Origin of the sequence: Jiangella ureilytica (assembly GCF_004348545.1) — a bacterium.
Taxonomy (GTDB): domain Bacteria; phylum Actinomycetota; class Actinomycetes; order Jiangellales; family Jiangellaceae; genus Jiangella; species Jiangella ureilytica.
The window spans coordinates 1-55,339 of the sequence record NZ_SMKL01000015.1 but is presented as its reverse complement, the minus strand read 5'-3'; the positions used below and the strand labels follow the sequence as shown (position 1 = coordinate 55,339).

Sequence of the window (55,339 nt, the reverse complement as noted above, 5' to 3'; positions counted from 1 at the left end):
CGGCCTTGCGTGCCAGTCGAGCCCGTTCGGCCTGCTCTTCGACGATGGTGCGGGCCTCGGCGGCGTACCGGTGCCGGATGACGGCGTCGACCGGGCCGGGGGTGGTGTCGACCGCCACCGAGGCCAGGCCGAGCCGGCGTTGCAGCGGTCCTTGCACGACCCGCACGCTCTGCGTCTTGGCGTGCGGGACGGTGGTGATGGCCCGGCTCAGCACGCCCTCGCGCACGACGACGACGTGCTCGTCGACGCCGTAGGCCAGCCGCTTCCAGCCGAACGGGCGCAGCCAGCGGGCCGGTCGTGGCGCGTAGCTCAGCGGCACCGACAGCGGGTCGGTGCCGGGCAGCACGTGCCGCAGCACCTCGGCCGCCTCGTCGTAGGTCGCCACCGGCAGCAGTGTGGAGGTGCGCTGGCTGTCCTCGCCCGACTCGCCGCTGTATCCCGCCACGTCCACGTCCAGTCGCACCCAGCCCTTCCCCCTCCACAACAACGGCTGGCGCATGGCTACTCCCTGCACCCGGCCCGGCGGGACGGTCTGGTGCTGGGTGTCGAGCAGGCCCTTGCGGATGCGGTAGCCGTCGGGCGACTCGGCCAGGACGAAGGCGAAGTTGCGGCCGAGCTGCGCCCACAGCGCCGCACCGATGGCGATGATGCCGGGCACCATCGACGACAGCACGCCGAACGTCACGTTGCTGTCGCGGAAGAAGAGGAACGCGATGGCGATGCCGACGATGAACACCACACCGGTGATGAACGCGCCGGACAGCACCGTCGACCAGATCAGGCGGTCCAGCGGCACCTCGTGGACCACCCGCTCCGGCGCCTCGGGGGTGTCGGCGTCGATGCCGGCGGCGCGGGCCAGCAGCTCGGCGCGCAGCCGGACGGCGTCGTCGACGGCGAGGTACTGCAGCGGCGCCTCGGCCTTGCCGCCGCCGGCCACCTCGAGCCGCAGCTCCGAGACGCCGAGCAGGCGGCCGGCCAGCGGGCGGTTGATGTCGACGGCCTGCAGGCGGTCCAGCCGGACCCGGCGCGACCGGCGGTTCAGCACCCCGGAGTCGATGCGCAGCGCGCCGCCGTCGAAGCCGTAGCGGGTGAACCACCACGACATCAGCCCGGTGATCATGCCGATGATCGCGATGGCCAGCACCGTGAGCCCGAACCGGCCCATCTCGCCCGAGCGCAGCGCATCCTGCCCGCCGAACGCGATGGCCGCGGCCAGGAACGCCCAGCCGCGCAGCAGGGGCGTCAGCGGGTGCAGCCGGCGGAAGTGGTCGGGAGTGGGGTCGACCCGGGCGGCCTTGGCGCCCTCGGCCTCGCTCCCGGGCGCACTGGTCACAGACCGGCCGCCTGGGCCTCACCGAGCGCCGACAGCCGGTCGCGCAGCCGCGCGGCCTCGGCGGCCGGAAGGCCGGGAATCTTCGCGTCGGTGGCCGGCGACGCGGTGTGCAGCTGGACGGTGGCCAGCCCGTACCGCCGCTCGAGTGGCCCCGAGGCGACGTCGACGAACTGCATGCGGCCGTACGGCACCACCGTCAGCCGCCGGAACATGACGCCGTGGGTGACCAGCAGGTCGTCGAGCCGCTCGGCGTAGCCCCAGGCCCGCCAGTTGCGCGGAATGAGCCACAGGCCCCACACCAGCGCGACCAGCCCGGCGCCGACGGCGATCAGCACCGCAGGAAGCCCGAAGATCAGCCCGAGCACGACGGCGACGACGGCGGTGCACACGGTCACCGAGACCAGCAGCACCAGCCGGCGCAGGCTCACGAGCTTGCGCGACACCTGCTGCCACGCCTCGCCGGGCGGCGCGAAGAGCTGGTCCTGGTCCACGGCGTCGAGGCTACCTCGCGCCCGGGCGCCGGGCCGCGAGACTCAGCGGACGACGACGGTCTGGACCTCGGCGACCGGCAGGTCGATGGACGTCGCCGGCGAGACCACGGTGCCCAGCGCACCGCCCGCGACCGGGGTGCCGCCCTCCTGGCCGGACCAGGACGCGACGTAGGCGCCGGTGGCGGTGACGGTGTAGGCGAGCCCTGGCGCCCGGGCCGACGATCGCGGGTGCGTCATGCTGCAGCCGGCGGACTCGGGGGTGCCGGACGCGTAGGACGTGCGCGCCTGTTCCGCGGTGCAGCCCACCGACGGGCCGCCGGACGAGCGCACCGAAAGGCGGTCGGGGTCGGCGACGACGGTGGCGGAGTTGTCGCCCGCCGTGGCCGTGACCTCGAGCTGGACGAAGCCGTCGCGCGGACCGTCGCCGGGCGCCACCCAGAACCAGGTGGGCAGGTTGACGTAGGAGTCGGCGACCGGGCTGCGAACGGTGTCGGGCGCCGGGAGCGCGAGATGCTCGAACGCGACCTCGGCCAGCATCTCCGGCGGGACCGGCGGAGGCGGCGGCTGCGGCGGCGTGGTGCCCTCGGCCACCCAGACGGTGTGCGCGCCGCCGTTGGCGGCGACCAACTGGTCGAAGCACTCGCCGGCGGCGTCGAAGTCGCCGTCGACGTTGAGCAGCGTGCCGAACGCCCAGTGCCCCGGCTCGTCGCGGTGCGCCTCGATCTCTTCGAGCGGCGGATACACGAAGGTCTGGTCGTAACCCGGCCCGACCGGGTCGTCGAGCTCGTCGTACTCGAGCGCCCAGTTCTGGTAGGCCCATTCGCCGGTGGCGAACTCCATGACCTCCCAGTAGCACGGCGACGGTACCTCGACGCTGACGGAGACGCCGCCACCGCTGCCGCCGGAGCCGTCACCGCCACCCAGGCCGTTGCCGCTGAGGGAGACCGCCACCGCGGTCAGCTGGCCGTCGCCGGCGTCGCCGCCCACCTGGTCGTCGCCGACGCCGGCATGCGCGGGAACCGTGACGAGAAGGCACAGAGAGCCGGCCGCCAAGCCGGCGAGCAAAGGCGTGGGTACGCGTCGCACCGTCGTCTCCTGAGGTGTCGCCCGTGTGCCCGTTGCTGAGTCGAGTGTACCGTGGCTGCCGGCGACGCTGCTGTCAACCGCAGTCGTGCTCGGCTTGCTGGACGTCGGCGACCACCCAGCGGCCCCCTTCCTGCGCCAGCTGCACCAGCACCGGGATGAGGTCGCCCCGGCTGTCCGGCACCTCGGCGCCCGCGGCGTCGACGTCGTAGGTCTGGCGGCCGTCCATGCAGTCCTGGACCGCGGCGGCCGGGCCGCTGACCGAGACCACGAACGGCTCGATGCGCAGGGTGCCGATGGTGCGGTGGTCCTGGGCGAGCAGCTGCTGCGCCACCGACACCACGCGCTGGCGCTGCGGGTCGATCGTGGCGTCGAGGAACGGCTGGTGGGCGGGGTCGGGGATGCTCAGCGCCTCGAGGTCGGCCCGCCAGTAGCGGAGGTAGGCCTCGTAGACCGCGAGGTCGGCCGCTGCCTCGGGCGGCTCGCCGCCGACCTCGACGGCCCAGTCCTCGGCCGGCTGATCCGTCGGCTCACCCGACGGCCCGGGCGGAGCCGTGTCGTCAACCGACGGTGCCGAGCCCGTCGCGGTGTTCGCCGGGCCGTCGAGTCCGGCCGGCTCGTCGCCGCCGCCCGCCTCGCAGCCCGCCAGCACGATCGACACAGCCAGGACCGACACCGCCACACCGGCGGCGAGTGCTCGCACTCGCATGCCGCCCACCTCGCCAGAACGATCCCTTGCGCCCGCGACGCCGAGCGTACCCGGGCCGCTTGCGATCAGTGGCCGGGATGTCCGGGCGGCACGTACTCGCCGGCCGCCACCTCGACGCCCAGGGTGTTGCCGGGCGGGGCGAGCGGGCAGGTCCAGGCGGGGTCGTAGGCGCAGGACGGGTTGTAGGCGAAGTTGAGATCGATGACCAGGCCGTCGTGCACCGAGCCGCCGAGGTCGGCGCCCTTCACGGTGTCGAGCAGGTAGCGCCCGCCGCCGTACGTCACCCGGCCGGCGGAGGCGTCCTTGATCGGCACGAAGATCCCGCCGCCGTAGGAGTCGAGCCACCACACGTCGAGGTCGCCCAGCGGCAGGTGCAGCCGCCCGACCAGCTCGAACGGGACCACGCCGTCGGTGGCCGTGGGGACCTCGAGCCGCTGCGGCTCGACGTCGGGGTCGACCGGCAGCACGAACCGCAGGCTCGGATCGTAGGGAGCGTGCCGCAGCCCCGCGTACCCGTCGCGCGCCTCGGGCGGGACGGGTGACGCGGGATGGCTGCGGACCAGCTCGTCTCGGCCGGCGACCCAGATCTCGTGGGCGCGCGCCGGGTCCGCCTCGCTCTCGGCCCGCACGCGGGCGTAGAGCGCGTGGACCCGGCGCCGCCAGTCGAGGACGTCGAGCGCGCTGATCGGGGTCAGAGCAGCCCCTTCTCCTCGAGGTATGCCTGCGCGACGTCGGCGGCCTGCTGCCGCTCGGCGTCGACCTGCGCGTTCATCGTGGCGAGGTCCTCGGTGGTGAGCACGTCGGCCAGCTGGTTGAGCACCTCGGCGATGGCGGGGTCGCCCGCAGTCTCGGTGTTGACGACCGGCACGAGGTTGTCCGCCGCCTGCAGGCCCTGGTCGTCCTCGAGCGTCACCAGGTCGAACTGGTCGAGCGTGCCGTCGGTGGTGCCGACCAGACCCAGCTGCGCGTCGCCACGCTGGACCGCCTGCTTGGTCTCGCTGGTGCTGAACCCGGTGGCCAGCGGCGGGTCGACGATGTCGAGGCCGTAGACCGACTCGAGGCCCGGCTCGCAGAACGGGCGGTCGGGGCACTCCTCGACCGCGGCCAGCGTGATGGGCTGGCCCAGCGCGCCGAGGTCGGACAGCGTGGTGAGGCCGTTCTCGTCGGCGAACTGCCGGGTGACGGCGAACGCGTTCTGGCTGGCCGCCTCGGCCGGGTCGAGGAGGGTCAGCCCGCGCTGCTCGGCCAGCGGACGGGCGGCGTCGGCCGTCTCCTGCGCGTCGGAGGTGGCGACGGGCGCGCTGGACGGCGCGTCGGGACCGTTGATGGCGCCGTTGAGGAACTCGGCGAACGTGGCGAGGTACTCGGGGACGACGTCGATCTCGCCGCTCTCGAGCGCCGGCTCGTAGATCTCGCGCGCGTCGACGGACTGGATGTCGACGGTGTACCCGGCGTTCTCGAGCAGCGCCGCGTACATCTCCTGCATGATCAGCATTTCGGTGAAGTTGGCGCCGCCGACGGTGAGCTCACCGCCGCCGCCCTCGCCTCCGCTGCCCTCAGTGGCCGTCGAGTCGCCGCCGCCCTCGCCCTCTTCGAACGGGTCGTCGTCGCCGCCGCACGCCGTCAGCGACAGCGCCAGGCCGGCCGTGGCGGCCAGCACGGCCGCACGTCTGCTCATGGTCATGACATTCACCGGTGTCACCTTCTGTGTCCCGTGACGGCCCTTTCGGCCGTCACGCGTGTCCGGCGAGCACCTGGACAGCGCCCGCGTTCAGAGCAACTCAACTACGCGCCACTGACAACCTCGTCCCGTATCACCGGCATTCCCCGGTCACGATCGGGTAGGGGCCCCCGGCGCCGCCGCGCCCCGCGCATGGGGTCGACGGCCCGCTGCAGCCACGCCATCAGACCCTCGACCACCAGGGCCAGCACGCAGACGATGATCGCGCCGCCGATGATCTGCGGCACGTCCTGGCGGCCGAAGCCGCTGGTGATGATGCGGCCCAGGCCCGGGCCGGAGATCACCGCGGCCAGGGTCGCCGTCGCGACGATCTGCACCGTCGCCAGCCGCACCCCGCCCATGATCAGCGGGGTCGCCAGGGGCAGCTCGACGCCGCGCAGCAGCTGGGTGCCGTTCATGCCCATGCCACGGGCGGCCTCGACGGCGTCGCGGTCGACCTCGCGCATGCCGACGTAGGTGTTGGTGAGGATCGGTGGGATGCCGAACAGCACCAGCGCGATGATGGTCGTCCAGTTCGAGAGGCCCAGCGGCGTCATGTAGAGCATCGCCAGGATCGCGAAGGTGGGCACCGCGCGGCCGATGTTGCTGATGTTGATGGCCAGCGTCCCACCCCGGCCCATGTGTCCGAGCCAGAGCCCGACGGGCAGCGCGACGGCGCAGGCGAGCAGCACCGACACGCCGCTGATCCACAAGTGCTCGACCAGCCGGGTGGCCACCCCCGTGGGGCCGGACCAGTTGTCCGGATCGAACAGCCAGGTCAGGCCGTCCAGCAGCCCGTTCATGCGGTCACCGTCCGTCGCCAGGGAGTGAGCGCGCGTTGCAGGCCGAGCAGCAGTCCGTCGGCGATCAGCGCCAGCACCACGCAGAGCACCGAGGCCGTCAGCACCTCGGCGTGGAAGTTGCTGCTCAAGCCGCGGTTGATGAGGTTGCCCAGCCCGCCGTGGTTGACGATCATGCCGACCGTCGTCAGCGCGATGGTCGACACCGTCGCCACCCGGAGCGAGGCGAAGATCGCCGGCACGGCCAGCGGCAGCTCGACCTTGCGCAGCAGCCGGAAGCCGTCGTATCCCATGCCTACGGCCGCCTCGCGGACGTCGCCGGGTACGGCGTCGAGGCCGGCCAGGATGCCCCTGACCAGGATGGTCAGCGAGTACAGCACCAACCCGATGACGACCGTGGTGGCGGAGATTCCGGTGAAGGGCAGCAGCAGCGAGAACATCGCCAGCGACGGCAGGGTGTACAGCGCCGTCGACGTGCCGAGGATCGCGCCGCGCAGCCAGCCGACCCGGCGGGCGAGCACCGCCAGCACCAGGGCCACGGCGAAGCCGATGACCACGGAGAGCACGGTGATGGTGACGTGCTGGCCGAGCGCCTCGGTGATGTCGTCGCGGCGGGTGCGGACGTACTCGCCACACACCCAGTCGTTGCGCACGAGGCAGTTGTCGGCGAGGGTTGCGTCATGAGCGGGCCCGAAGAGCGCCATTCCCGTGACGCTACCGAACAGCCGATGATTCGTCTCGACCGCGTGTCCAAGAAATACCCCGACGGCACTGTGGCGGTGCAGGAACTCACCCTCGAGGTGCAGCGCGGCGAGCTGGTCGTGCTGGTCGGCCCATCGGGCTGCGGCAAGACCACGACCATGAAGATGGTCAACCGCCTGGTCGAGCCCACCGGCGGCCGCATCGTCGTCGACGGCACCGACGTCACCGACGCCGACCCCGTCGCCCTGCGCCGCGGCATCGGCTACGTCATCCAGAACGTCGGGCTGTTCCCGCACCGCACCATCGAGGAGAACATCGCCGTCGTCCCCCAGCTGGTCGGCTGGCCGCGCAAGCGCCGGAACGAGCGGGCGCGCGAGCTGATGGAACTGGTCGGCCTCGACCCCGCGGTGCACGGCCGGCGGTACCCGCACGAACTCTCCGGCGGCCAGCGCCAGCGCGTCGGCGTGGCCCGCGCGCTCGCCGTCGACCCGCCCGTCCTGCTCATGGACGAGCCGTTCAGCGCCGTCGACCCCGTCGTCCGCTCGCAGCTGCAGGACGAGTTCCTGCGGCTGCAGGGCGACGTCCGCAAGACCATCCTGTTCGTCACGCACGACATCGAGGAGGCGGTCCGGCTCGGCGACCGCATCGCGGTGTTCAAGCAGGGCGGGCTCCTCGAGCAGTTCGACACCCCGGCCGCCATCCTCGGCGCGCCGGCCACGGAGTTCGTCGCCGACTTCGTGGGCGCCGACCGCGGTCTCAAGCGGCTCTCCGTCACGTCCATCACCCCGGCCGACCTCGAGCACCCCACCGTCGTCCGTGCCGACGACGACGTCACCGCGGCCCTCGCGGCGCTGGGCGACGAGCGGTGGGCGGTCGTGCTCGACGGCGACGGCGGGCTCGCCGGGTGGGTGGGTCGCGACATGCTGACGGGATCCGGCTCGGTGGGCGAGCGGGCCCGGCGCATGGAGGCGTGGGTGCGGCTCGACGACACCCTCAAGGTGGCCTTCGCCGAGATGCTGCAGTGGAACGCCGGCTGGATCGCCGTCCTCGACCCCGACGACGACCGCTACCTGGGCGTGCTGACACCGTCGACGCTGCACGCGGCCCTGCGCCGGTCGGTCGAGGCCGACGCGAAGGACGTCGCCCGGGCCGAGGTGGTGCTCGAGTCGGTGCAGAACGCCTGAGGGGCCTCCGTCAGGCGGTTCGTGCGGCCGGCCGGGCAGCCGTCAGGCGCTGCGCTCCTGGCGCTCGACCGGGGCGGAGCTCTTCTTGAGGTCGACCTCAGGGAGCAGCTCGGTGTTCTTGTCCTCCCACTTGATGAGGTCGACCACCGTCGGGGCCTCGGAGAGGTCGGGCCACAGGTCGTTCCACTCCGCACCCTCGGCCAGCCGGGCCAGTTCGACGCTGGGCGTCGACGCGCCGGGGCGGGCGCTGCGGGCGGCCGCGATCTCGGCCTCGAGCATGTCCAGCTTGCCCCGCATGACGTCGATGCGCTCAGACGCGACGTCGAGCAGGCCGACCATGTGGTCGGTGAACTCGCGGTGCTCCTCGGAGTACCGGGCGTGCGCCTCGGAGTACTCGGCGGCCTGCTCGGCTCGCACCGTTGCCACCTCGACGCGCAGCTTGCGCTCGAGACGCAGCACGAAGGCACCCAGGACGGTGGCCGCAACGGCGCCGGCGGCGGCGGCGATGCGAGGCCACGGCCCGTCGATGACCAGGGCGGCAGCTGTCAGCGCGATGGCCGCCGCCGGTGCGGCGACGGCGAGCAGGCGGACAGCGGTGAGTCGGCGGCGGTGACGGACGGAGGCCATGGGCGTCACCGTACCTTCTTGTACGGCGCGAATCGGACTTCACACGCCGGGCCACACCAGGAACTTCCGTCCCGCATTCACCAGCGCTCCCGGGCCGAGGTCTACGGGCTGTCATCCGGGTCTCCGCTCTGCTCGTGGCAGAGCGGAGAAGGCTCGCGCGCGTGAGCGGGTTACGGTGCTCGCCATGCCGAAGGTGCACGTCAACGGAGCCGATCTCGCCTACGACGATGCCGGGTACGGCCCGGTCGTGATTCTCGTCCACGGGGCGCTGGGCGATCGCCGCATGTGGGACCACCAGTTCACCGCCCTGGCCGCCACCGGGTACCGCGTGGTCCGGTACGACTGGCGCGGGTACGGCGAGTCAGGCGACGCCGCCGGGGAGTTCGCCCACCACGCCGACCTGCTGGCGCTCATGGACGCCCTCGGCATCGAGCGGGCCGCGCTGGCCGGCAACTCCTACGGCGGCGCCTACGCCGTCGACGTCGCGCTGGCGGCGCCGGAGCGGGTGAGGTCGCTGGCGCTCATCGCGTCCGGGCTGTCCGGGCACGAGTGGCCGGCGGCGATGCTGGAGCTCGCCCGCGATCGCATCCTCGCCGCGGTGCCGGCCGAACGGCTGCAGCGCTACCGCGACCGCACGGCCGAGCAGATCGACCCGGCCGACGTCGACGCGATGGCGGAGGCGCAGCTGCGGCTCATGGCCGTAGGGCCGGACCGGGAGCCCTCCGACCTCGACCCCTGCGTCTGGGAGCAGGCGATGCGCATGTGCCGGCTCGTGTTCGAGCGCGAGTGGGGCGGACCGGCGTCCACCGAGCTGGGCGCGCGGCCGCCGGCGAAGGGCCGGCTGCACGAGATCGCCGCCCCCACGCTGGTGGTCAACGGGCTCGCGGACCTGTCGTACGTCCAGGAGGTGTCCGGCCTGCTCAGCGAGGGGATCCCCGGCGCGAAGCGGGTCGACCTGGACGACACCGGGCACCTGCCCTCCATCGAGCGGCCGGCCGAGGTGACGGCGCTGCTGACGGAGTTCCTGGGGAAGCCCACTCAGGCCGGGTGAGCGCCGTTGTCCTCGTCGGACGGCGGCGGGACCTCGCCGGCCCGCTCCAGCCGCACCGCTGCCACCGTCAGGACCACGGCGGCCACCACGACGGCGGCGGACAGGACGGCGCGGTTGCGGCCCATCGGGGAGTCGAGTGCGTCGAGGGCGAGCAGCCCGAGACCGGTGTAGATGCCCACGAGGACCGCGCCGAAGTACTCCGACGCCTTGGCGAGGGCGACCGAGCGGGCCACGCGCAGGGCGTCGATGCGCCGGTCGAAGCGGCGCTCGGTGATCCAGCCGGTCACCGCGCGGGCGCCGGCGAACATCGCGATCGCGAGGAAGATCAGCAGCAGCGGCAGCACCCAGGGCACGGGCGGGAGCGCGCCGGACATGGCGTCGACCACCCGGCCGATCGACCAGCCGATCGGGACCGCCACGAGGGCGACCCAGATCAGCGAGCCGATCTTCGTCCGCTGCACGGTGGCCGTCAGGCCGGGATCTCGAGCGTCTCGTCCAGCCGGCGCACGCCGGTGGCGTCGACGGCGGAGCTGAGCTCGACGACGCGGCCGAGGCCGGGAACGGTGAACTCGGGGTCGACGTCGGCCCACGGGACGAGCACGAAGGCGCGTTCGGCCAGCCTCGGGTGCGGCACCCGCAGGTCGTCGTCGTCGGAGGTGACGTCGCCGACCGCCAGCACGTCGATGTCGAGGGTGCGCGGCGCGTTCGGCACGCCGCGGGTGCGGCCGTAGGCGGCCTCGGTGGACTGCGCCCGTTCCATGAGCGAGCGCGGCGACAGGGTGGTGTCGACGACGAGGACGGCGTTGAGGAACTTCGGGGAGTCGGCCGGGGCGTCCACCGCCTCGGACTCGTACACCGGCGACACCGCCACCGGCACGATCTCCGAGGAGTCGGTCAGCGTGTCGACGGCCGCCTGCAGGAACTCGATGCGGTCGCCCAGGTTGCTGCCCAGCGCGAACGCCGTGCGCCGCAGCGGACGCAGATCACCGGTCAGGGTGTCGGCGTCGACGACGTTGGGGTTGGGGACATTGGTCACGTTCTGGCCCTTCGAATCGTCACGGTCACGTCGCCGAACGGCACCGTCAGCGGCGCCTCCGGCTTGTGCACGGTCACTTCCGCGGCCTCTATCCTGGGGTCTTCCAGGCAGAGGTCGGCGATGCGCTGGGCGAGCGTCTCGACCAGTCGGACCGGCTCCCCCGAGACGAGGCCGACCACCCGCTCCGCAAGACTGCCATAGTCGACGGTGTCGGTCAGGTCGTCGGTCTCAGCCGCCGCGCGCACGTCGACGTCGAGTGCGACGTCGACGACGAAGGTCTGGCCGTTCTCCCGTTCGTGGTCGAACCAGCCATGGCGTCCGCGGGCGGTCAGGCCGTGCAGCTCGATGCGGTCAGGCACTCGACTTCTCCTCACGGTTCGGGCCGTGCACGCCACGCTCGCCCACTCCGACGTTCGACCGTCCTGGACCGACGACTCGCGGGGAGCCTTCGGCCCCCGGCCGACGCCGGTGTGCACGGCCCCCCACGGGCGACCCTAGTCGCCCAGCCCTGGTCACGGCGCCCCGGTCGGAGGTGCGATCGGCCACGGTCCGGCTCATCCCCGCGCCAGGCGGGCCGCGACCCGGACGGCGTCGAGCGTGGCGGGCACGGTGTGCACCCGGACGCACCAGGCGCCGGCCAGCGCGATCGTCGTCGACAGCGCGTCGGTGGCGGCGTCGCGGCCGGCCGGCGGACGGCGTTCGCCGGTCGCCGGGTCGGCCAGCAGCTCGCCCAGGAACGTCTTGCGCGACGCCGCGACCAGCAGCGGCAGCTCCAGCGCGTGCAGCTCGGCCAGCCGGGCCAGCAGCGTCCAGTTGTGGTCCCAGGTCTTGGCGAAACCGAGCCCCGGGTCGACGGCGATGTGCTCGGGCCGGATGCCGGCGGCCAAAGCGGCGTCGACCCGCGGCCGCAGCTCGGCCAGCACGTCCGCGACGACGTCGCCGTACACCGCCTGCTCCTGCATGTGGTCGGAGTGCCCGCGCCAGTGCATCAGCACGATGGGGACGCCCGCCTCGGCCACGACGCGCAGCATGTCCGGGTCGGCCAGCCCGCCGGACACGTCGTTGACCAGCCGGGCCCCGGCCTCGAGCGCGGGTGCCGCGACCTCGGCCCGCATGGTGTCGACGGAGACGACGGCGCCGGCCGCGGCCAGCTCGCGGATGACCGGAAGCACGCGCCGTCGTTCCTCGTCGGGCGTCGGCCGCTCCGCGCCCGGGCGGGTGGACTCGCCGCCGACGTCGACCAGGTCCGCACCCTGCGAGACCAGCTGCAGCCCGTGCTCGATGGCGTCGCCGGGCTCGTACCAGAACCCGCCGTCGGAGAAGGAGTCGGGCGTCACGTTCACGACGCCCATGACGAGCGCGCGCGGCGGCTGCGGGAGCCCCGCGACGTAGCGCACCGGCCGGCCGGTGCTCGTCGGCGCCGCAGCGTTCATCCGCGCTGCAGCGCGATGTCGGTGCGGTGGTGGCTGCCCTCGAGCGAGATCAGCCCGACGGCCTCGTAGGCGCGGGCGCGGGCCTCGTCGAGGTCCTCGCCCACGCCGGTGACCGAGAGCACCCGGCCGCCGCTGGACACCACGGCACCGTCGGCGTCGAGCCGGGTGCCGGCGTGCAGCACCTCGACGCCCTTGACGGCGGCCGCCTCGGCCAGGCCCTCGATGCGGTCGCCGGTGCGCGGCGCCGCCGGGTAGCCGTGGGCGGCGACGACGACGGTGACGGCGGAGCCGTCCTGCCACACCGGCTCCGGGTGCTGGGCGAGCGTCCCCGTCGCGGCGGAGCGCAGCAGCCCGCCGAGGCCGGAGCGCAGCCGGATCAGCACGGCCTGCGTCTCGGGGTCGCCGAACCGGGCGTTGAACTCGACGACGCGCACGCCGCGCGACGTGAGCGCCAGGCCCGTGTAGAGCAGTCCGGCGAACGGCGTGCCGCGGCGCAGCATCTCGTCGATGGTCGGCTGGACGACGCGCTCCATGACGTCGGCGACCAGGTCGTCCGGCGCCCACGGAAGCGGCGTGTAGGCGCCCATGCCGCCGGTGTTGGGGCCCTCGTCGCCGTCGTGGGCGCGCTTGAAGTCCTGGGCCGGCGTGAGCGGCACCGCCACCCGGCCGTCGGTGACGCAGAACAGCGAGACCTCGGGGCCGTCGAGGTACTCCTCGATGACCACGCGGCCGCAGGCCTCGGCGTGTGCGATGGCGGCCTCGCGGTCGTCGGTGACGACGACGCCCTTGCCGGCGGCCAGGCCGTCGTCCTTCACGACGTACGGCGCGCCGAAGCGGTCCAGTGCGGCCTCGATCTCGGCGCGGGTCTCGCAGACCACCGCCATGGCCGTCGGCACGCCGGCCGCGGCCATGATCTCCTTCGCGAAGGCCTTCGACCCCTCGAGCTTCGCCGCGCGCGCCGACGGCCCGAAGCAGGCGATGCCGCGCGCCTTGACGGCGTCGGTGACGCCCGCGACCAGCGGACCCTCGGGCCCGACGACGACGAGGTCGACCCCCAGCCGCGCGGCCAGGTCGGCGACCGCCTCGGGCTGGTCCGCCACGACCGAGTGGACGGCGACGTCGGCGGCGATGCCCGCGTTGCCCGGCGCCGCGTGCAGCTCGGAGACCTCGGGGTCGCGCAGCAGGCAGCGGACCAGGGCGTGCTCTCGCGCGCCGGAACCGATGACGAGTACCTTCACGGACGCCGACCCTATCGGGCGGGCCCGGCGACACCATCCATTACGGTGGACGGTGATGAGCGAACGATGGATCGACCTCGTCGGCGCGGTCAACGTCCGCGACCTCGGCGGGCTGCCCACGACTGACGGCGGCGCCACCCGGTTCGGCCGGGTCCTGCGCTCCGACAACCTGCAGGACCTCATCGACGACGACGTCCGCGTGCTCACCGGTGAGCACGGCCTGCGCGACGTCGTCGACCTGCGCACGACCTTCGAGGTCACGTCCGAGGGGCCGGGCCCGCTGACCCGGGTGCCCGAGGTCACCGTCCACCACCTGTCGCTCTATCCCGAGGTCGGCACCACCACCGACGTCGAGGCCGACAGCGTGCTGCCGTGGTCCGGCGGCAACGACGCCATCTGGGTCGACACCGGCGTCTACTACACCAACTACCTGCGCAACCGGCCCGGAAACGTCGTGGCGGCGCTGCGCACGATGACGGCGTCCGACGGCGCCACGCTGGTGCACTGCGCGGCCGGCAAGGACCGCACCGGTGTGGTGTGCGCCCTGGCGCTGTCCGTCGCCGGCGTCGACCGGCAGGCCATCGTCGACGACTACGTGCAGACCGGCGAGCGCATCGACGCCATCATGAGCCGGCTCAAGGCGACGGCCACCTATGCCGCCGACCTCGAGGGCCGGCCCCACCACGAGAACCTGCCGCGTGCGGAGTCGATGCACGCCTTCCTCGACTTCATCGAGACCGAGTTCGGCAGCGCCGACCGCTGGCTCGGGCTGCACGGCTGGACCGCCGACGACACCGCCGCGCTACGGGCCCACCTGGTCGGCTGACCCGAGGGCCGCGAGCAGCCGCTCCCTGACAGCCGGCCACTCCGCGCTCAGGATCGAGTAGTAGACGGTGTCGCGCCAGCTGCCGTCGGGGCGGCGCATGTGGTGGCGCAGCACGCCCTCGCGCCGCGCGCCCAGCCGCTCGATGGCCCGCTGCGACCGCTCGTTGCGGTGGTCGGTCTTCAGTGCCACCCGCTCGAGCCCGAGCGTCTCGAACGCGTGCCCGATGACCAGCAGCTTCGTCGCCGTGTTGACCTCGGTGCGCCACCACGCCGGGCCGATCCACGTCGACCCCACCTCGACCCGCCGGTTGGCCGCGTCGATGTCGAGGTAGGACGTGGACCCGACGACCCGGCCGTCGGCGCGGCGACGGATCGCCCAGGCCGCGACCTCGCCGCGCGCGGCCTTGTCCAGCGACTGCCGCAGCGGCCCGGCCAGCCCGCCGTCCGGGTCCGGCCGCCAGGTGAACACCCAGCGGAACAGCTCGTCCGGCTCCGAGACGGCGGCCTCGAGCTCACCCCGATGCGCCACCGTCAACGGTTCCAGCTCGATCCAGGGGTTCACCAGGGGAACGGCGACGATCACCGGTCCATCTTGTCCTATGCCTCGCTGAGGCCGACCCGGGCGTGCAGCCGGCGCAGCGCTCGCGGCGCGTACCAGGCGTGCCGGCCGAGCAGCCGCATCGACGCCGGCACCAGGACCCCGCGGACCACCGTCGCGTCGAGCAGGATCGCCAGCCCGCAGCCGAGCCCGAACAGCTGCAGGAAGCTCACCTGCCCGGTGATGAACGCGAAGAACGAGACCGCGAGCAGCGCCGCCGCCGTCGTCACGATGCGCCCGGTGCGGGCGAGGCCGGCGACGGTGGCGTCGTGGATGCTCGCGCCCGCGTCGAGCTGCTCGCGGATCCGGCTCATGACGAACACCTCGTAGTCCATCGAGAGCCCGAAGACGATGCAGAACACCAGCAGGAGCATCGCGGTGTTCAGCGGCGCCAGTGTGAAGCCGAGCACGGACGACAGGGCGCCGTCCTGGAAGACCATGACCAGCACGCCGAACGTCGCGGCGAGCACCAGCACGTTCGACAGCAGTGCCCGGACCGGCTGCACGACGCTGCCGGTGAAGAGGAACAGGATCACGAACGTCGTCAGGGCGATCATCGCGGCGGCCACCGGCAGCCCGGCGCCGACGGCGTCCAGGGTGTCCACCAGCTGTGCGCTCGAGCCGCCGACCAGCGCGTCCGTCCCGTCGGGCGGTGGCACCGCGCGAACGTCGCGGACCAGGTCGCGGGCCGCGCCGGAGGTCGGGTCGGCGGCGGTGACGACGGAGATCAGCTCGTGCCCGGGGGCCGACGACTGGACCTCCACGACCTCCACCCCGGGGAGCCCGGCCAGACGGTCGGTGTAGGCCGCGAGCGCGGCCTCGTCGACCGGCCCGGTCGTGACCACGTCGAGCGCGTTGGCCTCGCCGGCCGGGAAGTCGTCGCGCAGCGCGTCGCCGACCTGGCGGCTCTCTGCCGACGTCGGCAGCACGCGGTCGTCGGGCATGCCGAAGGTGATGTCGAGCACCGGTGCGGCCAGCGCCAGCAGCACGCCGGCCACCGGCAGCACCGCGAGCGCGGGCCGGCGCATGACCCCGCGGGCGAGCCGGCCCCAGAACGGCGCCTCGGCGCTGCGGGCGCCACGGGTCCACGGCACCCGGCCCGCGTCGACCCGGTGGCCGAGCACGGTGAGCAGGGCCGGCAGCACCGTCAGCACGGCGACGACGGAGATCGCGACGACCCCGATGCCGGCGTAGGCGAACGAGCGCAGGAAGTACAGCGGGAAGACCAGCAGAGCGGCCAGCGCCGCCGCGACCGCCAGGCCGCTGAACACGACCGCCCGTCCGGCCGTGCGCACCGTCCGCACGACGGCGGCCGGCACGTCGCCGTCGTGCGCGAGCTCCTCGCGGAACCGGCCGACCACCAGGAGTGCGTAGTCGATGGCCAGACCCAGGCCGAGCGCCGTCGTCAGGTTGATCGAGAAGACGGAGACGTCGGTGTTCGCGGCCAGGATCGCCAGCTCGGCGAACGTCCCGACGATCGCGATCGCGCCGATGGCCAGCGGTAGCAGCGCCGCGACGAGACTCCCGAACGCGAACACCAGCAGCACGAGGATCAGCGGGACGGCGATCGCCTCGGCCACCAGCAGGTCGGCGGCCACCTGCTCGACGACGTCGTCCTGGACCACCGCCGGCCCACCGGCGACCACGGTCAGGCCCTCCTGGTCGCCGGCGTCGCCGGTGCGGAAGGAGTCGACGACGGCGGCCGCGGCGTCGGAGTCCGGATCGGCCAGTGTCACCAGGACCAGCGCCTGGGTGCCGTCCTCGGAGCGCAGCGTCGGCGCGCCCGTGGTCCAGTACGACCGCGCACCGGTCACCGCCGGGTCGGCGGCGATCCGCTCAGTCAGCGCGGTGCCGGCGGCCGCGGCGTCGTCGACGGTGCCGGATCCGGCGGTGGCCAGCAGCACCAGGTCGGCCTGCCCGCCGGCCGCGTCGATCAGCTCGGCCGCCGCGACGGACTCGGCCTCGGGGTCGGTGAAGCCCTCGGACCGCAGCTGGCCGAACGCGCCGGCGCCGACGACCCCCGCGCCGGCGAGCACGACGACGGCGACGGCCAGGACCGCCCGGGCATGGCGCACGACGAAGGCCGCGAGTTGGTCCAGCATGTGCGTTCCTCACAGATGTGGGCAGCCGTAAACTTGACAGGTGTTAACTTGCCATCGATGTGGGTGGGTGTCAACATCACAAGGTCTGGCGCCGACCGCGAGGTCCCACGCGGCGGCGAGTCCCACGAGGCAAGGGAAACCTGTGGCCGAGCCGACGCGACCGAGGTATCACCACGGCGACCTCCGCAACGCCCTGCTGGCGGCCGGCGCCCGGCTGGCCGAGGAGGGCGGGCCCGACGCCGTCGGTGTCCGCGCGGCCTCGCGCATCGTGGGCGTCAGCCCCACCGCGGCCTACCGGCACTTCGAGAACGCCGAGTACCTCCTGGCGGGCGTGAAGGACCGCGCGTTCCAGGCGTTGGACGAGGCGATGCGCGAGCGGGTCGCCGCCGTTCAGGACCCCGGCGACCGGCTCGAGGCGCTCGGCCGGGCCTACGTCGACTTCGCGCTGCGCGAGCCGGGGCTGTTCCGGGTCGCGTTCTGCGAGAAGGGCGCGCTGCCGTTCGACGACCTGCCGGCTCCGCTCGCGCTGGTCGCGCGGGTCATGGACGAGCTCGTCGCGGCCGGCCGGCTTCCGGCGCAGCGCCGGCCCATGGCCGAGATCGCCGCCTGGGCGGCCGTGCACGGCATCGCCCGGCTGGCGCTCGACGGCCCGCTGGCCACGGTCGCCTCCGAGACGTACGGAGCCGCCGTCGACCGCGTCATCGACGTGACGCTGCGCGGCCTGACCGGAGAGGGAATCGCTTCGTGATCATCCGACCGTACGCGCCCGGCGACGAGGACGCGCTCTACGACGTCTGCCTGCGCACCGGCGACAGCGGTGCCGACGCGACCGGCCAGTTCGCCGACCCGCGGCTGCTCGGTGAGATCTTCGTCGGCCCGTACCTGCGGTTCGAGCCGTCGCTGGCGTTCGTGGTCGACGACGGCGAGCCGGCCGGTTACGTGCTGGGCGCCCGCGACACCCCGGCGTTCGAGCGCGAGTGCGAGCGTGAGTGGTGGCCGCCGCTGCGCGCGCGGTACCCGATCGGCACGTTCCCGGACGGGACTCGCGACGCCCACTACGTCGAGGTCCTGCACCGGCCGCACGCGGCCGACCCGGCGATCGTCGCCGACTACCCCGCCCACCTGCACATCGACCTGCTCCCCCGCACGCAGGGCCGCGGCATGGGGCGGGCGCTGATGCAGCGGCTGCTCGACGCGCTGCGCGAGGCCGGGGCGCCCGGCGTGCACCTGGGCGTGGGCGCGGCGAACGCCCGGGCCATCGCGTTCTACGAGCACCTGGGGTTCACGACGCTGCGCGAGACGCCGGGCGGCCGCACCATGGGCCGCCCGACGTCCTGACCGCTGCTGAGCGGCGGCTCAGCGCACCAGGTCCCTGATGGCGACGATCTGCTCGCGCCCGGGGCCGACGCCGACCGCCGAGACCGGGGCCTTGCACATGTCCTCGACGGCCTCGAGGTAGCGGCGGGCGGCCGGCGGGAGGTCGTCGAGGGTGCGGGCGCCGGTGATGTCGTCGTCCCAGCCCTCGAAGTACTCGAAGATCGGGACGGCGTGGTGGAACTCCGTCTGCGTCATGGGCATCTCGTCGTGCCGCACGCCGTCGATGTCATAGGCGACGCAGACCGGCACCGGGTCGTAGCCCGTCAGCACGTCGAGCTTGGTGACGACGAGGTCGGTCGTGCCGTTGATGCGGGTGGAGTAGCGGCCGATGACGGTGTCGAGCCAGCCACAGCGCCGCGGCCGGCCCGTCGTCGTGCCGAACTCGCCGCCCGCCTTGCGCAAGCGGTCGCCGTCGTCGCCGAAGAGCTCCGTGGGGAACGGGCCCTCGCCGACGCGGGTGGTGTAGGCCTTGAGCACCGCGATGACGCCGTCGATGCGCGTCGGCGGGATGCCCGAGCCCGTACTGGCGCCGCCCGCCGTCGCGTTCGACGAGGTGACGAACGGGTAGGTGCCGTGGTCGACGTCGAGCAGCGTGGCCTGGCCGGCCTCCATGATGACGACCTTGCCGTCGGTGAGCGCCTGGTCGAGCAGCAGCGCGGTGTCGGTGACCATGGGCCGCAGCCGGTCGGCGTAGGCCAGCAGCTCGTCGGCCACCTCGTCGACGTCGGCCGCGCGCCGGTTGTAGACCTTGACCAGCAGCTGGTTCTTCTGCTCGAGCGCGCCTTCGACCTTCTGCCGCAGGATCTTCTCGTCGAAGAGGTCCTGCACCCGCAGCCCGACGCGCGACATCTTGTCCGCGTAGGTGGGGCCGATGCCGCGGCCGGTGGTGCCGATCCGCCGCTTGCCGAGGAAGCGCTCGGTCACCTTGTCCAGCGTGCGGTTGTACGACGGGATCAGGTGCGCGTTGGCGCTCACGACCAGCTTCGACGTGTCGACGCCGCGGGCCTCGAGGCCGTCGAGCTCCTCGAACAGCACACCGAGGTCGATGACGACGCCGTTGCCGATGACCGGCGTGACGCTCGGCGTCAGGATGCCCGACGGCAGCAGGTGCAGCGCGTAGGTCTCGCCGTCGATGACCACGGTGTGGCCGGCGTTGTTGCCGCCGTTGAACTTGACGACGTAGTCGACCTGGCCGCCGATGAGGTCGGTGGCCTTGCCTTTCCCTTCGTCGCCCCATTGGGCGCCGACGAGCACGATGGCGGGCATGCGGTGGGTCTCCCCCTACTCCGAGGCGCTGAGCGCGGCGGCGGCTTCCTCGCTGGAGTCGCGGAGGAACTGGGCGCACCGGGTGGCCTCGTCGGTCTCGCCGATGGCCTCGGCGGCGCGGCCGAGCGCGTTCAGCGAGCGCAGGAAGCCGCGGTTCGGCTCGTGCGCCCACGGGATGGGGCCGCTGCCCCGCCACCCGGCTCGGCGCAGCTGGTCCAGCCCGCGGTGGTAGCCGGTGCGGGCGAACGCGTACGACGTGACCGGGTCGCCCGCCGCGAACGCGCGGTCGGCCAGGTCGGCCCACGCCGGCGAGAACGCCGGGTGGGCCGCCGCCACGGTGGCGGGGTCGATGCCCGACGCCAGCGCCTCGCGGGCCGTGGGGTCGTCGGGCAGGAACGTCTCGGGCGGGCCCGGCAGCAGGTTCTCGCCCGGCATCAGCGAATCTTCTGACCGGCCGACCGCAGCTGCTGGGTGGCCTCGACGACGCGCTGCGCGAGTCCCGCCTCGGCCAGCTTGCCCCAGGCGCGGGGGTCGTAGGCCTTCTTGTTGCCGACCTCGCCGTCGACCTTCAGCACGCCGTCGTAGTTGGTGAACATGTGCGCCACGACGGGGCGGGTGAACGCGTACTGCGTGTCGGTGTCGATGTTCATCTTCACGACGCCGTAGTCGACGGCCGCGCCGATCTCTTCCGCCGTCGAGCCGGAGCCGCCATGGAAGACCAGGTCGAACGGCTTCTCCTTGCCGTAGCGCTCGCCGACGGCCTGCTGGATGTCGCGCAGGATCTCGGGACGCAGCTTGACGTTGCCCGGCTTGTAGACGCCGTGCACGTTGCCGAAGGTCAGCGCCACGATGTACCGGCCGCGTTCGCCCAGGCCGAGCGCCTCGGCGGTGGCCAGGCCGTCCTCGACCGTGGTGTAGAGCTTCTCGTTGATCTCGTGGGCGACGCCGTCCTCCTCGCCGCCGACGACACCGACCTCGATCTCGAGGATGGTGTGCGCGTCGGCCGACAGCGCCAGCAGCTCCTCGGCCACCTTGAGGTTCTGGTCGAGCGGCACGGCCGAGCCGTCCCACATGTGCGAGTTGAACAGCGGGGCCTGGCCGTTCTTCACCCGCTCGGTCGACAGCGCGAGCAGCGGCTTCACCCACTGCTCGACGGCGTCGAGCGGCGCGTGGTCGGTGTGCAGCGCGATCTGCACGTCGTAGCTCTGCGCGACCTCGTAGGCGAAGGCGGAGAACGCCGCGGCACCCCGGACGCGGTCCTTGATGGTCGGGCCGGAGATGTACTCGGCACCCCCGGTGGAGATCTGGATGATGCCGTCGCTCTCGGCTTCGGCGAACCCGCGGATCGCCGCGTTGATCGTCTGCGACGACGTCACGTTGATGGCGGGATAGGCGAACGAGCCGGCCTTGGCCCGGTCGATCATCTCGGCATAGACCTCGGGAGTGGCGATGGGCATAGACGCTCCGTTCGGGTCGGACGGCAGTCCCCGGCCGTCCGGGCTCACGCCCCACGTCGACGGGGGGCACGCATGTCAGGCCCAGTATTCACCGTCGCGGCCCGGTAATGCGAAACCGTCCGCCCCGGCCGCCTGATCAGGGTCGTCCCGGGCGGCGGCGGATAGGCTTGGTCCGCACCACACACGACCTCAGCAGAGGAGACGCCGTGCCCGAGCGCACCGCAGTCGTCGCAAGCAAGGCCGGGCTGCACGCCCGGCCCGCCGCTGTCTTCGTCAAGGCCGCCGGGGAACAGCCCACGAAGGTCTCGATCCGCAAGCCCGACGGCGAGCCGGTCGACGCCTCCAGCATCCTGTCGATCATGACCCTCGGCGTCGAACAGGGCGACCAGGTCATCCTGTCCGCCGAGGGCGACAAGGCCGACCAGGCCCTCGACTCCCTCGTCGCACTGCTGGAGCGCGACCTGGACGAATAGCAGCGCGCCGTTCGCGCGCAGGACGCTGCAGGTGGCACCGTCCGCCTGCAGCGTCGCTGTGTGTCGGGCGTTCAGCGCTTGTGGCACCGGACATTGCTCGGTTATCCTACAAATCGTTGCCATGCCGGGAGGAGTGCACGTGGCCCAGGGGGACCAACTCACGCGACTGACGGCGCTGCCGCGGCCGCCGAGTCTGCACGAGTCGGTGCAGACGGCACTGCGCGACTACATCCTCACCAACGGCCTGCGCGCCGGCGACGGCCTGCCCGCCGAAGGCGCGCTGGCCCAGCAGCTCGGCGTCAGCCGCAACTCCGTCCGCGAGGCGGTCAAGGGCCTGGTGTCCCTCGGCATCCTCGAGACCCGGCGCGGCAGCGGTGTGTTCGTCAAGGACTTCTCGCTGTCTCTGCTGATCGACAACCTCCCGTTCAACCTGCTGTTCGACTCCAGCGAGCTGGCCGACCTGCTGGAGGTGCGCCGCGCGGTCGAGAACGACCTCATCGAGCGCGCGGTGCGCAACATGACCGACCGCACCCGGTCCGAGCTCGAGCAGATCCTCAGTGAGATGAAGGAGAAGGCCGACCGCGGCGAGGACGTCCTCGACGAGGACCGCCGCTTCCACCGCACCATGTTCGCCGACGCCGGCAACGCCGTCGCCCTCAAGCTCCTCGACGCGTTCTGGCTGACCATGAGCCGCGCCGTCGAGCAGCGCGCCGAGATCGCCGACGACCGGCCGTCCGACACCTACCGCCAGCACGACGCCATCTACCGGGCGGCGCTCGGGGGCGACGCCGCCGCCGTCCAGGACGCCCTGTCCGACCACTACGCCCCCATTCTCACCCGGCTGGATCGCACCGGGCCGCTGTAGGTCTCGTCACTCGCACCGTTCGGGGGCGGGCCGTTCTCTGGCCCGCGCTCTGCTTCGTCCTGCTCTCTTCCCGTTCGCATCGCCGCCTTCGAGGAGTCGCCATGACCGTGTCGCCGCTGACCCGACGTTCGTTGCTGGGAGCAGCCGGAGTGGGAGCAGCGGGGGCGGTGGCGGCGGCTGGTGCGCCTGTCGCCGTCGCCGCCGATCCTTCGGGTGCGGAGGCCGAGACGGTGCCGTCGCGGGCGGCCGCGGAGCAGCGGATCGTCAACGGCCGGGTGCGGGCCCTGCGGACCTGCGGGTACGCCGAGGCGGGCGACGGCGGCGGCGCGCTCTACCGGCGGCTCGACGCGGCGCCGGCCGAGCCGGACCGCTGGCACCTGCGCACCCGCGACGGCGCCTGGTGGGAGCTGGCCGAGGACGTGGTGTCGGTGCGAGCGCTGGGCGCGGTCGGCGACTACGACGTCGCCGCGGGAACCGGGACCGACGACACGCTCGCGCTGCAGGCGGCGGCGCGCCTGGGCGGGACGGTGTACGTGCCGGGGGTCGACGGCGCCTACCTGACGACGGACTCCATCAGCCTGCTGGTCGACGGCACCCACTGGTTCGGTGACGGACTGCGCTCGAGGATCACGCTGGTGTCGGGACCCCGCGGGGCGGGCGAGCTGCTGGGCATCCACGGTTCGGCGCCGTCGACGCCGGACGGGCCACCGCAGCGCTACGTGCAGGGCGTCCGGGTGAGCGGGCTGCACCTCGACACCAGCAACGCGTCGAACGACAACGGCCTCGGCGGCTCGTTCTGCCGCGACGTGCAGGTCGACAACCTCTACTTCTCCCGCATCGGGCGCAAGGCGCTGACGTTCCAGTACCACTGCTCGAACATCCGCTGCCGCGACGTGACGGTGTACGAGGCGGCCACCGAGCCCCGGTCGACGTTCGCCGTCATCAGCATCGAGGGCCAGACCGCCGGAGTCGACCTCTCGTACTACCCGGGCGGCACCACCAGCACGGCCGACCTCGGCGGCGCCGACGTCCACGACATCGCCTTCAGTGACATCACCTGCCACTCGACCGGCTACAACTACGTCGTCGTCTCCAACGCGCACCGGGTCCGGTTCGACGGCCTCGCGCTCGGCGACACCGCCGGCGCCGGGTCGTTCGTCATCTTCACCCGCAAGGTCTGGGACAGCCACGTCCGCGGCGTGCGCGGCGGCAACACGGCGCGCCGGTTCCTCGAGATCGGCGAGCAGGCCGACTCGTGCACGTTCGCGGACCTGCGCTTCGGGTCCACGACCGGGGCCGGCACCGACGGCCGCGCCGTCCGGATCGGCGGCACCCGCATCCGTCTCGACGACGTGTCGTTCCGGCACGGCAACGCGGCCGCGTTGGAGGCCGTGCTGGTCGCCGGCGCCGACGCCACGATCACCGGCCTGCACGTGGCCGAGTGCGCGTCGCAGTACGTGCTCAACGCGCCGCCCGCGGGCGTCCGGCTCAAGCTCACCGACTCCACGCTCGTGTCCGCGGCCGGCGCGGCGTTCCGGATCAAGGGCGAGCAGGCGCAGGTCGCGGGGAACCACTTCCGCACCCCAGCCGGGCCGTTCGCCGGGCGGTTCGAGGGACCCGGCAACGTGTTCACCGGGAACCACGTGGCGGGGACGGGGGCGGGCCGGGTGGTGGTCACGGCCGAGGCCTCCGTCGTGGCGACCATGAACACGTTCGAGGCCGGCGCCACCGTGACCTTCGACGGCGCCAGCCTCTACGCCAGCGCGGCGTTCGGGAACACCGGGCTCGCGGCAGGTGGGGCGAACCTGGTCCCGCTCGGCGGCGGTGCCCTGCACGCCGACGGCGCCGGCCTGCTGCGCATCAAGGGATCGCGGTTCACGTCCGACACCGACGGCGTGGTGGTGGGCGGACAGGGCTGAGCGCTCGCCCCGGCGGGGCGGACCCGGGTCGTCGCGACCTACTCCAGCACCCGCCGTCGTTCCATGTCATGGGCCTCCCTTCGCTGTTCGGCGATCGTCCCCTGAGTCGTTGCCGGCGCGTGCTAGCGTGCGGCGCGGTCCATCGCCCTCTGCCCTTCGGGACGTCGCTCATGTCGCTGTCGCTCGCCCGCCGCGCCGCCGCCCTCGCTGCGTCGCTGTCGCTCGCCCGCCGCGCCGCCGCCCTCGCTGCGTCGGTGACACTCGCCCTGGTCGTGATCGGCTGCGGCTCCGACGACGATCCGTCCGCTGCCGGGACGGAGTCGGCGACAGGCTCGCCGGCGGACGCGCCCACCGAGGAGCCGACCGAGGAGCTGACCGCGGAGCCCACGGAACCGCCGTCGACGCCGTCGGAGACCCCCGCCCCGCCGCCGGACCCCGCGGGCGGCTCACCCGAGACCACCGCGGCGGCGATCGCCCGGTTCGAGACCTTCCTCCACGCCCTGGGTGCCGGCGACGTCCCGACCATGTGCGCGATCGCGGGACCCGCTGCCGCCCAGGCGGAGGCGGACGGCTTCGGGCCGTGCGAGGCCACCATGGCGATGATGGCCGGCATGCCGTCGGCCGAGCAGTCGGCGGCCCTGCAGACCGCCACCGTCGACCCCGAACTGGTCGACGACAGCACCCCCGGCCAGGTCATCGTCCCGGTGGAGGCCATCGTCGCCGACGCCACCTTCACCGCCGACGAACTCGGCGACGCCGTCCTCGCCTACCAGGACGGCGACTGGTTCATCGTCGACTGACGGCGCGACCTGACCTGACCGGCCGCAGGCGCAGGCGGTCAGTACGGCGGACCCTCCTGAGTTCGACTCGTCGCGCCGACATGGGCCTTCTCAGCCCTCCTTGCGCGCCAGGAAGTAGGCGAACGACCGGCCGGGCGCGCTGGGGTTGGGCTGGTCGAGGCGCGCGGTGATGGTCAGCCCTGCGCCGGTGAGCAACGACTCGATGAGCTCGGCCGGCAGCAGGAACCACTCGTACGAGACGGGGTGGCCGCCGTAGGCCTCGGTGGGCCGCAGGTGCTCGTCGGCGCCGAGGTGGGTGCCGAGCAGCAGGTGACCGCCGGGCGCGAGAACGCGGTGGAACTCACGGAACACCGTGGGCAGCTGTTCGGGCGGCAGGTGGTGGGTGGAGAAGTGCGCCAGGGCGCCGCCCAGCTCGCCGTCGGGCAGGTCGAGCGCCGTGATGGAGCCGACGCCGAACTCCAGCTCCGGATACGCCGCCGTGGCGAGCTCGATCATGCGCGGCGACAGGTCGACGCCGGACACCTGGAGACCGTGACCGGCCAGCACCGCCGTCACCGCGCCCGGACCGCACCCGAGATCGACGACCGGGCCCTTGCTCTCGGCCAGCACGACCTCGGCGAACGCCCGCAGCATGGCGTGCCCGACCGGGCCGAGCCGGGCGGCGGGGAACCGCTCGGCATAGGTGTCGGCAACGGTGTCGTAGGACGTGCTGATGGCATCGAGGTACCCGGCGTCGCTCACCCGCCCGACGCTAGCCGCCGCCACCGACAGCCTCACCCGGCAGCAGAGCCGGCGTGAGTCGGCCACGGTCCGGACGGACGCACCCAGAGCGGCGCGCCGCCCGGGTGAGAGTGTGAGCTCCGACCCGGCTGAACTCACGGCAAGCGCTTGCCAGCGACACTCTCGCGTGTTTGACTCCCGCCCATAAGGTCTAGACCTCTCCCGAGGAGGACCCGTGGAGCTGAGCCGCCGCCGCGTGCTGTCGATCCTGTCCGCCGCCGGCCGAGCACCGACGCCCGGCACCGAACGGCTGCTCGCCAACACCGTCACGATCTTCGCCGGGACCCCCGCGGTGAACACCCATCCGGCCGTCGCCGCCAAGCTCACCGCCGTCGACACCACCGCACGCACCTGGCGCACGGCCCTCGCCGACGCCGGCGACGGCGAACTGTTCGCCGGCCTGCCGCTCGGCACCAGGGACCCGAACCTCAACGCCAGCTACCAGCACCTCTACGAGATCGCGCTCGCCACCGCGACCCCCGGCTGCGCCCTGCACGGCGACGACGCCGCACGCCAGCAGGTCCGCGACGGCCTCGCCTGGCTGCATGACCACTACTACGGCGATCAGAGCGCCGGCTACTACGGCAACTGGTTCACCTGGGAGATCGGCATCTCCACGCACGTCGGCAAGACGCTCGCACTGCTCGGTGAGACCGGCGAGCTCGTCACCACCTACGTCGCCTCGATGGACGCCTACCTGCGCAACGGCATCGACGGCGACGTGAACCTCGACTCCCGCTTCCACACCGGCGCGAACCTCGCCGACATCACGACCAACCGGATGATCCAGGGCGCCCTGCTCGGCGACGAGGCGCGCATCCGCAAGGCGATCGAGGACCAGCTCACCGTCTTCGCGACCATCGACCCTTACGCGCTGCGTCACGGCAACACCGACGGCTACTACGCGGACGGCTCGTTCATCCAGCACCACTCGGTCGCCTACACCGGCTCGTACGGCCGCGCCCTCCTCACGCGCGTGGTCCAGACGCTGAAGATCCTCGACGGGACGGGGTTCGCCGACGGCGCCGTCCTGGTTCCCGTCGTGCAGCGCTGGGTGACCGACGGGTTCGCGCCGCTGATCTTCGAGGGCTGGATGATGGAGGTCGTCAAGGGCCGCGCGGTCTCGCGGACCGCGACCGGGTACACCGACGTCGCGACGGTGGTCGAGGCCGTCGTCGACCTCGCCGAGTACGCCCCGTCACCGGCCCCGCTGCGCGGCTACGTGAAGGCCATCCGCGCCACCTCGCGGGCGGCGCTGAACCCGGCGACGTTCGTCTCGCCGGTCAGCGCCGCCGCCTACGCCGACCTGGTCGACGACGACACCGTCGAGCCCGCCGACCTCAACCCGGCCGCCCGCTGCGTCGCGTTCAACGCCATGGACAAGACCGTGCACCGCAGGCCCGGCTACGCGTTCGCGCTGGCTCGCAGCTCGGACCGGATCAGCAAGTACGAGTACATGAACAACGAGAACCTCATGCCCTGGTTCCAGGGCGACGGCGCCCACTACCTGTATCTCGCGGGCACGGACCAGAGCCAGGCCTTCGGCGTCGACTACTTCACGACGGTGTCGCCGTACGGCCTCGCCGGGGTCACCGCGCCGGTCGAGGAGCGTCGGACGATCCCGCAGCTCTACGGCACGCCGTACTACGAGAACCCCGGTCACCCACTGAACTTCACGTCGTCGTCGGAGTCGCAGAACACCTACGTCTACTTCCCGCGCGGCACCAACGGGCACTCCGGCGGCGCGACGCTGGGCGCCTACGGGACCGCCGCACTGGTGCAGTCGAGCGACGCCGCGTGGGCGGCGAAGCAGGACGGGATCCTGCCGGACGACTTCATCGTCTATCGCAACGCGACGGCCACGAAGTCGTGGTTCCTCTTCGACGACGAGATCGTCGTGCTCGGCGCCGGGGTCGGGGGCGACGCCGGCCGGGCCGCGACCACCACCGTCGACGCCCGCATCGCGCCCGCGGCGGACCCGGTGACGGCGACCGGAGCGCTCCGGGCCGGCGGTGCGTGGACGGGCCCGGGCATCGCCGACCTCGCCTGGCTGCGCTACGCGAACCCGGCGCAGGACGCCGCCGTCGGCTACGTGTTCCTGTCGGCGCCGCCGGTGCGGGTCGGGCTGGACACCGTCACCCGCAGCCGCCGCGTCGTCCGCAGCGCGAACCCGGACACCGCCGTCACCAAGCGGGTCTTCGCCGTGACGGCCGACCACCCGGCCGGCGCGCCGCCGTCGTCGTATGCCTGGGCGCTGGTGCCGCACGCGACGGAGGCGTCGTTGACGGCGTACGCGGGCGGCCCGCTCGAGGTGCTCGCCAACACCGTCGCCGTCCAGGCGGTGCGCCATACCGGGCTGGGACTGACCGGCGTCAACACCTTCACTCCGGGCGCGCACGAGGCGGGCGGCCTGTCGGTCGACGGGCCGGCGTCGGTGCTGGCGCAGACCCGCGCCGGCCGGCTCACCACCGTCGCGGTCTCGGATCCGACGATGGGCCGCGACGTGATCGAGGTCCTGCTGCCCGGCCGCACTCTGACGAGAGTGGCCGGCGACCGCGCCGTCACCGTCCGGCACACGGCCGGCGACACGTTGCTCCGCGCCGACACGCACCACGCCTACGGCCGGTCGTTCTCGGTGACGCTGCGCGGCTGACCGCGCGACGTCACCGGAGACCGAGGCGCAGGCTCAGCGCTTCTTCGTGGGCACGATCTCGATCTTGGACTTCGCGTCCGCCTTGGCGGCCTTGTCGGCGCGCTTCTCCTTGAGCGACTTGCCTGCCTTCTTGGACAGGTGTTGTCGCGGCGACTTGTCGGCCATGGCTGCTCCCTGATCGGGGAGCCTGGTCAGCCCCTTGTAGTTGCCAGAGTACGCCTCATTCGCCCTCGTCAGGACTGGGCGACCTTGGCGGCCACCGCGAGCTCGTCGACGAAGTCGTTCATGGGATGCCCGGAGTGGCCCTTGACCCAGTGGAAGACGACGTCGCCGCGTTCGTCGACCAGGTCGACCAGGGGCTCCCAGAGGTCGCGGTTGGCGACCGGCGACTTGGTGGACGTGACCCAGCCCCGGGCCAGCCAGTTGCGCCACCAGCCGTCGCGGAAGCAGTTGACCACGTAGGCGGAGTCGCTGACGACGACCAGCGGGCCGTCGAGCGACCGGACCGCCTCGAGCGCGGCCATGATCTCCATGCGCTGGTTGGTGGTGCTGGGAGCGGACCCGGAGGCGAACCGGTCGCGGTCGATGGCCCAGGCCCAGCCGCCCGGGCCGGGCGTGCCCGAGCAGGCTCCGTCGGTGTAGACCTCGACCGCTCCCTCGGGCGCGGCCATGGCCGGCGGGCGCGGCCGCTTGCCGCGGGCCTTGCCTGCGACGGCAGCAGCCGGCGCGGCGGCGATGAGCTCGGGCTGCTCGGCGCCTTCGGGCAGGTCGATCAGCGCGGGAGCACCTGCGCAGGCGGCATGCACCCAAGTGCGGCTGCGACTGCCACCCGCGCTCTCGATCTCTTCGCCGACCCGGATGTCTCCACCGCACGTTCCACACCGGCCGGCGAACCTCGCGAGCACGGGCACCTCTCCCTTCACCGAACGACTGACTTCCGGCACCTTACCGGCGCGCGCCGACGGGACCGTGGATCACGCCCGATGCCGCAGCAACACCGTCGCGAGCGCGACGTCGGCGGGGTCGAGGGCGGTCTTGCCGTCCTCGACCTCCCACAGCGCGTTCTGCAGGACCCGGCCCAGCGTCCATCCCACGGCAGCGCCCCGGTCGACGCCCACGACCTCGGTGAGCAGGTCGAACCGGCGCAGCACGACCCGCTCGACATCACCGGCGACGACGGCGGACCAGCGGCTGTTCAGCGCCGGCCAGAGGTCGAACCCGGGGTCGCCGGCCAGCGGCACCGGGTCGATCGCCAGCCACGGCTCGCGGTCACCGGCCAGCACGTTCTCGTCGTGCAGGTCCCAGTGCAGCAGCCGATCACCGGCGTCGGGCAGCACTTCGGCGACGGCGTCCGCGCACCTCCCGACCATCCCGCGTTCGGCAGCGTCGCTCAGTCGCGGAACCGCAGCCGGCGCCGCCGCCACCATCGCGGCCGCGACGTCCGCCAGCCGCGGCAGCCCGGCCGGCGCGGGCATCGCGACCAGCCGGGCCAGCAACTCCCCGAGCACGGTCATGACGGCGTCGTCGTCACCCAGCGACCCGAGCGGCCGGGCGCCGTCGAGCCGCTCCAGCAGCATCGCGCCGGAGCCGGGATCGTCGTCGAGCAGCCGCACGATGCCGTCGCCGTCCCACGTGCGCAGCCCGAGCACGGCTGCCGAGCTCTCCTTCCCGGCCGGTTGCAGCCGCACGACCGCGCGACCGCCGTCGGCCCGCACGACCGGGACGACCAGCGCCGCCATGCCGTTACCGGCCGGGCCGTCGGGACGCAGTCCCCACCGTTCCAGCACCTCGTCGAGCAGGCGCGGCAACCGCGCCAGCCAGGCCCGGCCGGGCTCATCGCGCCCGTACGACGCGACGAGCGCCGCCGGCGCATCGTCGATGATCACGCCGGCATCGTAGGTGGCGCTACTGCAGTGCTTCGGTGAGCACCCGTCCCTCGGACTGCGCCGGTGCGGCGATGCCGAGCAGCGCGGCGATCGTCGGAGCGATGTCGATGTGCCGCGCCCCGTCGAGCCGGGCCCGCGGACTCACGCCTCGCCCCGCGACCAGCAGCGCGGCCTCCCGCTCACCGGTGCGCCCGTGGTAGCCGCGCGGGCCGTCGGGATCGGTCATCCCGAAGGACCAGCCGGCGGCCGGCTCGGCCACCAGCTCGCCGAGCAACGGGCTGGACCCGAACGCGTCCAGGTCGGCGCGGTCGTAGACCCGCTCCACGGGCTCGACCGACTCCAGCGCGGCGCGGACTCGCGCGATGCCGTCGGCGGTGCGGGCGGCACCGAGCAGGTGGACGCTGGCGACACCACCGACGACCATCGCCACGTCGGTGGTCGCCGCCGGCGCGGCGCCGGGCGAGACGAACTCGGGGTGGAACCCGGCCTCGGTCAGCGCGGTGATGACGAGGCCGCCGAACCCGCGGGTGAAGGTCGTCATACCGTGGTCGCCGAGCAGCACGAACGCGGTGCTGCCGTAGATGCCCACATCCTTCGTCGCCTGCACGAGCCGGCCGAGGGCGGCGTCGAGGCCGGCCAGCCGTCCGGCCATTCCGGGCGACTCCGCACCCTCGGTGTGGCCGAGCGCGTCGAGGTCATCGGCGTAGACGGCGAGCAGGGTCGGCGGCTCCTCGACGGTGACCGTCACCGAGCCCGAGCGCACCGGCCGGCCGTGCAGGATGTCGATGGCCAGGTCCATCCGCGACGGGCCGGGGCCACCGGGCTGCACGTACAGCGCCCGCGGGTCGCCGAAGACGACGCCGTGGTTCTGGATGATGAAGAACTGCACCGAGGCGACGGTGCCACCGGCGGCCGTCACGGCCTCGGCGATGCTCTGCGCCTGCAGGGTCCGGCTCTGGCTCACCGCCCGCCCGGTGGCCGGGTCGAGGAAGTACGGCGTGTTGAGGTGAGTGCGCGGCCAGGCGCCCGTGGCGACGCTCGCCCACGACGTGTTCGTGATGGATGGGAAGGCGCCGGTCGTGGTGCCGATGACGCCGCGACGGGTCAGGGCGTCCAGGTTCGGCGTCTCGACCAGGTCGAGATAGGCGGGGTCGAAGCCGTCCCACCCGATCAGCACCACGTGCCGGGCGCGGACGCCCTGACCGGCGGTGCCCGCGGCCGCGGCGGCGGAGGGCACCGCGAGGGCCGCGGCGGCCGCTCCGGCACCGGCGGCGAGCAGGGTGCGGCGGCTGACGGAGTGTGCGGACGACGGGGGAATGGTCGGCTTCGTCATGGAGGGTCAGGGTCGCAGACCGGGGTGAACCCCGTTCGTCGAGAACGTGGCGGCCCGCTGTGGGGCAGGTGACCGCCCCTCAGCCGGTGAGGTAGCGGGCCAGGTACGCGCCTGTGTGGGTGGACCCGTCGGCGGCCAGGGCGGCGGGGGTGCCCTCGAACACGACCTTGCCGCCGTCGTGGCCGGCGCCGGGGCCGAGGTCGATGATCCAGTCGGCCGCCGCGACCACGTCGAGGTTGTGCTCGATGACCACGAGCGTGTTGCCCTCGTCGACCAGCCGGTGCAGCAGCGCGATCAGGTGGTCGACGTCGGCCAGGTGCAGGCCGGTGGTGGGCTCGTCGAGCACGTAGAAGCGGCCGCCGGCGACCAGTTCGCCGGCCAGCTTGAGCCGCTGCCGCTCGCCGCCGGAGAGGGTGGTGAGGGTCTGGCCGAGCGTGAGGTAGTCGAGCCCGACGTCGCTCAGACGCATCAGCACCGCGCGGATCGGCTTCTCCGTGAAGAACTCCAGCGCCTCGGCGACGCTCATCTCGAACACGTCGGCGATGGAGCGGCCGCGGACGAGGTACTGCTGCGCCTCGTCCTTGAAGCGGCGCCCGCGGCAGACCTCGCACACGGTGGTGACGCCGTCCATGAACGCGAGGTCGGTGAAGATCACCCCGGCGCCCTGGCACTCCGGGCACGCGCCGTCGGAGTTGGGGCTGAACAACGCCGCCGGCGCCCCCGTCGCGCGGGCGAACAGCGTCCGGATCGGGTCGAGCATGCCGGTGAACGTCGCCGGAGTGGAGCGCCGCGACCCGCGGACCGGGCTCTGGTCGAGCATGACGACGTCGGGCCGCACAGCTGGCAGGTGGCCGCGGATCAGGCTGCTCTTCCCCGAGCCCGCCACCCCGGTGACCACCGTCAGCCCGCCGAGCGGCAAGTCGACGGTGACGTCGCGGAGGTTGTGCGTCGACGCCTGCTCGATGCGGATGTGCCCCGACGGCGTCCGCACGGCGTCGCCGTCGCGCGAGACCCGCGGCGCCCGCAGCCCGTGTCCGGTCCGCGTCTCGGACTTCACCAGCCCGTCGTAGGGCCCTTCGTACGTGACGGTGCCGCCCGCCCGTCCTGCCCCCGGCCCCATGTCGATGCAGTGGTCGGCGATCACCATGATCTCCGGATCGTGTTCCACGACGACCACCGTGTTGCCCTTGTCGCGCAGTTCGAGCAGCAGTTCGCCGAGCCGGTGGACGTCGCGCGGGTGCAGCCCGACCGTCGGCTCGTCGAACACGTACAGCAGGTCGGACAGGCTGCTGCCGAGGTGCCGGACCATCTTCACCCGCTGCGACTCGCCACCGGACAGCGTCGACGTCGCGCGGTCGAGGCTGAGGTAGCCCAGGCCGAGGACGCCCAGCCGCTCGACCTGCTCCGCGGCGTCCTTCACGAGCGGCGCGACGCTGGGGTCGTCGATGGCCCGGATCGCGTCGACGAGGTCGTCGGCCTGCATCGCGTTGAGGTCGGCGATGGACCGCCCGTTGATCAGCGACGAGCGCGCCGCCTCGGCCAGCCGGGTGCCGCCGCAGTCGGGGCAGGTGCCGCGCGTGACGATGCGCTCGAACGCCTCGCGCGTCTTGTCCTTGAAGGCGTCGGCCTCCTTGTGCAGGTAGAGCCGGTTGAACCGGGCGATGACCCCTTCGTAGCTGGTGACGTCGGGGTTCGGCGCCTTCAGCTCGCCCTGCTCGGCGTACATGAGGATGCGCCACTGCTCGTCGCTGTACTCGCGCAGCGGCACCGACGGGTCGAAGAACCCGCTCCTGGCGTAGGACCGCCAGAACCACTGCCCGACCCCGAACGCCGGGAAGGTCAGCGCGCCGTCGTCCAATGACCGGTCGCGGTCCACCAGCTGCGTCTCGTCGACCACGCTGACCACGCCCAGGCCCTGGCAGCGCGGGCACATGCCCTGCGGGTCGTTGAACGAGAACGCGTGGGAGTACCCGGCGGACGGCCTGCCGGCGCGGGAGAAGATCAGCCGCAGCCGCGCCCCGATGTCTGTGGCGGTGCCGACGGTGGACCGCGCGCCGCCGCCGAGCCGCTTCTGGTCGACGACGGTGACGGCGCACAGGTGCGACAGGCGGTCGACGTCGGGCTGGCCGTAACTGGGCAGCCGGTTCTGCGCGAACGCGCTGAACGTCGCGTTGAGCTGGCGCTGCGACTCCGCCGCCAGGGTGTCGAAGACCAGCGACGACTTGCCCGACCCCGAGACGCCGGTGACCACCGTCAGCCGGCGTTTCGGGATGTCGACGTCGATGTCGTTCAGCGTGTGCTCACGGGCGCCACGGACCTCGATGGATCCGTAGTCGGCCTGGATCATCGGTTCGACCTCCGGTAGGCGGCAGCGGACAGCGGTGCGAACACCACCACCATCAGGATCGGCCACATCACTGACAACAACTGTCCGTGATCCGCCGGCCAGCTCCCGCCGGCGACGCCCGGGTTGCCGAACAGCTCGCGCACCGCGTCGGCCGTCGCCGACAGCGGGTTCCACTCGGCGACCGCCCCCAGCCAGGACGGCATGGTCGCCGGATCGAGGAACACCGTCGACAGGAAGCCGACCGGCCAGACCAGGATCTGGATGGCGGCGACGGCCTCGGGCCCGGGCGCCTTCAGCCCCAGGTAGACGCCGACCCAGAGCAGCCCGAACCGCAGCAGGAGCAGCAGCCCGTACGCCGCGACCACGCCGTCCACGCCGCCGGACCACCGCCAGCCCAGCGCGAACCCGGCCAACGTCATGGCGGCCAGCCCGGCGACCGACGCGGCGAGGTCGGCCAGGCAGCGCCCGGCCAGCACCGCGCCGCTGTGCATCGGCAGCGACCGGAACCGGTCGGTCACACCCCGCGCCGCGTCGGTCGTGATCGCCGCCATGGTGGTCTCGAGCCCGAACAGCATCGTCAGCGCCAGGACGCCGGGAACCACGAACGGCACGTAGTCACCGGCACTGCCGGCGATGGCGCCCCCGAACAGGCCGCCCATCATCAGCACCACCAGCACCGGGAACAGCAGCGTCACCAGGAACGGCACCGGCTGGGCGCGCCAGTGCCCGACCGTGCGGCCGGCCAGCACCATGGCGTCGTGTGCGAGCGAGTTCATCGGGCCTCCTCCGAAACAGTGCGGTTGACGTGCATGAACACGTCGTCGAGCGTGGGCCGGCGGACGGCGACGTCGTGCGGTTCGAGGCCTTCGCGGGCCCAGGCGCCGCAGACCCGGGTGGCGGCGACGGCGTCGGCCACCGGCACCGCGACGGTCGACCTCGAGACCGCGACCGGCCCGACGGCGTACGGCTCCGCCACACGGGCGGCGGCACCCGCGACGTCAGCCGCCGCCGGCTCGAACGTCGCCTCCACGCGGGTGTCGCCGACCAGCGACGTCAGCTCGGCCGGGCTGCCCTCGAGCACGACCCGGCCGTCGCGGAGCATGGCGACGTGGCCGGCCAGCTCCTCGGCCTCTTCCAGGTACTGCGTGGTGAGCAGCACCGTGACACCGTCGTCGACCAGCCGCCGGACGGTGCCCCAGACCTCTCGGCGGGCGTCCGGGTCCAGCCCGGTCGTCGGCTCGTCGACGAACAGGACCGACGGCGCCAGCACCAGGCTCGCGGCGAGGTCGAGCCGTCGCCGCATGCCGCCGGAGTAGGTGCCGACGGCGCGGTCGGCCGCGTCGTCGAGCCCGAACCGCGTGATCAGCTCGGCGGCCCGGGCCCGCGCCGCCGCCTTCGACAGCCCCCGCAGGCGGCCGAACAGCACCAGGTTCGCCCGGCCGCCCAGGATCTCGTCGACCGCGGCGTTCTGCCCGACCAGCCCGATGGCCCGCCGCACCCCGTCGCCGTCGGCGCGCACGTCGTGCCCGGCCACCGTCGCCGTCCCGTCGTCCATGGCCAGCAGCGTCGTCAGGATCCGCACCGCCGTCGTCTTGCCCGCGCCGTTGCGGCCCAGCAGCGCGCACACCGACCCGGCCGCGACCCGCAGGTCGAACCCGTCCAGCGCCGGGCGTTCCGCTCCGCGGTAGTGCTTGCGCACCGACCGCGCCTCGATGGCCGTCTCCACACGTCCTCCTCACGTTGGTCGTACAATGTACGGTACAACGTACGGCGGGTGAGAGGATGTTCCCGTGCCTTCGAACGCACCGCGCGCCTCCGACCCCGCCCGGCTGGTCTCACTGCTCTGGGAACCGTCCGACCGGGCCGGCCGCACGGGCCTCACCACGCGGGCCGTCGTCGAGAACGCGATCGCCATCGCCGACACCGAAGGGCTCGGCGCGCTGACCATGCGCCGGGTCGCCGATCGCCTCGGCGTGGGCGCCATGACGCTCTACACGCACGTCCCGGGCAAGCCCGAGCTCGTCGAGCTGATGCTCGACGCCGTGGCCGGCGAGGTGTACGCCGACGGCGCCCTGCCGGGCGACCAGCCGACCTGGCGCGACGGAGTGCGGCACGTCGCCGAGCGCAACTGGCGCCACCACCTGCGCCACTCGTGGACCGTCGAGATGGTGCCCGGCCGCCCCGTGCTCGGCCCGGGCATCTCGGCCAAGTACGAGGCCGAGCTCGCGCCGCTCGACGGCATCGGACTCGGCGATCTCGAGATGGACCAGGTGCTCTGCGGCGTCCTGGCGCTGGTCGAGGCGACGGCGCGGCAGCAGGTCGGGCTCGACCGGGTGCGGGCGGCCGGCAGCGGCGACCTCGACTGGTGGGCGACGGTGAGCCCGGTCCTCACGCGCGCGATGGGCGCGCGGCGCTTCCCGCTGGCCGAGCGGGTCGGCACCGCCACGGGCGAGGCGGTCGAGGCCGGCGATCCGCTGGCGGCCATGCGCGTCTCGCTGGAGCTGCTGCTCGACGGTGTCAGCCTGCGGTTGGCATGACTCGCGCGGCGGCAGGCGCGAGTGGTGCGCCATGGACACCTGCGGCAACCGGATGAAGGCGGCCGCCTACCGCGCACGGTGCCGCCGTCAGCGAGGTCTGGCACGATGCGACCGGGGTGTTCCACCGCGCCGGCACCGCCGACCGCATCCCCGGACCGCACCCGCAGCGGGCCGGCTACGGTCCTTCCAGGACACCGAGGGCCACGGCTGGACCGTCCAGGAGGTCACGACCCGGCTGCCCGGCCGCTGACCGGCGCCGTCGACGAGGAGCAGACCATGGACCGAACCCAGGAGATCATCCTCGACCTCCTCCGGCAGGCGGCCGCGGCGCACGGCGAGTACGAGGCCGACGTCCTCGGCGGCACGGACGACGAGCAGTGGCCGCAGTGGTACTCCGCCCACATGGCCCGCGCGCTCGCCGAGGCCGGCTACCGCATCGTCGAGTCCTGATCCTCGGCCGTCGCCACCGTCAGGTGGACGCGGGTGCCGGCGGCGGCCGGGACCAGATCGAAGGTGACGAGCGGATCGGGCCGGACGCCGGCGGGCCCGGAACCGGGGCCGCCGCCGTCGCCGCGCCACCGGAACGCGAACCGCGTGGGCGGGTCGGCGGCGACGACGGTGAAGGCGACCGGCCCGGACGCGGCGTCGCCGAACCACCAGTCCCACAGGTGCTCGGCCCGGCTGAGGACGTCGAAGACCACGTGCGGCGGGGCGTCGACCTCGATGTCGCGCTCGATCGTCACGACCCCGCCGGGAACGCGGTGCCCTGGTCGTACACCGCGAGCCAGCGGCCGCGCTCGAACGTGTAGGTCACGACGGTGAGCGCGCGCGACTTGAACCCGATGCTCGGCAGCTCGTAGGTGGCGTCGTACTCGATGACGGCGGTCTTGCAGCCGAAGACGTGCCGGTCGATCTCGGTCCACGTCCAGATGGCCTCGCGGTTCTCGAAGTGGCTGGCCTGGGCCTGCATGATCGCGTCGATGCCGGAGAAGCGGTGGCCGCTGGCGTAGACGCTGACGGCGTCCTCGTGGTGGATGTCGCGCCAGGCCTCGGCGTCGAAGTCGCGGAACGACTCCATGTCGATCCGCTGGGCCTCGTCGAACCGCGCCGCGCAGCCTCGGTGCTCGCTGCGGTCTCCGTCGGCACCGGCCGCCGCGATGCCGGGCAGCGCGACCGCTCCGGCGGCCAGCACCCCTACGATCGCCCGGAACGTGTTCTTGCGCATGGCGAACCCTCCTGACCTGTGTGTCCCTGAGCCGTTCGCCACGCTAGCCACGGTCCGGGCGCGCGCTCTGGGCCACAGGACGGGGTTCTGCACTGGGCCGATCACGGCCGGGTGACATGCCGGGCACGCAGCGGTCCTAAGCTCCGGAGACATGGACCTGCACGTGCGGCTGGACGGGCGGGGCGACCTGTCCGGCCAGATCTACCGGCAGGTCCGGACGGCGATCCTGGCCGGGCTGCTCCCCGCGGGCCGGCCGCTGCCGCCGACGCGGGAGCTGGCCGGCGACCTCGGCGTCGCCCGCAACACGGTCAGCATGGCCTACGACCGGCTGGTCGCCGAGGGCTTCCTCACCGCCCGCACCGGCGTCGGCACGTTCGTGGCCGACGGTCTCGCGCAGGACCGGCCCGCGGGCGACGACGGCGACCAGGGCGCTCTGGCCGCACGCCCGGTCTGGGCGACGCTGACCGAGGCGACCGACCTCTCGGCGGCCGCCGCCGAGTTCGACTTCCGGCCCGGCATCCCCGACGCGTCGCTGTTCCCGTACGCGGCCTGGCGGCGCGTGACGGCGCGGCAGCTGCGGTCGACGGCGGTGGGCGCCGGCGCGCACATCGCGGCCGCGGGCCTGCCGTCGCTGCGTGCCGCGATCGCCCGGCACGTCGCCGTCGCCCGCGGCGTCCCGGCCGGCGCCGACGACGTCATCGTCACCAACGGCAGTCAGCAGGCCGTCGACCTCGTCGCCCGGGTGCTGCTCGCCCCGGGTGACGTGGTCGCGGTCGAGGACCCCGGCTACCCGCTTCCCCGCAAGCTGCTCACGTCGTCGGGCTGCACCGTCGTCCCCGTCCCCGTCGACGACGAGGGCCTGGTGGTCGACGCGCTGCCGGACGCCGCGCGGCTGGTCTACGTGACGCCGTCGCACCAGTTCCCGCTGGGCATCTCGATGTCGCTGGCCCGGCGGCTGGCGCTGCTCGACTGGGCCCGGCGGACCGGCGCGCTCATCGTCGAGGACGACTACGACAGCGAGTTCCGCTTCGCCGGCCGCCCGTTCGAGCCGCTCGCCGGGCTGAGCCCGGGGATGGGCGCCGGTGGCCACGTCGCCTACGTGGGCTCGTTCTCGAAGACCCTGCTGCCCACCCTGCGGCTCGGCTTCGTCGTCGCCCCGCGCTCGCTGCGCGACGCGATGCACAAGGCCAAGCAGGTGCTCGACTGGCACACGGCCGTGCCCGCCCAGGCCGCACTGGCCGAACTGATCGACGAGGGTCAGCTCGCCCGCCACGTCCGTGGGATGCGCCGGGTGTACTCGCGGCGCCACCACCTGGTGACCTCGCTGCTCGGCCGCGACTTCGCCGGCCTGCTCGAGCCGGTCCCGTCGCTGGTCGGCCTGCACGTGACGGCGCTGCTCACCGGCGCCGGCGCTGACGACGTCGAGGCCGCCGCCCGCGCCCGCGCGGCCGGGGTCGAGGTGCTGCCGCTCTCGCCCATGGCGGTCGCGCATCCGGTCCAGGGGTTCGCCCTCGGCTACGGTGCGATCGCCGAGGACAGCATCGCCGCCGGCCTCACTCGTCTCCGCACCTGCCTCCCATGATCATCACTTTTTCGTGTCGTCAGGACAGCACAGAAGGTTGACGATCATGGGGCGATCGCGGTGAGCTCCAGGGTGAGGACCTGGGCGGGGTTCAGCGTCGGCGCCTGCACACCGACCAGCGACAGCACCCGCCCCGGCAGCTCCACCCCGCCGGACTCCAGCCAGGCCGCGGCCCGGGCCCAGCGCGGCAGCGCGCTGCTCAGTCCCGGCACCGGAGCGACTCGGTAGGTCACGTCGGGCTCGAGGCCGGGGAAGCGCAGCCGCGGCGGGATGTCCGCCGTCATCGTCGCCAGGGCCACGTAGCTGAACACCGCCTGGCCGTCCCCCACCACGCCGTGCAGCACGTGGGCGTCGTCGGTGTCGGCGCGGACGACGCGGCCGGTGTGGAGCAGGGGGCGCAGCCGCTTGTACGTCGCCGCCCACTCGGTCAGCAGCTCCAGCTCCGACGGCGAGCACTGGGTGATGTCCCACTCGATGCCCGCATGGCCGAAGAGCGCCGTCGCGCACCGCAGCTGCAGCTCGGTGACCCGCCCCGAGACGTGCGTGCGGCCCGGCCCCACGTGCGCGCCGATCAGCTCCGGCGGCAGCAGCAGCGACGTCCAGCGCTGGATGGCCTGACGGTCCAGCGGGTCGTTGCTGTCCGATGCCCAGACCCGGTCGGTGCGCTGGATGATCCCCAGGTCGACCCGCGCGCCGCCCGAGGAGCAGGACTCGATCTCCAGCGACGGGTGCCGTGACCGCAGCTCGTCCAGCAGCCGGTAGACCGCGGCGGTTTGCTCGTGGACGCCGGCGTGGCCGTCGTGGACGGCCTCGAGCAGGTCGCGGTTGTGGTCCCACTTGAGGTAGTCGATGGCGTACTCGCTGACCAGCGCGTCCAGCCGCTCCAGCAGGTACGCGTAGACCGACGGGTTGGCGACGTCGACGGTGTGCTGGTGGCGCCACGGGCGGGGCAGCCGGTCGGGGTCGCTGAGCAGCCAGTCGGGGTGCTCCTCGACCAGCCGCGACCGCGGGTTGGCCATCTCCGGCTCGACCCAGAGCCCGAACTGCATGCCCAGCGAGCGCACGTGCTCGACCAGCGGGTGCAGCCCCTTCGGCCAGAGGCCGGGGTCGACGAACCAGTCGCCGAGGCCGCCGAGGTCGTTGCGGCGGCCCAGGAACCAGCCGTCGTCGACGACGAACCGCTCGACGCCGACGGCCGCGGCACGATCGGCCAGCCCGCGCATCCGGTCGAGGTCGTGGTCGAAGTAGACCGCCTCCCAGGTGTTGAGCACCAGCGGCCGGGGCGTCGTCGGATGCGCCGCACGGGCCCGCAGCGACGTGTGCAGCCGCGCCGACAGCCCGTCCAGCCCCGCGTCGGAGTGGACGAAGTACACGTCCGGTGTCGCGTAGGACTCCCCCGGCGCCAGCACCACCTCGCCCGCGGCCAGCAGCTCGCCGGCGCCCAGCGTCGACCAGCCCTCGGCCAGCCGCTCCGCGTCGTGCACCGTCCAGCCGCTCCAGCCGGCGTGCACGCCCCACACCTCGCCCGAGCCGAAGCCGAAGCCGGTCGTGCCGGCGACCAGCAGCCCGGTGTGCGAGTGCCCGGTGCGCCCACGCCGTGTCTCCAGCGACCGGATGCCGGGCAGGAACCGCTCGCGCTGCGGGATCTTCTCCAGCCCCCACCGGCCGCTGAAGTGCAGCAGCTCGGCCGCGTGGTCGGGCACCGGCAGGACGGCGCGCAGCCCTCCCACCGTCCACGCACCGGCTCCCTCGTTGGTCAGCGTGTGCCGCACCCGCAGCACGCCGGCCTCGTCCAGGACCAGGGAGCTGACGACGGCGACACCTGCGGCGTCGTCGCGCGATGCGACCTCGACGCCGCCGCCGTCCGGCGCCACCGACACCGATGACGGCACCAGCCGCAGGTGCGGGTAGGCACGGTCGCGGTCGCCCGACACCGCCGGCCGGCCGACCCAGCCGTCGACCTGGGCCGGCAGCAGCGTCGGCGTGGCCGGCTCGGGCGGTGCACCGCCTCGCCGGCCCGGGACCGCCACCGAGCGGAAGGCGGCGCCGTCGACACCCGGGCCCAGGTCGGCGCCCCAGTGCAGCACCCGCGGCAGGCCCGGCGTGTCCAGGTCGAGCACCAGCCCGGCCCCGGCCCGGGCCAGCACCACCAGCGACGAGTCCATCGGCGATCCCCTCGTGACAGCGAAACGTCCGGGTCAGCCTGTCAGACCGCCCGCGGGCGTCAGGACACGACCGCCTTCAAGTCCTGCACCAGCCCGTCGACGGCGGCGACGGCGTCGGCGTTCAGCCGGCCCCACGGCGCCCGCGCCGAGCCCGCGTCGGGGCCGAACCGGTTGATCAGCTCCTTGACGACGGGGATCGAGCCGAACCGGTCGGCGACGGCGGCGATGTCGCGGAACGGGCGGTGCAGGGCCAGCGCCGACTCGACCTCGCCGGCCAGGATCCGCGACCGGACCTCGCGCGCCACCGGGGCGAGCACGTTGTACAGGCTGCCGATGGCGCCGGTCGCGCCGCAGGCCACGCCGGCCGGCAGCAGCTCGTCCTTGCCGAAGTAGACCCGGACGCCGTCGGCGGCCTCGCGCGTGCGGATGAACTCGAGCAGGTCGCCGTCGGTGAACTTGACGGCGCGCAGGCTCGGCACCCGCGCCGCCGCCTGCTCGACCACGGCCGACGGCGCCGCGCGCAGCCCCGTCATCGAGGGGATGTGGTAGTAGCACAGCGGGACGTCGGGCGCAGCCGCCGCGATCTCGGCCAGGTAGTCGACGATCGCCGTGACCGACGGCGGCTCGCCGTAGAACGGCGCGACGGCCGCGATGAGGTCGACGCCGGCGTCGGCGGCGTGCCGGGCCAGCCGCCGGGCGTCGACCAGGCTGAGGTCGCCCACGTGCGCGCCGAGCAGCAGCCCGTCGCCGCGGTGCTCGGCCCAGGCGCTGATCAGCTCGGCCCGCTCGTCGACCGTCAGTGCCATCGACTCGCCCGTGGTGCCGCCCACGAACGCGCCGTCGATGCCCAGCGCGGCCAGGTGCGCGGCCTGGGCCGGGACCACCTCCGGCGCCAGGCTCTCGTCGGGCCGGAACGGGGTCGGCGTGGCCGCCCAGAGCTCGAACGCCTCAGCGGTGTCTGTGCTCATGCACTGCTCCTCATCAACTCTTGGTGGCACCGGCGGTGAGGCCGCCGACGATGTAGCGCTGCAGGAAGACGAAGACGACGATGATCGGCAGCGCGACCACGACGGAGACCGCCATCAGGTCGTTCCAGCGGGTCCCGAACGAGTTCGTCAGCCCGGCCAGCACGACGGTGATCGGCTGCATGCCCTCGTCCGACGCCAGCGCCAGCCCGAACACGAACTCGCCCCACGCGCCGAGGAAGCTGATGACGGCGACGGTGATCAGCCCCGGCACCGAGACCGGCAGCGCGACCCGCAGGAACGCCGTCCACGTCGTGCAGCCGTCGATCTTGGCCGCCTCGATCACCTCACCGGGCACCGACAGGAAGTACGGCCGCAGGATCGTGATGGCCAGCGGGATCGCCAATGAGCAGTTCGCCAGGATCAGCCCCGCATAGGAGTTGACCAGGTCGGCCCGGCTGAAGATCACGAACATCGGCAGCGCCAGGTTGACCGCCGGGACCATCTGCACGACCAGGAACAGCAGGATCAGCAGCGCCACGAACCGCACTCGCAGCCGGGCGAGCGCGTACGCCGCCGGCACCGCGACCGCCAGCGTCACCACCGTCGTCCCCGCGGCGATGACCGTGCTGTTGAGCAGGCCGCGGCCGATGCCGGCGTGGTTGACGACCGTCTCGGTGTAGGACGTCAGGCTGATCGGCGACGGGAACAGCTGCGGCGGCGTGGCGAAGATGTCCGAGGACTCCTTCAGCGACGTCGCCAGCATCCAGTACACCGGCAGCAGGTAGAGGGCCGTGATGAGCACGCCGCCGGCGGTGAGCCGGCGGCGCCGCCGAACCGACGCCGTCGCCGCGCTCATGCCGCCTCCTCACGGCGCAGCGAGCGGAAGTAGAAGACCGACAGGCCGAGCGGCACCACCAGCATCAGGGTGGTCGCGACGGCGCCGGTGTCGAACCGGAAGAACTCGAACGCCTCGTTGTAGGCGTAGATCGGCAGGATCATCGTGGCCTCGCCCGGACCGCCGCGGGTCATCAGGAACACCGTGTCGAAGGTCTTGAACGTGGAGATGAAGCAGAGCAGCAGCGCCGTCAGGTTGACCGGCTTCAGCAGCGGCATCGTCACGCTGGTGAACCGCCGCCAGGCGCCGGCGCCGTCGATCTTCGCGGCCTCGTAGAGCGTGTCCGGGATGCCCTGCAGCCCGGCCAGCAGCAGGATCATGATGAACGGGGTGAACGACCACGCCGTCGCGATGACCACGGCGAACAGCGCCGGCACCGGACGGGCCAGCCAGAACAGGTCGCCGTCGACCAGCCCCACGGCCTCGAGCAGCGCGTTGACCAGCCCGTAGCTGCCGTCGAGCATCCACCGCCACACGTTCGCGCTGACCACCGTCGGCAGGATCCAGGCCAGCAGCAGCAGCGAGCGCATGACGTTGCGGCCGGGGAAGCGCTGGTTGAAGTAGACCGCCAGCGCCATGCCCAGCGCGAACGCGACCACGACCGCCAGGCCGGTGTAGAGCAGCGAGATCACCAGCGCGTGCCAGAACTCGTCGCGCCCCAGCTGGTCGGCGTAGTTCTCCCAGCCGACCCACTCGGCCCCGCCGGTGACGATCTGCGCGACGCCGACGTCGCGGAAGCTCAGATCGACGTTGAAGACCAGCGGGTACAGCACGGTCGCCAGGACGAAGACGACCGCGGGAACGACGAACAGGTGCTCGCCCCAGTGCCGGGCCCGCTGCGGGGCCCGGACCGGAGTGGTCCCGTTCGCCGTTCCCGGCTCGGTGACGGTCGTGGTCACTCGACGTTCGCCAGCGCCTCGTCGATCTGGCCCTGGGCCTCGGCCAGCGCGTCCTCGACACTCGCCCCGCCGCCCGCCGCGGCCTGCAGCGCGCCCTGGATGCGGGTCAGCACCTCCGAGGACGCCGCGGCGAGGTCGCCCTCGGGCGCCCAGGCCTGCTGCAGCTGCTCGGCGAAGATCGCCCGGACCGGGTCGTCGCCGGTGTCGACGTCGTCGCGCGCGGCCAGCTTGTTGCGCTCCGGCAGGTACTCCGCGAGCACCTCGGGCCGCTGCATCCAGGCGATGACGTCCCACGCGGCGTCGGCATTCTCCGTCGACGTGCTGATGGCGAGGTTCTCCTGGCTGAGGAACGTCGACGCCTGCGCGTCGGTGGGCAGCAGCGCGACGTTCCACTGCAGCTCGGGGTTCTCCTCCGTCAGGACGCTCAGGTAGGTCGCGGAGTTGATCATCATGGCGGCCTGGCCGTTGGCGAACTGGTTCTTGACGTCCTCCTCGTTCCAGGTGAGCACGCCGGTGGAGACCGCGCCGCCGGCGATCATGTCCGCGAACTGGGTCAGCGCCGTGACGCCGGCCTCGGAGTCGATCTCGGCCGGGTCGCCGCCGGCCGCGAGCAGCCTGATGACCAGCGCCGTCGCGCCCTCGTCGCCCTCGATGCCGCTGAAGGCGAGGCCGTAGCGCTCGCCGTCGGACAGCGCGGTGGCGTGCTCTTGCATCTCCGCCCACGTGGCCGGGGGCTCGAGGCCGGCCTCGGCCAGCATGGTCTCGTTGTAGTAGACGGCGTACGCGTCGGCCACGTGCGGGATCGCGTAGGTGGCGCCGTCGACCTGCGTGGTCTCCCAGCCGGTCTCGAAGTAGGCGTCGGACTCGCCCCACTCCTCGACGCGGTCGCTGAGGTCCTGGATGACGCCGGCGTCGGCCAGCGCCTGCGTGGTGAAGCCGTTGATCAGGGCGATGTCGGGGAGGTCGCCGCCGGCCGCGGACTGCAGCAGCGTTCGCGTGAAGTCGCCGAACGGGATGTGCCGCGCCTCGATGGTGACGCCGTCGTGCTCCTCCTCGTACCGGTCGAGCAGGCCCTGCAACGCAGCCCCGGTCGGGGTGTCGGGCGTCCCGTAGTAGTGCCACAGCGACAGCGTCGTCGAGCCGCCGTCGCCGTCGCCGCTGGTCTCGTCGTCGGAGCCGCTGCCGCACGCGGTGAGCAGCGCGGCAGCGGCGAGGACCCCCGCCGCGCGTGCCGTCCACGCGGCCACCGATCGCCCGCCTGTCGTACCCATGACACCTCCCTGTGTCCACGAATCGCGCCTCAGGCGAGGAGACTAGTCAGATATCCCATATCCCGTCAATGGGCCTATCTGCACCAGGCGCTTCACGGGTCCGGCGGGGTCAGCCGACCGGCCCGCCCGCCACGTAGATCACCTGGCCGGTGACGAACCCGGCGTCCGGACTGATGAGGTACGACGCGGTGTGTGCGATGTCCTCGGGCCGGCCGACCCGGCCCACCGGGATGGACCCCGCGGCGGCGCGCTGGTGCTCCTCGACGCTCCGGCCCACTCGCCGCGCACTGGCCGCCGTCATGTCGGTGGCGATGAACCCGGGCCCGATCGCGTTGACGGTGATGCCGTGCGGTGCGAGCTCGAGCGCCAGCGACTTGGTGAAGCCGAGCAGCCCGGCCTTGGCACTGGAGTAGTGCGACCGGCCGTCGTCGCCGAGCGCGGAGATGCTGGAGATGTTGACGATGCGCCCCCAGCCGGCGTCGACGAGGTGCCCGACGACGGCGCGCGTCACCAGGAAGTGGCCGCGCAGGTTGATGCCGAGCATGTGGTCCCACTGCTCGACGGTCATCTCGGTGATGCCCGCCACCGGGCCGACGCCGGCGTTGTTGACCAGCACGGCCGGCGGGCCGAGCTCCGCGACGACGCGGTCCGTCGCGGCGGTGACCGAGGCCTCGTCGGCGACGTCGCAACCGACGGCGAGCGCGCGGCCGCCGGTCCGCTCGATGGCGGCGGTGGTGAGGGTCGCGGCCTGTTCGTCGAGATCGAGGACGGCGACGGTGTGCCCCTCGCGGGACAGCCGGGCGGCGACGGCGGCACCGATGCCACGTGCGCCACCGGTCACGATGGCGACAGGGTTCTCAGGTCGGGTCATGACCCGAGCACACACCACGGCCCCGGGCCGGCGCCACCCGGTATCGGGTCCGTTCGACTGGTGCGCACCGGCCGCTTCCCGGCCATACTCGGACGACGCGATCACACTTCTGGGGGGAAGTCATGAGTCCGAAGCACGGTGACGTCAAGATCGAGGACGGCCTGACCTGGACCTTTCAGGACCCGCCGGGCACCTGGGCCATCGCCACGCCCGAGGGTCCGCTGCTGCGCCCGGCCGAGGACGACGTCCCCGGCGCCGGAGCATGACCGCGGGCGAGACCCCGGGCGGCGTACCAGCCGGCGACGGGGGCGCCTGGCAGCTCACCGCCGAGCTGAAGCCGAAGGCGCCCGAGCCCGCGGCCACCGCGTCCGGCGCGGCCGGCGGTCCGGCCGAGCCCGCGGCGCCGGGCTGGGACGCCGCCGCCGCCGACCTCCGGGCGACGGTCAAGTGGATGGTGGCCGCGTTCGCCGCGGTGGGCGCGGCCATGTTCGCGAAGGGCTTCGTCACCACGCCGACGCTCAGCTGGGCCGACGACACCTGGCAGCTCGTGTTCGCCTGGCTGGTGGGCGCGGCCGGAGTGGTCGGGGTGGGTCTGCTGATCTATCAGGCGGTGCAGCTGCTGCGCCCGACGGCGTTCGAGCTCGGCAACCTGCCGGAGAAGTACGTCGCCGAGATCGACGCGAACCCCAGGTTCTACCTGCCGTCCGACGCCGACACCCTCGAGGGATATCTCGCGAAGCTCCGGGCGCTGCGGGTGCAGGCGACCCGGTCGGCGGGCGACGTGGCCGTGGGCGAGCGGGCGCTTGCGGCCGCGGAGAAGGCCACCCCGCCCGACCCGGCGGCCGTCGCCGCCGCGGAGCGCGAGCTCGACCGCGCCACAGTCCGCCGCGAGTCGGTGCAGAAAGCGCTCGGCGTCTACAGCACGGTGCGCGAGAGCCTGCTCGACCGCGCCGGCTACTGGGCGCCGGACCGCGGCCTGAACCGCGGCGGCACCGTCATGCTCGTCGCCGGCATCCTCGCCGCCGGCGGCGGCATCGGCTATCAGCTGCTGCTGGCCGCGCCCGACCCGGACGACGGCGACGGCGGCGGGTCGGCCTCGCCGCCGGCCATCGGCGAGCTGGTCCGGTCCGACGGCGCCGCCGGCCAGGAGCTCTGGCGCCAGCTGGACCTCGAGGCGTGCCAGGCCGACCCCGCGAGTGCGCGGATCGCCGTCGTCGTGGCCTCGGGCGCGGGCACCGAGGCCGACCCGTACGTCGTGTCGACACTGCCCACCGCCACCTGCCGGGCGGCGACGTTCACCGTCGTCGACGCCGTCGCCCGGGTCAGCGTGCCCGAGCAGCAGACCATCGACTACCAGCCGGCCGAGGCGACTCAGAGCCCGTAGCCGCCGGCGACCTCGAGGTGCTGGGCGGTGATCCAGCGGCCCTCGTCGCCGGCCAGCATCGCGACGACCATGCCGATGTCGTCGGGCTCGCCGACGCGGCCGAGTGCGGTCCGCGCGGCGATCGGCGCGATGACCTCCGGGAACCGCTCGAAGGCGTCGTCGGCGAGGCGCGTGCGGGTGGGTCCGGGCGCGACGGCGTTGACCCGGATGCCGCGCGGGCTCAGCTCCTTGGCGAGGTAGCGCGTGGCGACGGCGAGGGCGCCCTTGGCCGCGGCGTAGACGGAGTAGCCCGGCTCGACCTGGGTGGACAGTGCTGAGTTGCTGGTGACGTTGACGACGGCGGCGCCGTCGGCCAGCAGCGGCAGCAGGGTCTGGGTGAGGAAGTACGGTCCCTTGAACAGGCCGTGGACGAGGCGGTCGAACCGGTCCGGCGTCATGTCCGGGAAGGGCACGGCCTCGGCGAAGCCGGCGTTGTTGACCAGGGCGTCGACAGTGTCGCGGTCCCACCGCTCGCGCAGGGCGGCGGCGACGGCGTCGCGGAACGCCGGGAACGCGGTGGCGTCGGCGACGTCCAGGGGCAGCGCGACAGCCGTGCCGCCGTCCTTCTCGATGCGCGCGACGGTGTCGAGCGCGCCCGCCTCGTTGCGGTGGTAGGTGAGGACGACGCCGGCGCCGCGCGCGGCGAGCTGGACGGCCGCGCTCTGCCCGATGCCCGAGCTGGCGCCGGTGACGATGGCGACTCGCATGAATGACCTGCCTGTTCGATTCGCGATGGTGGCTGACCTGTTCATCAGACCAGCTCAACCGGCATGCGGGGTAGATCGATCCTCTCGATCACTTGCACGATCCTCTCGTGGCGGCGAGAATCGGCACATGGACGACCGGCTCGAGGAGCTCCGGGCGCTGATCGAGCGTCACGCCCGGCCCGACGGCACCACGGCGATCGACGGCGTTCTGGTCTCGAAGGCCGACCGCTCCGAGGCGCCGTCGGCCTCGATGACCGGCACGGTGCTGGCGCTCGTCACCCAAGGCGAGAAGCGGCTGGCGCTGGGCGAGCGGGTCTACGACTACCGCGCCGGCCAGTACCTCGTCGCCTCGATCGACCTGCCGGTCACCGGGCACTTCGTCGGGGCCACACCGGAGCGGCCGGCCCTGGGGTTCGGGCTGATCCTGCATCCGGCCGCCGTCGCCGAGGTGCTGCTGCAGGCCGGCCCGGGCGACCTCCCGCGCGGCGGGCCGGCCACACCGTCGGCCATCGCCGTCAGCGACGCGCCCGCCGAGCTGCTCGACGCCGTCGTCCGGCTGCTGCGTCTGCTCGACCACCCGCGCGACCGCGCCGTGCTCGCGCCGCTGGTCCAGCGCGAGCTGCTCTGGCGGCTCGTCACCGGCGAGCAGGGCGCTCTGGTCCGTCAGCTCGGTCTCGCCGACAGCAGCCTCAGCCACGTCGCGCGGGCGGTGCGGTGGATCCGCGACCACTACCGCGAGTCGTTCCGGGTCGAGGACGTGGCCCGGGTGTCGGGCATGAGCGTCTCGGCCTTCCACCGCAACTTCCAGGCCGTCACCGCGATGAGCCCGATCCAGTTCCAGAAGCAGATCCGGCTCCAGGAGGCGCGGCTGCTGCTCGCCACCCACCCGGGCGACGTCACCGGCGTCGGCCACCGCGTCGGTTATGACAGCCCGTCGCAGTTCAGCCGCGAGTACCGACGCCAGTTCGGCGTCCCGCCCAGCCGCGACGCCGCCCTGCTGACGGCGGCCGCCGTCAGCTGACCTGGGCGGCTGGGAAGCCCAGCACCACCTGCAGCGCCTCGGCCGGACGCCGGTCGATCAGCTCGAACGCGCTCGCCACCTCCGTCACCGGGACCACGTGCGACACCAGCGGAGCGACGTCGACCCGGCCGGTCGCGACCAGGTCCATGAAGACCTGCAGCAGCCGGTCGTGGTTCCACCGGTCGCCGAGCGCCCTCGGCGTGCCGCCGATCTGGCTGGCCACGATCTCGACCCGGTTGTGGTGGAACTCCTCGCCCAGCAGCAGCCCACCCGCCTCGCCCTGGTAGAAGCCCGCCGCCACCACCCGCCCCGCCGGCCGCACCGACCGGATCGCCTCGTGCAGTGCGCGGTAGTTGCCGCTCAGCTCGATGGCGGTGTCCGCACCCGCGCCGCCGGTCACCGAGCGCACCGTCACCGCCGCGCCGCCCGGCACGTCGGCCCTGACGGTGTGCGCCGCGCCGAACCGCGACGCGAGTGCGACCCGGTCGGCCAGCCCGTCGACGGCCACCACGGAGGCGCCGTTGAGCTCGGCCAGCCGGGTGGCCAGCAGCCCGATGACGCCCTGCCCGAAGACGACGACGTGCTCGCCGAGGTGCACGTCGGCAGCCAGGACGGCGTTCAGCGCGATGGCACCGACCCGGGCGAAGACTCCGTGCACCGGGTCGACGCCGGCCGGGAGCAGCCGCCGCGCCGCGATGGCCGCGGGCACCACCGTCTCGGCGCGGTGCCCCCAGATGCCGTAGACCACGTCGCCGACGCGTGGCGCCGTGACGTCCGGCGCCGCCTCGACCACCTGCCCGACCTCTTGGTAGCCCCAGCCGGACACCGGGTAGGAGAACGCCGGCGCGCCGTCGGTGAACAGCCGCGACGCCGCGTCCCACGTCTTCGTCAGGTACGGGTTCGAGCCGCGGTAGGCGGTCAGCTCGGTGCCGGCGGAGATGCCGGAGTACCAGGTGGCGACGCGGACCTGGCCGGCGCCCAGCGGCGACGGGGCCTCCTCGGCCACGTCGACCCGACGGGGTCCGGTGAACTGCACGACCAGCGCCATCAGCGACACCTCTCACTTCGTCGACGCCCAGATTTCGTCCATCAATCGACGGATTATGTCTTGTCATCGGACATTATTGGGTGTTTCATGACCCTAACCCAAGAGGCTGTCACCCAAGAGTTTGGCACTCTCGACGATGAGAGGTTCGCATGAGAGCAACCAGCATCGGCCGCCGGGCCGCCGCCGTCCTGGCCGGGTCCGTCGTGCTCGCCGCGTGCGGCGGTGGCGACGACGACGACAGCGGCGGGTCGCAGGATGCCGACAGCATCACCGTGTGGGTCGTCGAGGACATCGCCGACCGCGTCACTGCCATCGAGGCCATCGCCGACGCCTTCAGCCAGTCCTCGGGCGTCGAGGTCGAGCTGGTGTCGGTGGCCGAGAACGACTTCGACCAGCTCATCACGTCGTCGGCGGCCGCCGGCGACCTGCCCGACGTCATCGGCGCCGTGGGACTGGCCGGCGTGCAGTCCATGGCGGTCAACGAGCTGCTCGACACCGAGACGCCTGCCACCATCGTCGACGAGCTCGGCGAGGACACCTTCGCTCAGGCCGCGCTCGAGCTTACCCGCGACGGCGACGCCCAGCTGTCGGTGCCCAGCGACGGCTGGCCGCAGCTCATGGTCTACCGCAAGGACCTGTTCGAGGCGGCTGGGCTGGAGCCGCCGACGACGTTCGACGCCATCACCGCCGCCGCCGAGGCGCTGGACAGCGAGGCGGTGGCCGGCATCGCCGCGCCGACCATCCCGGGCGACGCGTTCACCCAGCAGAGCTTCGAGTACTTCGCCCTGGGCAACGGCTGCGAGCTGGTCGACGACGAGGGCACCGTCACGCTGGACTCGCCGGAGTGCGCCGAGACCTTCGACTTCTACGCCGACCTCGTGCGCAACTACTCCGTGGCCGGCAACCAGGACGTCGACACCACGCGGGCCACCTACTTCGCAGGGCAGGCGGCCATGGTCGTGTGGTCGTCGTTCATCCTCGACGAGCTGGCCGGGTTGCGCAACGACGCGCTGCCCACCTGCCCCGAGTGCCGGGCCGACCCCACGTTCCTGGCGCAGAACAGCGGCGTCGTCACGGCGGTCGAGGGCCCCAGCGGCGACGAGGCGGCGTCGTACGGCGAGATCACGTCGTGGGTGCTGACCGCCGACTCGGCGACCGAGCCGTCCTCGGAGTTCGTCCGGTACATGCTGTCCGACGGTTACGTCGACTGGCTCGCCGTCGCCCCCGAGGGCAAGATCCCGACCCGCCAGGGCAGCGCGGAGGACCCCGAGGAGTACGTCACGGCGTGGGAGGGCCTCGACGCCGGCGTCGACACCCTGGCGCCGCTCTCGGACTTCTACGACGCCGAGACGCTCGAGACGGTGCGCTCCAGCGCCGAGACGATCCAGCGCTGGGGGTTCGAGCAGGGCGAGGGCCAGCTGGTCGGCGCCACGCTCGGTGAACTGCCCGTCGCGGCCGCGCTGAACGAGCTGGTCAGCGGCAGCGGCACGGGCGAGGAGGCCGCCCAGCAGGCGCAAGCCGCCGTGTCCGAGATCCAGCAGAGCCTGGAGTGACGCGGTGCCCCGCACCGACACGCTGACCCGCCAGGAGGCCCGGCTCGCGTACCGGCTCATCTCGCCGACGCTGCTCATCGTGGTCGTCGTCGTGGTGCTGCCGGTCGTCTGGACCATCTCGCTGGCCTTCCAGGACGTTCGCCTGATCAACCTGCGCGACGCCGGGTTCTTCGGTGAGTACGACGTCGACAACTTCGCGACGGTGTTCGGCTCGTCCGGGTTCTGGTCGTCGCTGTGGACCACCGTCGTGTACACCGTCGGCGCGACGCTCGGCTCGATCGTCATCGGGCTGATCGCCGCGCTGGCGCTGCGCAAGCCGTTCCGCGGGCGCGGCGTGCTGCGGGCGGCGATGCTGCTGCCGTACGTCGCGCCCGTCGTCGCCGCGACCTTCGTGTGGACCGTCGCGCTGAACCCGCAGTTCGGCATCGTCAACGACTGGGGCACCCGGTTCCTGGGCTGGGACGAGCCGGTGCCGTTCCTGTCGCAGCGCGACTACGCGGTGGGGCTGTTCGGGGTGGACGTGACGGTGCCGCTGGCGCTGCTGACGGTCATCGCGTTCGAGGCCTGGCGGTACTTCCCGTTCGCGTTCCTGTTCATCATCGCCCGGCTGCAGGCGCTGCCCGGCGAGCTGGACGAGGCCGCCGTGGTCGACGGGACGTCGATCTGGCAGCGGTTCCGCTACATCACGCTGCCGCAGCTGATGCCCGTCATCGCGCTGCTGACGATCCTGCGGTTCATCTTCACGTTCAACAAGTTCGACGACATCTATCTGCTGACCGGCGGCGGGGCCGGCACCGAGGTGGTGTCGATCCGGGTGTACGAGTTCCTGACCGCCCGCACGGACATCGGGGCGGCGGCCGCCCAGTCGCTGGTGCTGGCCGGCGTGCTGACCGTCTTCATCGCGATCTACATGCGGACGGCCGCGGCCCGAGGGGAGACGTCGTGAGCGTGGACACCGTCGCCGCCGCACCACCCGCAGAGTCGCCGCGTCCGCCGTCGGGCCGCGGCCGGTCGTACCCGCGCAGCCGGGAGGAGCGGGCGTGGGGGACGCTGCGGGTCCTCACGATCGTCGTGCTGGCGTTCGTCACCATCGTGCCGTTCGTCTACATGCTGGTGCTCTCGGTGCGCCCGATCGCCGAGGTGCTGCTCGAGCCGGGCCGGCTGTGGGTGTCGCCGTCGGAGATCACCACCGACACCTACCGCGAGGTGCTCACACCGGTCGACGACGGTGGCCAGGGCTTCCTCGGCTACATGGGCAACAGCGCGCTGATCGCCACCGTCACCGTCATCGTGACGCTGATCGCGTCGGTCCTGGGCGCGTACGCCGTCAGCCGGCTGGACTTCCGCGGCCGCGGAGCTTCGGGCTACCTGTTCCTGATGGTCTACCTGTTCCCGCCGATCCTGCTGGCGATCCCGCTGTTCGTGCTGTTCTCGCAGCTCAGCCTCCGGGGCAACCTCCTGGCGCTGGCGGTCGTGTACGTGGCGCAGACTGTGCCGGTGGCGATCTACATGCTGCGCAACTACTTCGCGACCATCCCGGTGTCGCTCGAGGAGGCGGCGCTGATCGACGGGTGCACGCGCTTCGGCGTCATCCGGCGCATCAGCCTGCCGCTGTCGATGCCGTCGCTCATCGCGACCGGTCTCTACGTGTTCATGATCGCGTGGAACGAGTTCCTGTTCGCGCTGCTGTTCCTGGTCGAGCGGCGCGACAACTGGACCGTCAGCCTCGCGCTGTCGCGGCTGTCGGGTTCCATCGAGGTGCCGACGACGGTGCTCATGGCCGGCTCGGTGGTGCTGACCGTGCCGATCATCGCGCTGTTCTTCCTGGCCGAGCGGATGCTCGTCGAGGGGCTGACCAGCGGCGCGGAGAAGGGATGACGGCGGCCGGCGCGCGCACCGTCCTGACGGCGACGGCGGGGCAGATCCTCGAGCTGGTCCGCTCCGGCGAGGTCAGCACGCGGCGCGAGCTGCAGGAGCAGACCGGCCTGTCGCGGTCGACGCTGACGCAGCGGCTGGCCATGCTGACGGCCGCCGGGTACCTGAGCGAGGCCGCGGCGATGCACTCCGGGGTGGCGGGCCGGCCGGCGAAGGCGCTGTCGTTCGTCGACTCCGACAAGTACGTGCTGACGGCCGACCTCGGCGCCACGCACGCCCGGCTCGCGCTGCAGGACGCCGCCGGGGCGATCCTGGCCGAGAGCACCGGCCGGATCCGGATCCAGGACGGACCGGACCCGGTGCTGTCGGCGGTGCTGGACGGGTTCTCGGCGCTCCTCGCGTCGGCCGGCGACGGCGCCGCCCGGGAACGGCTGTGCGGCATCGGCATCGGCGTCCCCGGGCCGGTGAACGTCGCGACCCGGCGGCTGCAGCAGCCGCCGATCATGCCCGGCTGGGACGACTACCCGGTGACGACGGTGTTCGAGGACCGTTTCGGGGTGCCGACCCTGGTCGACAACGACGCCAACCTCATGGGGCTGGGCGAGGCCAGGCGCTACCACCCGGACGTGCCGAGCCTGCTCTACGTCAAGGTCGGGACGGGCATCGGCGCGGGCCTGATCATCGACGGCCGGCCGGAGCGCGGCATCGCCGGTGGCGCCGGCGACATCGGGCACATCCGCATCGCCCACCCCGTCGCCGGGGCCCTGTGCGCGTGCGGCGCCAACGGCTGCCTGGCCGCCCACGCCAGTGGCGGCGCACTGGTCCGGCAGCTGGCCGACCGCGGCATCGCCGTCGAGACGGCGGCCGACGTGGCCCGGCTGGTGCAGGCCGGCAACGCCGACGCGATCGCGCTGGTCCGCACGGCCGGGCAGCTGCTCGGCGAGGTGCTGGCGACGGCGGTGGCGCTGCTCAACCCCGGGGTGCTGGTCATCGGCGGCTCGATGGCGCTGACGCACGAGCACTTCCTCATCGGGGTGCGCGAGTCGCTGTACGAACGGACGGTGCCGCTGGCCACCCGCGACCTCACCATCACCGCGTCGGCCCTGCAGGACCGCGCCGCCATCGAGGGCGCCCGCATCATGGTGGTCGACCACGTGTTCTCCGCCGAGGCGGTGGACGCCCACCTTGGCTCCTGAGCCCTCCCCACCCGC

57 protein-coding genes and 1 pseudogene (1 of these 58 cut by a window edge) are annotated in these 55,339 nt (G+C 73.0%); 21 read left to right on the top strand and 37 right to left on the bottom strand.

What is annotated here, in order from left to right:
* From E1212_RS08935 to E1212_RS08900, 8 genes are all read right to left on the bottom strand, one after another.
* On the bottom strand, window positions 1–1,333 hold the 5' portion of the coding sequence (locus E1212_RS08935) for a PH domain-containing protein (protein ID WP_131981445.1). Its footprint begins 113 nt before the window's first position; 1,333 of the gene's 1,446 nt are visible here — the first part of the coding sequence; the start codon lies at window positions 1,331–1,333; its stop codon lies beyond the left edge, outside the window.
* Window positions 1,330–1,824: a PH domain-containing protein gene (locus tag E1212_RS08930; RefSeq protein ID WP_203416660.1), complete on the bottom strand. Its 495-nt coding sequence runs from the start codon at window positions 1,822–1,824 to the stop codon at window positions 1,330–1,332. Before E1212_RS08930 ends, E1212_RS08935 begins: the two co-directional genes overlap by 4 nt.
* A gap of 42 nt (window positions 1,825–1,866) precedes the next feature.
* Complete coding sequence (locus E1212_RS08925; protein WP_131981444.1) at window positions 1,867–2,910, bottom strand: hypothetical protein; 1,044 nt, start codon at window positions 2,908–2,910, stop codon at window positions 1,867–1,869.
* Between the two features lie 73 nt (window positions 2,911–2,983).
* Complete coding sequence (locus tag E1212_RS08920; protein WP_131981442.1) at window positions 2,984–3,616, bottom strand: hypothetical protein; 633 nt, start codon at window positions 3,614–3,616, stop codon at window positions 2,984–2,986.
* Between the two features lie 65 nt (window positions 3,617–3,681).
* Entirely contained in the window at window positions 3,682–4,245 is a 564-nt protein-coding gene (locus E1212_RS08915; RefSeq protein WP_203416658.1) for a DUF1684 domain-containing protein, read from the bottom strand.
* A gap of 62 nt (window positions 4,246–4,307) precedes the next feature.
* Window positions 4,308–5,294 carry an ABC transporter substrate-binding protein gene (locus E1212_RS08910; protein WP_131981440.1) on the bottom strand — a complete coding sequence of 329 codons (987 nt, stop codon included), beginning with the start codon at window positions 5,292–5,294 and terminating at the stop codon, window positions 4,308–4,310.
* Window positions 5,295–5,401: 107 nt separating this feature from the next.
* Window positions 5,402–6,139: an ABC transporter permease gene (locus E1212_RS08905; protein WP_131981438.1), complete on the bottom strand. Its 738-nt coding sequence runs from the start codon at window positions 6,137–6,139 to the stop codon at window positions 5,402–5,404.
* A complete protein-coding gene (locus E1212_RS08900) occupies window positions 6,136–6,840 on the bottom strand; it encodes an ABC transporter permease (protein ID WP_131981436.1) in 705 nt (234 codons plus the stop codon). The genes E1212_RS08905 and E1212_RS08900 overlap by 4 nt, the downstream gene beginning before the upstream one ends.
* Window positions 6,841–6,864: 24 nt before the next feature.
* Here E1212_RS08900 and E1212_RS08895 point away from each other — a divergent pair, with 24 nt between their 5' ends.
* Window positions 6,865–8,022, top strand: coding sequence for an ABC transporter ATP-binding protein (locus tag E1212_RS08895; RefSeq protein WP_131981434.1), 1,158 nt, complete (start codon window positions 6,865–6,867; stop codon window positions 8,020–8,022).
* 42 nt (window positions 8,023–8,064) lie between these two features.
* On the opposite strand, the gene E1212_RS08890 is transcribed toward E1212_RS08895, so the two are convergent.
* Window positions 8,065–8,649 (bottom strand): hypothetical protein, encoded by a 585-nt coding sequence (locus E1212_RS08890; RefSeq protein WP_131981432.1) that lies wholly within the window; start codon window positions 8,647–8,649, stop codon window positions 8,065–8,067.
* 184 nt (window positions 8,650–8,833) lie between these two features.
* Between E1212_RS08890 and E1212_RS08885 the strand changes: the two genes are divergently transcribed.
* Entirely contained in the window at window positions 8,834–9,700 is an 867-nt protein-coding gene (locus E1212_RS08885; RefSeq protein WP_131981430.1) for an alpha/beta fold hydrolase, read from the top strand.
* Here E1212_RS08885 and E1212_RS08880 read toward each other — a convergent pair.
* The 5 genes from E1212_RS08880 to purD form a co-directional block, all read right to left on the bottom strand.
* Window positions 9,688–10,161: a DUF3180 domain-containing protein gene (locus tag E1212_RS08880; protein ID WP_162605397.1), complete on the bottom strand. Its 474-nt coding sequence runs from the start codon at window positions 10,159–10,161 to the stop codon at window positions 9,688–9,690. The genes E1212_RS08885 and E1212_RS08880 overlap by 13 nt on opposite strands.
* 8 nt (window positions 10,162–10,169) lie before the next feature.
* A complete protein-coding gene (gene folK / locus E1212_RS08875; RefSeq protein ID WP_131981426.1) occupies window positions 10,170–10,736 on the bottom strand; it encodes a 2-amino-4-hydroxy-6-hydroxymethyldihydropteridine diphosphokinase in 567 nt (188 codons plus the stop codon).
* Window positions 10,733–11,095, bottom strand: a complete 363-nt coding sequence (gene folB / locus E1212_RS08870; RefSeq protein ID WP_131981424.1) for a dihydroneopterin aldolase — start codon at window positions 11,093–11,095, stop codon at window positions 10,733–10,735. The genes folK and folB overlap by 4 nt, the downstream gene beginning before the upstream one ends.
* A gap of 195 nt (window positions 11,096–11,290) precedes the next feature.
* Window positions 11,291–12,169 carry a dihydropteroate synthase gene (gene folP / locus E1212_RS08865; protein ID WP_131981422.1) on the bottom strand — a complete coding sequence of 293 codons (879 nt, stop codon included), beginning with the start codon at window positions 12,167–12,169 and terminating at the stop codon, window positions 11,291–11,293.
* Window positions 12,166–13,407 carry a phosphoribosylamine--glycine ligase gene (gene purD / locus E1212_RS08860; RefSeq protein ID WP_131981420.1) on the bottom strand — a complete coding sequence of 414 codons (1,242 nt, stop codon included), beginning with the start codon at window positions 13,405–13,407 and terminating at the stop codon, window positions 12,166–12,168. Before purD ends, folP begins: the two co-directional genes overlap by 4 nt.
* 55 nt (window positions 13,408–13,462) lie before the next feature.
* Between purD and E1212_RS08855 the strand changes: the two genes are divergently transcribed.
* Window positions 13,463–14,233, top strand: a complete 771-nt coding sequence (locus tag E1212_RS08855; protein ID WP_131981418.1) for a tyrosine-protein phosphatase — start codon at window positions 13,463–13,465, stop codon at window positions 14,231–14,233.
* Here E1212_RS08855 and E1212_RS08850 read toward each other — a convergent pair.
* Together E1212_RS08850 and E1212_RS08845 are read right to left on the bottom strand one after the other, a co-directional pair.
* A complete protein-coding gene (locus E1212_RS08850; RefSeq protein ID WP_131981416.1) occupies window positions 14,210–14,815 on the bottom strand; it encodes a GNAT family N-acetyltransferase in 606 nt (201 codons plus the stop codon). The two genes, E1212_RS08855 and E1212_RS08850, sit on opposite strands and share 24 nt — an antisense overlap.
* 14 nt (window positions 14,816–14,829) lie before the next feature.
* Window positions 14,830–16,932: an MMPL family transporter gene (locus E1212_RS08845; RefSeq protein ID WP_131981414.1), complete on the bottom strand. Its 2,103-nt coding sequence runs from the start codon at window positions 16,930–16,932 to the stop codon at window positions 14,830–14,832.
* Between the two features lie 142 nt (window positions 16,933–17,074).
* Here E1212_RS08845 and E1212_RS08840 point away from each other — a divergent pair, with 142 nt between their 5' ends.
* Window positions 17,075–17,680, top strand: coding sequence for a TetR/AcrR family transcriptional regulator (locus E1212_RS08840; RefSeq protein WP_131981412.1), 606 nt, complete (start codon window positions 17,075–17,077; stop codon window positions 17,678–17,680).
* On the top strand, window positions 17,677–18,270 hold the full coding sequence (locus E1212_RS08835; protein WP_131981410.1) for a GNAT family N-acetyltransferase: 594 nt from the start codon (window positions 17,677–17,679) through the stop codon (window positions 18,268–18,270). The genes E1212_RS08840 and E1212_RS08835 overlap by 4 nt, the downstream gene beginning before the upstream one ends.
* An 18-nt stretch (window positions 18,271–18,288) precedes the next feature.
* Here E1212_RS08835 and E1212_RS08830 read toward each other — a convergent pair whose 3' ends face one another.
* Genes E1212_RS08830 through fbaA form a run of 3 tightly spaced genes read right to left on the bottom strand, consistent with a single transcriptional unit; the run spans window position 18,289 to window position 21,032 of the window.
* On the bottom strand, window positions 18,289–19,575 hold the full coding sequence (locus tag E1212_RS08830) for an adenylosuccinate synthase (RefSeq protein ID WP_131981408.1): 1,287 nt from the start codon (window positions 19,573–19,575) through the stop codon (window positions 18,289–18,291).
* Between the two features lie 15 nt (window positions 19,576–19,590).
* Entirely contained in the window at window positions 19,591–20,010 is a 420-nt protein-coding gene (locus E1212_RS08825; protein ID WP_203416656.1) for a DUF3151 domain-containing protein, read from the bottom strand.
* Window positions 20,010–21,032: a class II fructose-bisphosphate aldolase gene (fbaA, locus tag E1212_RS08820; protein WP_131981406.1), complete on the bottom strand. Its 1,023-nt coding sequence runs from the start codon at window positions 21,030–21,032 to the stop codon at window positions 20,010–20,012. Before fbaA ends, E1212_RS08825 begins: the two co-directional genes overlap by 1 nt.
* Window positions 21,033–21,238: 206 nt before the next feature.
* On the opposite strand from fbaA, the gene E1212_RS08815 reads away from it, so the two are divergent.
* The 4 genes from E1212_RS08815 to E1212_RS08800 all read left to right on the top strand — a co-directional run bounded on the left by E1212_RS08815 (window position 21,239) and on the right by E1212_RS08800 (window position 25,089).
* Window positions 21,239–21,505, top strand: a complete 267-nt coding sequence (locus E1212_RS08815; RefSeq protein ID WP_131981404.1) for an HPr family phosphocarrier protein — start codon at window positions 21,239–21,241, stop codon at window positions 21,503–21,505.
* A 139-nt stretch (window positions 21,506–21,644) separates the two neighbouring features.
* Window positions 21,645–22,370, top strand: coding sequence for a FadR/GntR family transcriptional regulator (locus E1212_RS08810; RefSeq protein ID WP_162605396.1), 726 nt, complete (start codon window positions 21,645–21,647; stop codon window positions 22,368–22,370).
* A 101-nt stretch (window positions 22,371–22,471) separates the two neighbouring features.
* On the top strand, window positions 22,472–24,289 hold the full coding sequence (locus E1212_RS08805; protein ID WP_131981400.1) for a pectate lyase family protein: 1,818 nt from the start codon (window positions 22,472–22,474) through the stop codon (window positions 24,287–24,289).
* A 170-nt stretch (window positions 24,290–24,459) separates the two neighbouring features.
* On the top strand, window positions 24,460–25,089 hold the full coding sequence (locus tag E1212_RS08800; protein WP_131981398.1) for a hypothetical protein: 630 nt from the start codon (window positions 24,460–24,462) through the stop codon (window positions 25,087–25,089).
* 90 nt (window positions 25,090–25,179) lie between these two features.
* Here the strand turns inward: E1212_RS08800 and E1212_RS08795 are convergent, their stop codons facing one another.
* Window positions 25,180–25,830, bottom strand: a complete 651-nt coding sequence (locus E1212_RS08795; RefSeq protein WP_131981396.1) for a class I SAM-dependent methyltransferase — start codon at window positions 25,828–25,830, stop codon at window positions 25,180–25,182.
* 214 nt (window positions 25,831–26,044) lie between these two features.
* On the opposite strand from E1212_RS08795, the gene E1212_RS08790 reads away from it, so the two are divergent.
* Entirely contained in the window at window positions 26,045–28,522 is a 2,478-nt protein-coding gene (locus E1212_RS08790) for a polysaccharide lyase family 8 super-sandwich domain-containing protein (RefSeq protein ID WP_131981394.1), read from the top strand.
* Window positions 28,523–28,555: 33 nt separating this feature from the next.
* Here the strand turns inward: E1212_RS08790 and E1212_RS30735 are convergent, their stop codons facing one another.
* From E1212_RS30735 to E1212_RS08760, 7 genes are all read right to left on the bottom strand, one after another.
* Entirely contained in the window at window positions 28,556–28,687 is a 132-nt protein-coding gene (locus E1212_RS30735) for a hypothetical protein (RefSeq protein ID WP_275296157.1), read from the bottom strand.
* A gap of 68 nt (window positions 28,688–28,755) precedes the next feature.
* Window positions 28,756–29,328 (bottom strand): ribonuclease H family protein, encoded by a 573-nt coding sequence (locus E1212_RS08785; protein WP_203416652.1) that lies wholly within the window; start codon window positions 29,326–29,328, stop codon window positions 28,756–28,758.
* Window positions 29,329–29,496: 168 nt separating this feature from the next.
* A complete protein-coding gene (locus E1212_RS08780) occupies window positions 29,497–30,408 on the bottom strand; it encodes an aminoglycoside phosphotransferase family protein (protein WP_203416650.1) in 912 nt (303 codons plus the stop codon).
* Between the two features lie 19 nt (window positions 30,409–30,427).
* On the bottom strand, window positions 30,428–31,741 hold the full coding sequence (locus E1212_RS08775) for an alkaline phosphatase family protein (RefSeq protein ID WP_131981392.1): 1,314 nt from the start codon (window positions 31,739–31,741) through the stop codon (window positions 30,428–30,430).
* A gap of 79 nt (window positions 31,742–31,820) precedes the next feature.
* Window positions 31,821–34,088 (bottom strand): ATP-binding cassette domain-containing protein, encoded by a 2,268-nt coding sequence (locus E1212_RS08770; protein WP_131981390.1) that lies wholly within the window; start codon window positions 34,086–34,088, stop codon window positions 31,821–31,823.
* Window positions 34,085–34,864: an ABC transporter permease gene (locus E1212_RS08765; RefSeq protein WP_131981388.1), complete on the bottom strand. Its 780-nt coding sequence runs from the start codon at window positions 34,862–34,864 to the stop codon at window positions 34,085–34,087. Before E1212_RS08765 ends, E1212_RS08770 begins: the two co-directional genes overlap by 4 nt.
* Window positions 34,861–35,814: an ABC transporter ATP-binding protein gene (locus tag E1212_RS08760; RefSeq protein WP_131981386.1), complete on the bottom strand. Its 954-nt coding sequence runs from the start codon at window positions 35,812–35,814 to the stop codon at window positions 34,861–34,863. The genes E1212_RS08765 and E1212_RS08760 overlap by 4 nt, the downstream gene beginning before the upstream one ends.
* Window positions 35,815–35,878: 64 nt before the next feature.
* On the opposite strand from E1212_RS08760, the gene E1212_RS08755 reads away from it, so the two are divergent.
* From E1212_RS08755 to E1212_RS29360, 3 genes and pseudogenes are all read left to right on the top strand, one after another.
* Entirely contained in the window at window positions 35,879–36,625 is a 747-nt protein-coding gene (locus E1212_RS08755; RefSeq protein WP_131981384.1) for a TetR/AcrR family transcriptional regulator, read from the top strand.
* 1 nt (window position 36,626) lies between these two features.
* Window positions 36,627–36,704, top strand: a pseudogene (locus E1212_RS31055) (CGNR zinc finger domain-containing protein); the annotation flags it as partial.
* A 197-nt stretch (window positions 36,705–36,901) separates the two neighbouring features.
* A complete protein-coding gene (locus tag E1212_RS29360) occupies window positions 36,902–37,075 on the top strand; it encodes a hypothetical protein (RefSeq protein ID WP_162605395.1) in 174 nt (57 codons plus the stop codon).
* Here E1212_RS29360 and E1212_RS08745 read toward each other — a convergent pair.
* The gene (locus tag E1212_RS08745; RefSeq protein ID WP_131981382.1) at window positions 37,054–37,368 is read right to left on the bottom strand and encodes an SRPBCC family protein; all 315 of its coding nucleotides are present in this window, start codon (window positions 37,366–37,368) and stop codon (window positions 37,054–37,056) included. The two genes, E1212_RS29360 and E1212_RS08745, sit on opposite strands and share 22 nt — an antisense overlap.
* Window positions 37,365–37,850: a DUF4440 domain-containing protein gene (locus E1212_RS08740; RefSeq protein ID WP_162605394.1), complete on the bottom strand. Its 486-nt coding sequence runs from the start codon at window positions 37,848–37,850 to the stop codon at window positions 37,365–37,367. The genes E1212_RS08745 and E1212_RS08740 overlap by 4 nt, the downstream gene beginning before the upstream one ends.
* A 151-nt stretch (window positions 37,851–38,001) precedes the next feature.
* Between E1212_RS08740 and pdxR the strand changes: the two genes are divergently transcribed.
* Complete coding sequence (gene pdxR / locus E1212_RS08735; RefSeq protein ID WP_131981378.1) at window positions 38,002–39,432, top strand: MocR-like pyridoxine biosynthesis transcription factor PdxR; 1,431 nt, start codon at window positions 38,002–38,004, stop codon at window positions 39,430–39,432.
* 44 nt (window positions 39,433–39,476) lie between these two features.
* On the opposite strand, the gene E1212_RS08730 is transcribed toward pdxR, so the two are convergent.
* From E1212_RS08730 to E1212_RS08705, 6 genes are all read right to left on the bottom strand, one after another.
* Window positions 39,477–41,597, bottom strand: a complete 2,121-nt coding sequence (locus E1212_RS08730; protein WP_131981376.1) for an alpha-galactosidase — start codon at window positions 41,595–41,597, stop codon at window positions 39,477–39,479.
* Between the two features lie 59 nt (window positions 41,598–41,656).
* On the bottom strand, window positions 41,657–42,565 hold the full coding sequence (locus tag E1212_RS08725) for a dihydrodipicolinate synthase family protein (protein ID WP_131981374.1): 909 nt from the start codon (window positions 42,563–42,565) through the stop codon (window positions 41,657–41,659).
* 13 nt (window positions 42,566–42,578) lie between these two features.
* The gene (locus E1212_RS08720; RefSeq protein ID WP_131981372.1) at window positions 42,579–43,421 is read right to left on the bottom strand and encodes a carbohydrate ABC transporter permease; all 843 of its coding nucleotides are present in this window, start codon (window positions 43,419–43,421) and stop codon (window positions 42,579–42,581) included.
* Window positions 43,418–44,359 (bottom strand): carbohydrate ABC transporter permease, encoded by a 942-nt coding sequence (locus E1212_RS08715; RefSeq protein WP_131981370.1) that lies wholly within the window; start codon window positions 44,357–44,359, stop codon window positions 43,418–43,420. The genes E1212_RS08720 and E1212_RS08715 overlap by 4 nt, the downstream gene beginning before the upstream one ends.
* Window positions 44,356–45,630, bottom strand: a complete 1,275-nt coding sequence (locus E1212_RS08710) for an ABC transporter substrate-binding protein (RefSeq protein ID WP_131981368.1) — start codon at window positions 45,628–45,630, stop codon at window positions 44,356–44,358. The genes E1212_RS08715 and E1212_RS08710 overlap by 4 nt, the downstream gene beginning before the upstream one ends.
* Before the next feature lie 109 nt (window positions 45,631–45,739).
* Complete coding sequence (locus tag E1212_RS08705; RefSeq protein WP_131981366.1) at window positions 45,740–46,501, bottom strand: SDR family NAD(P)-dependent oxidoreductase; 762 nt, start codon at window positions 46,499–46,501, stop codon at window positions 45,740–45,742.
* Between the two features lie 122 nt (window positions 46,502–46,623).
* Between E1212_RS08705 and E1212_RS29355 the strand changes: the two genes are divergently transcribed.
* Both E1212_RS29355 and E1212_RS08700 read left to right on the top strand, forming a co-directional pair.
* On the top strand, window positions 46,624–46,767 hold the full coding sequence (locus tag E1212_RS29355; protein WP_162605393.1) for a hypothetical protein: 144 nt from the start codon (window positions 46,624–46,626) through the stop codon (window positions 46,765–46,767).
* Window positions 46,764–47,885 (top strand): hypothetical protein, encoded by a 1,122-nt coding sequence (locus E1212_RS08700; protein WP_131981364.1) that lies wholly within the window; start codon window positions 46,764–46,766, stop codon window positions 47,883–47,885. The genes E1212_RS29355 and E1212_RS08700 overlap by 4 nt, the downstream gene beginning before the upstream one ends.
* Here the strand turns inward: E1212_RS08700 and E1212_RS08695 are convergent.
* Window positions 47,873–48,631 (bottom strand): SDR family NAD(P)-dependent oxidoreductase, encoded by a 759-nt coding sequence (locus tag E1212_RS08695; protein ID WP_131981362.1) that lies wholly within the window; start codon window positions 48,629–48,631, stop codon window positions 47,873–47,875. The two genes, E1212_RS08700 and E1212_RS08695, sit on opposite strands and share 13 nt — an antisense overlap.
* 127 nt (window positions 48,632–48,758) lie before the next feature.
* On the opposite strand from E1212_RS08695, the gene E1212_RS08690 reads away from it, so the two are divergent.
* On the top strand, window positions 48,759–49,652 hold the full coding sequence (locus tag E1212_RS08690; protein ID WP_131981360.1) for an AraC family transcriptional regulator: 894 nt from the start codon (window positions 48,759–48,761) through the stop codon (window positions 49,650–49,652).
* On the opposite strand, the gene E1212_RS08685 is transcribed toward E1212_RS08690, so the two are convergent.
* Window positions 49,645–50,700: a zinc-dependent alcohol dehydrogenase gene (locus tag E1212_RS08685; RefSeq protein ID WP_131981358.1), complete on the bottom strand. Its 1,056-nt coding sequence runs from the start codon at window positions 50,698–50,700 to the stop codon at window positions 49,645–49,647. The two genes, E1212_RS08690 and E1212_RS08685, sit on opposite strands and share 8 nt — an antisense overlap.
* 149 nt (window positions 50,701–50,849) lie before the next feature.
* Between E1212_RS08685 and E1212_RS08680 the strand changes: the two genes are divergently transcribed.
* The 4 genes from E1212_RS08680 (at window position 50,850) to E1212_RS08665 (ending at window position 55,324) form a co-directional block, all read left to right on the top strand.
* Window positions 50,850–52,253: an ABC transporter substrate-binding protein gene (locus E1212_RS08680; protein WP_131981356.1), complete on the top strand. Its 1,404-nt coding sequence runs from the start codon at window positions 50,850–50,852 to the stop codon at window positions 52,251–52,253.
* A 4-nt stretch (window positions 52,254–52,257) separates the two neighbouring features.
* On the top strand, window positions 52,258–53,199 hold the full coding sequence (locus tag E1212_RS08675; protein ID WP_131981354.1) for a carbohydrate ABC transporter permease: 942 nt from the start codon (window positions 52,258–52,260) through the stop codon (window positions 53,197–53,199).
* A 104-nt stretch (window positions 53,200–53,303) separates the two neighbouring features.
* Window positions 53,304–54,131, top strand: coding sequence for a carbohydrate ABC transporter permease (locus E1212_RS08670; protein ID WP_420814363.1), 828 nt, complete (start codon window positions 53,304–53,306; stop codon window positions 54,129–54,131).
* Window positions 54,128–55,324 (top strand): ROK family transcriptional regulator, encoded by a 1,197-nt coding sequence (locus E1212_RS08665; protein ID WP_131981352.1) that lies wholly within the window; start codon window positions 54,128–54,130, stop codon window positions 55,322–55,324. The genes E1212_RS08670 and E1212_RS08665 overlap by 4 nt, the downstream gene beginning before the upstream one ends.
* The last annotated feature ends 15 nt before the right edge of the window (window positions 55,325–55,339 follow it).

Excerpts from the sequence above, each read along its gene's own strand:
- E1212_RS08775 (WP_131981392.1), bottom strand. The coding sequence starts at position 31,741 with ATGACGAAGCCGACCATTCCCCCGTCGTCCGCACACTCCGTCAGCCGC.
- E1212_RS08855 (WP_131981418.1), top strand. The coding sequence starts at position 13,463 with ATGAGCGAACGATGGATCGACCTCGTCGGCGCGGTCAACGTCCGCGAC.
- fbaA (WP_131981406.1), bottom strand. The coding sequence starts at position 21,032 with ATGCCCATCGCCACTCCCGAGGTCTATGCCGAGATGATCGACCGGGCC.
- E1212_RS08905 (WP_131981438.1), bottom strand. The coding sequence starts at position 6,139 with ATGAACGGGCTGCTGGACGGCCTGACCTGGCTGTTCGATCCGGACAAC.
- E1212_RS08805 (WP_131981400.1), top strand. The coding sequence starts at position 22,472 with ATGACCGTGTCGCCGCTGACCCGACGTTCGTTGCTGGGAGCAGCCGGA.
- E1212_RS08700 (WP_131981364.1), top strand. The coding sequence starts at position 46,764 with ATGACCGCGGGCGAGACCCCGGGCGGCGTACCAGCCGGCGACGGGGGC.
- E1212_RS08730 (WP_131981376.1), bottom strand. The coding sequence starts at position 41,597 with ATGGACTCGTCGCTGGTGGTGCTGGCCCGGGCCGGGGCCGGGCTGGTG.
- E1212_RS08825 (WP_203416656.1), bottom strand. The coding sequence starts at position 20,010 with ATGCCGGGCGAGAACCTGCTGCCGGGCCCGCCCGAGACGTTCCTGCCC.
- E1212_RS08830 (WP_131981408.1), bottom strand. The coding sequence starts at position 19,575 with ATGCCCGCCATCGTGCTCGTCGGCGCCCAATGGGGCGACGAAGGGAAA.
- E1212_RS08695 (WP_131981362.1), bottom strand. The coding sequence starts at position 48,631 with ATGCGAGTCGCCATCGTCACCGGCGCCAGCTCGGGCATCGGGCAGAGC.
- pdxR (WP_131981378.1), top strand. The coding sequence starts at position 38,002 with ATGGACCTGCACGTGCGGCTGGACGGGCGGGGCGACCTGTCCGGCCAG.
- E1212_RS08890 (WP_131981432.1), bottom strand. The coding sequence starts at position 8,649 with ATGGCCTCCGTCCGTCACCGCCGCCGACTCACCGCTGTCCGCCTGCTC.
- E1212_RS08845 (WP_131981414.1), bottom strand. The coding sequence starts at position 16,932 with ATGCTGGACCAACTCGCGGCCTTCGTCGTGCGCCATGCCCGGGCGGTC.
- E1212_RS08885 (WP_131981430.1), top strand. The coding sequence starts at position 8,834 with ATGCCGAAGGTGCACGTCAACGGAGCCGATCTCGCCTACGACGATGCC.
- E1212_RS08740 (WP_162605394.1), bottom strand. The coding sequence starts at position 37,850 with ATGCGCAAGAACACGTTCCGGGCGATCGTAGGGGTGCTGGCCGCCGGA.
- E1212_RS08900 (WP_131981436.1), bottom strand. The coding sequence starts at position 6,840 with ATGGCGCTCTTCGGGCCCGCTCATGACGCAACCCTCGCCGACAACTGC.
- E1212_RS30735 (WP_275296157.1), bottom strand. The coding sequence starts at position 28,687 with ATGGCCGACAAGTCGCCGCGACAACACCTGTCCAAGAAGGCAGGCAAG.
- E1212_RS08710 (WP_131981368.1), bottom strand. The coding sequence starts at position 45,630 with ATGGGTACGACAGGCGGGCGATCGGTGGCCGCGTGGACGGCACGCGCG.
- E1212_RS08685 (WP_131981358.1), bottom strand. The coding sequence starts at position 50,700 with ATGGCGCTGGTCGTGCAGTTCACCGGACCCCGTCGGGTCGACGTGGCC.
- E1212_RS08720 (WP_131981372.1), bottom strand. The coding sequence starts at position 43,421 with ATGAGCGCGGCGACGGCGTCGGTTCGGCGGCGCCGCCGGCTCACCGCC.
- E1212_RS08920 (WP_131981442.1), bottom strand. The coding sequence starts at position 3,616 with ATGCGAGTGCGAGCACTCGCCGCCGGTGTGGCGGTGTCGGTCCTGGCT.
- E1212_RS29355 (WP_162605393.1), top strand. The coding sequence starts at position 46,624 with ATGAGTCCGAAGCACGGTGACGTCAAGATCGAGGACGGCCTGACCTGG.
- E1212_RS08690 (WP_131981360.1), top strand. The coding sequence starts at position 48,759 with ATGGACGACCGGCTCGAGGAGCTCCGGGCGCTGATCGAGCGTCACGCC.
- E1212_RS08705 (WP_131981366.1), bottom strand. The coding sequence starts at position 46,501 with ATGACCCGACCTGAGAACCCTGTCGCCATCGTGACCGGTGGCGCACGT.
- E1212_RS08895 (WP_131981434.1), top strand. The coding sequence starts at position 6,865 with ATGATTCGTCTCGACCGCGTGTCCAAGAAATACCCCGACGGCACTGTG.
- E1212_RS08680 (WP_131981356.1), top strand. The coding sequence starts at position 50,850 with ATGAGAGCAACCAGCATCGGCCGCCGGGCCGCCGCCGTCCTGGCCGGG.
- E1212_RS08725 (WP_131981374.1), bottom strand. The coding sequence starts at position 42,565 with ATGAGCACAGACACCGCTGAGGCGTTCGAGCTCTGGGCGGCCACGCCG.
- E1212_RS08910 (WP_131981440.1), bottom strand. The coding sequence starts at position 5,294 with ATGAGCAGACGTGCGGCCGTGCTGGCCGCCACGGCCGGCCTGGCGCTG.
- folP (WP_131981422.1), bottom strand. The coding sequence starts at position 12,169 with ATGAACGCTGCGGCGCCGACGAGCACCGGCCGGCCGGTGCGCTACGTC.
- E1212_RS29360 (WP_162605395.1), top strand. The coding sequence starts at position 36,902 with ATGGACCGAACCCAGGAGATCATCCTCGACCTCCTCCGGCAGGCGGCC.
- E1212_RS08765 (WP_131981388.1), bottom strand. The coding sequence starts at position 34,864 with ATGAACTCGCTCGCACACGACGCCATGGTGCTGGCCGGCCGCACGGTC.
- E1212_RS08770 (WP_131981390.1), bottom strand. The coding sequence starts at position 34,088 with ATGATCCAGGCCGACTACGGATCCATCGAGGTCCGTGGCGCCCGTGAG.
- E1212_RS08800 (WP_131981398.1), top strand. The coding sequence starts at position 24,460 with ATGTCGCTGTCGCTCGCCCGCCGCGCCGCCGCCCTCGCTGCGTCGCTG.
- E1212_RS08665 (WP_131981352.1), top strand. The coding sequence starts at position 54,128 with ATGACGGCGGCCGGCGCGCGCACCGTCCTGACGGCGACGGCGGGGCAG.